This window comes from Ruania zhangjianzhongii (genome assembly GCF_008000995.1).
Classification (GTDB): Bacteria; Actinomycetota; Actinomycetes; order Actinomycetales; family Beutenbergiaceae; genus Ruania; species Ruania zhangjianzhongii.
On sequence record NZ_CP042828.1, the window covers coordinates 4,918,091 to 4,974,680 of the forward strand.

Genomic DNA, 56,590 nt, shown 5'->3' on the forward strand with positions numbered 1-56,590 from the left:
GCCACCGACATTCGGGCCGTGATCGACCGGAGCTCCGACGAGCTCGTCCTCGAGGCGCGGCAGCGCGGCAACGTCACCGACCGGATCAGCCAGCCGCTGCCGTCGAACTTCCAGTACGACGACTGGCACGAGATCGACCTCCAGCTGCACGATGGCGTCCTCGAGGCCGCCGTGACCCACGCTGGCCTTGACGATCCGCTAGCCCTCGCCGAGCTCGACGTTCCCAACCGTCACCGAGCGACTCGCGTCGCCGTGGTCGCCGAGAACGACTCCGCGGCATTCGACGACATCTCCGCGGTCGAGCGGTACACCCCGGTCACCAGCGCCGTCCCGGATCCGGAGGTCGGCGAGCTCGCCCCGGAGCTGAGCGAGGAGTTCGACGGTGAGCTCGACGAAGGCTGGACCGCGATACGCAACCCGGAGACCGCCGTCGACGACGGTGTGCTGTCCCTCCCGGTCCAGCAGGACGAGCTGATCGACCGGCGCGGCGAGGGCGCCAGCCCGGCAGCGCTGCTGCTCCGCGACACTCCGGAGGGCGAGTGGACCGTCGAGACCCGCGTCACTATCCCCTTCGGCCAGAGCTACCCCCGCGCATGGCCACAGGCCGGACTGCTCGCCTACGCCGACGACGACGAGTTCGTCACCCTCACCTATGGCTCCGCCCGCCGCACCAGGCATGTGGCGTTCGGGAAGGAGATGCCGTGGGAGGACGACGTCGTCTACGGTGACGCCCGCCTCGGGCCCACCACCGCGGACACCGTCTGGCTCCGGCTCCAGCACACCGTGCATCCCGACACCGGTGAGCACCAGTACCGCGCTGCCACGAGTGTTGACGGTCAGCACTGGGTCTGGCACGGCGTCAGGACGTTGCCAGCGTCCTCCTCCCCGCAGATCGCACTCGCAGCTTTCGGCGCACACGCGGAGACCAGCCTCATCGCCGAGTTCGACTACCTGCGGTTCTTCCGGGACTGATCGTGCGACACCGCTCAGCCGCAGCAGTTTTTTCTGCCGCCTCCTTGACGGAAATATCCCGGCTCTCTACCGTCACGGCCATGCCGCCGCCGACCCCGAGCAGTTCCGTCGTCCGACGCAGCCACGAGGAACGAGTGCTCACGACCTTGCGCGCAGAAGGTGCGCTCAGCCGTGCCGCACTGGCCCGCCGAGTCGGCCTGTCCCGCACCACCCTCTCCGAGATCACCGCAGAGCTGCTCGCCCGCGGCGCCATCGTCGTCGTCGATACCGACAGCGCCACCCGCCGCGGGAGCGGCCGTCCGGCCGAGCGGCTCGCGCTCGACCCAGCCGCCGGCCAGTTCGTCGGTATCGACTTCGGTCATCGCCGGGTCCAGGTGGCGGTCGCCGACGCTTCGCACGCGATCATCGCCGCCGGTATGGAGCGCTACCCGGACGCCGCCGGCTGGGACCGGCGCGTCGCTCTTGCCCTCGACCTGGTCGACCGAGTCAGCGGTAGCCATTCGGTCCACCTGGATGCTCTGCAGGGCATCGGCATCGGCGTACCCGGCCCTTACGCCGGTCCAGAGGCCGACGGGCCACACCTCACCTGGCGGCGACAACCCGCTCCCGAGCGGGTCGATGAGGCGTTCGCCGAACGGTTCGGCGCTCCGGCGGTCGTCGACAACAACACTCGCCTCGCCGCCCTCGCCGAGGCCACCTCCCAACCCGGGCCGGCCGGTGACCTGCTCTACGTCCGGCTCTCCGACGGCGTCGGAGGCGGGCTGGTGGTCTCCGGACGCCTGATCACAGGTGCGCATGGTTTCGCCGGCGAGATCGGACACGTCACCGCGGTCCCGGACGGCGGACCCTGCCGCTGCGGTAAGCGCGGCTGCCTGGAAACCGTCGCCTCCGTTTCCGCGATCCTGGCCGCCGCTCGTAGCCGGGGGGCGGAAGTCGATAGCGTCGCCGATCTGGCCGCTGCCGTGGCGCGGGACGACCCCGCAGTTGATGCCACGCTCCGGGAGATCGGCACGACACTCGGCCGGACACTGGGTGCGGCGGCGATGGTCCTCAATCCTGACGAGGTGGTCATCGGCGGCGAGGTGGCGCGCGCCGCCCCGGTCCTCGTCCAGCAGGCCGCGGCCACCGTGCGCCACGAGCTTTACCCCGTGTCGAGTACAGAACCGGTGACGGTCCGGGCCGGCCGTCTCCGGGACAGCGACGGCGCGCTCGGTGCACTAGCTGCCGTGTTCCACCAATCCCCACTCCTGTCCGACTACCCGAACCTCGAACAGGCGACCCCGGTGTCCCTACGAAGGAGAGCACAGTGACTGCACCCGCGGTGCCGGAACGCCCCAACATCCTCTTCCTGATGACCGACCAGCACCGGACGGACACTCTCGGTGCGTACGGGAACGAGCAGGCCAGCACACCGGTTCTGGACGAGCTGGCGCGCAGCGGGACACGTTTCGACCGGTGGTACACACCGACGGCGATCTGCACGCCGGCACGGGCCAGCCTGCTCACCGGGCAGGCGCCGTTCCGGCATCGGGTACTCGCCAACCATGAGCGCAACGTCGGCTACGTCGAGGACCTCGACGATCACGCCTTCACCTTCGCCGGCGCACTGCGCGAGCAGGGCTACAACACCGGTCTCGTCGGGAAGTGGCACGCTGGGACCGACAAGAACGCCGCAACGTTCGGCTTCGACGGCCCCGACCTCCCCGGCTGGCACAACCCGGTGGACGACGAGGACTACCTCGCCTACCTCGCCGAGAACAACCTGCCCCCATATGAGATCAGTGACCGGATCCGGGGCACCTTGCCGAATGGCGGACCCGGCAACCTGCTCGCCGCACGCCTGCACCAACCGGCGCAGGCAACGTTCGAGTACTACCTGGCCACCCGCACGATCGAGCTCCTGGAACGCTACGCAGCGGACGGCGCACGGGACGGCACGCCGTTCTTCCTCCAGCTCAACTTCTTCGGTCCCCACCTGCCGTACATCGTCCCGGACCACTACTTCGACCTGGTCGACCCGGACACGATCGAACTACCGCGGTCGATTGCTGAGACCTTCGAGGGGAAGCCACCGGTGCAGCGCAACTACAGTGCGCACTGGACGTTCGACACGATGCCGATCGAGGTCACCCGCAAGCTCATCGCCGTGTACTGGGGCTACGTCACTCTGATCGACGAACAGATCGGCCGGGTGATGGACGCGCTTGAGCGCCTGGGCCTGACCGACGAGACGGCAGTGTTCTTCACCAGCGACCACGGTGAGTTCACCGGATCACACCGGCTGCATGACAAGGGCCCGGCGATGTACGAGGACATCTATCGCACCGCCGGTCTGTTGCGCGTCCCGGGATGCCCGGCCGGACAGGTGCGCACCGAGTTCGTCAGCCTGCTCGATTGCACCGCGACCATCCTCGAGCTCGCCGGCATCGATCCGAGCCAGGCGGTGGATTCGCGCAGTCTGCTGCCGCTGGTGCGTGGCGAAGCTGTGCCCTGGCCGGAAGACATCGTCTGCGAGTTCCACGGTCACCACTTCCCCTACCCGCAGCGCATGCTCCGAGAGGACCGGTACAAGCTCGTGGTGAACCCGGACTCCGTGAACGAGCTCTACGACCTTCAGGGCGATCCGGCCGAACTGATCAACGTCTACCGTCATCCCGAGATGACCGACGTCCGTGTGCGGATGTTGCAGCGGTTGTACAGCCTGCTCCGCGAGCGTGGCGACAACTTCTACCACTGGATGACCACCATGTACGACGTCGGCGAGGTCGACCACGACCCGTCGCAGTCCGGTCTCGACGAAACGACCTATCGCGGTGCTGCCGCCCTCCGCTGAGCATCCTGGACACCCTTCCGGGCAGAGAACCTCGGCACGGATCGCTGCTGGATGCGGCGCACTCGTGAAGAGTTGCCGGTGCATCCGGCTGGCCGATGATCTTCCAGGAGCGCCCGTTCGCGCGCGATGCCGCAGGGGCCGAGGATGGTGGGCATGGACACGATCGCGGTCACCGGCTGCACGGGACATATCGGGTCGAGGGTGGCAGCCGGACTCGATGAGCGCGGGATCGAGGCACGGCTGTTGCTGCGCGATGCGACCAAGGCTGCGGACTTTCCGGCCGCCCGGACCGCGGTGGCCGCGTACGGCGACCCGGACGCCGCCCGGTATGCGCTGGAGGGGATCGACCTGCTGTTCATGGTCTCCGGGTCGGAGAGCGCCGACCGGCTCGATCAGCACCGCACGTTCATCGATGCCGCGGCAGCTGCCGGAGTGCAGCACGTCGTCTACACCTCGTTCCTTGGTGCGAGCCCGACCGCAACGTTCACCCTGGCCCGGGACCATGCCGCCACCGAGGACCACCTCCGTGCCAGCGGGATGACCTGGACCTTCCTCCGGGACTCCTTCTACCTGGACCTGCTGCCGGAGTTCGCGGGATCGGACGGCGTGATCCGCGGACCCGCCGGTGCGGGCCGAGTGGGGGCGGTGCTGCGCGTGGATGTGGCCCGCTGCGCGGTGACGGTCCTGGCCGACCACGCCACCGGAGCGAACAGCCACAGCGGCGCCAGCTACGACCTCACCGGCCCGGAAGCGCTCACGCTGACCGAGATCGCCCAGATCGTCACCGAGGAGACCGGGCGGCAGATCGCCTTCCAGGACGAGACCATCGAGGAGGCCTATGCCTCCCGCGCGCCGTACGGCGCCGCCCCCTGGCAGCTGGACGCATGGGTCTCCACCTACACCGCGATCAAGGTGGGCGAGCTCGACGTGGTGACCTCCGCCGTCGCCGATCTCACCGGTACACCAGCCCGCTCGCTGCGAGCGCATCTCCGCACGGCCGGATGAGCGCAGAGTGAACCTCCCGGACGGCGGTCCACGTGCCCTCCTCGCGTTTTCAGGGCATGAGGATCTCGACCTCATGCCCACTCGACCGGCACAGCCGAGCGTCCCGGGTCACCAGCGGGCACCGCAGTGCCTCTGCCAAGGCGACGTAGGCTGCGTCATAGGCACTCAGGTTGTCCCGCAGCGTGAACGCCCTTCGCCGCAAGCCCGCACTGGCCTGCCACCGGTGCAGCGGCAGATCGTCGAAGTCGAGTAGCAGATCCTCCGCGCGGCGGGCGCTGAGGTGGCCACCAAAAGTCAGTCCACGCGCTGCGGAGACCACCTCGTAGTCGAGCAGCTCCGGCGCGTGCAACTCCTCCTCGGCGAGTACGTGTCGCAGCCCCTGACTACCGTCCACTCCGGTCAGAGCATCGACCAGGGCCGAGCAGTCGAGGACGATCATTCGTCACCCCGGCGGGCCAGGTGCTCCTCACGTTCAGCACGGGCCGTTGCCACGATGTCAGCCGCCGAGATGTCTGCTCGCTCAGCACGGCGCTCGGCGCGACGCAGCACCTCGACCACAGTCGGCCGTTCGGTCTCACGAGTGACCAGATCCAGGAGATAAGCGTTCATCGACTGACCGCGCTCGGCGGCGCGCGCCTTCAGTTCGCGCCTGGTCTCCTCAGGTACGCCCCTGATCTGCAGCAACGAAGCCATCCAACATGATATCTCGTCATCAATACACTATGCATGCACTAGCGGACTCGGTGACCACTCGCCCTCCGAGCACCGAAAGATGCTGCTATGCCGGCCGCCCCACCGGCAACAAGCCGAGCACGTGCTCACCGCCTGGCACCACCTGCTCGGCCACACCCGGCAGCGCCGCCTGGTTCAGGCCACCGATGAACGCTGTGCCCCACCCGGTGGCCGCCGCCCAGAGGTAGGCGTTCTGCGTGATCAGGCCGGCCTCCAGCCAGGCGAACCGTTCGCCCTGTACCGCGCCGAGCTCGGCGAAGTAGTGGTTCGCACCCGTCAGGTCCGCTGAGAGCACCAGCACAGCGGGCGCGCCGGCCAACCACTGGGCGTCCACTGTCGCTGCAGCAAGGCCCGGCCGCAGATCGCCCAGGGTGTGCGTGCGCAGCGCATGCCGGCTGCCCAGGTACCGGTAGGCGCCCGGGCGCAGGCCGACCACCTCGCCGGCCACGAGGGTGACCGAGACCAGGTACTGCGCCCGCGCGGAGGCGTAGGTCGGCCGGCCGGCTCCGTCCACACCGGCGGCGTGGCGCAGCAGCCCGGCGACCACCTCCAGGGTCAGGGCCTCGTTGCTGAGCTCCTTGGTCGAACGCCGATCGGTCAGCAACTGACTGAGGGCAGTGCCTTCACCCGGCGGCAATGCCACCAGCGCACCGGCTCCTCGATCGACCATTGGGCAAGTCTAGGAGCACGAAGTGACGGGTATACGGCACACCTCGCCATATATGGCACGGCCTGCGGTATAACGGTCACTTCGCCATACACCGCCCTGACCTGCGCAGATGACAGGTGGGGCCGGGCCGAGATGACAGCTGTCATACCCAGAAAGTGACGCCGCACCATCGCGGGCGAACCGCCTCGATCGCCAAGGTGGAGTTATGAGCACACCAGCGAGTAACCCGCCAGCAGTCCAGCTGGCCGGCGTCACCAAGCAGTTCCGCACCGGCGACGGACCCGTGGTCGCTGTCAACGACATCGACCTGGAGGTCCCCCGCGGTCAGATCATGGCCTTCCTCGGACCGAACGGCGCCGGGAAGACCACTGCGCTGGACATGGTCCTCGGCCTCACCGAACCGACCGCCGGCACTGTGCAGGTCAACGGTCTGCCGCCACGGCAGGCGGTGCGCGCCGGCCGCATCTCTGCGGTACTGCAGAGCGGCGGACTGCTCCGTGACCTGAGCGTGGCCGAGACGGTCCGGATGATCGCCTCCACGTTTGAGCACCCGATGCCGATCGACGAGGTCCTCGCCAAGGCCGGCATCACCAAGATCGCCGGGCGGAAGGTGTCCAAGTGCTCCGGCGGCGAGCAGCAGCGGCTACGGTTCGCGCTCGCGCTGCTGCCCGACCCGGACCTGCTCATCCTGGACGAGCCGACTGCAGGGATGGATGTGACCGCCCGGCGCGAGTTCTGGGACACGATGCGTGCCGATGCGGACAGCGGACGTACGGTCATCTTCGCCACCCACTACCTGGAGGAGGCGGACGCCTTCGCGCAGCGGATCGTGATGATGGCGGCGGGGAAGATCGTCGCCGACGGCACCACCACCGAGATCCGCGCCCGCGCCTCCGGCCGCACCGTCTCCGCCCGCCTGGACAAAGCCGGCACCGAGGCGGCGCTCGCGCAGCTGCGCAGCATGCCCGGCGTGCACAGCGCCACCGTCGAGTCCGGCCGGGTGCAGGTGCACGCCGCCGACTCCGACGCGATCGCCCTTGCCCTGCTCACCGACCTCGACGGCACCGAGCTGGAGGTCAGCTCCGGCTCCCTGGACCAGGCGTTCGTCGCCCTCACCTCTACCGATCAGACCGCCGAGCGCGGCGAGCTGGAAGGAACCCTCCGATGAACCTCACCTACACCGGAATCGAGCTGCGCCGGGTCGGCCGCGACTTCATCTCGATGTTCTTCGTCGCCGTACTGCCGGCCTTCATGTACATCGTCTTCGGCGCGTCGATGGCCTACGCCGACGCGCCGATCGGCAACGGCAACGCAGCGATGTACACGATGATCTCGATGGCCGCCTTCGGCGCGGTCACGGCGACCGTGGGTGTGGGCGGGATGGCCGCCGTCGAACGGATGCAGGGCTGGGGCCGCCAGCTCGGCCTGACCCCGATGTCCGACGCCCAGTACGTGGCCGTGAAGGCAGGGGTCGCGTTCGTGATCGCAATCATCCCGATCACCCTGATCTACGTGCTCGGCTACTTCACCGGTGCGACCGGCAGCCCCACCGCCTGGTGGCTCTCCGCACTGGCCGTCGTCGTCGGGGCCGCCGTGTTCTCCCTGTACGGTCTGCTCGCCGGCCTGCTGTTCCGGTCCGAGGCGGCAGTCGGGGCCGCGAGCGGGTCCCTGGTGATCTTCGCCTTCCTCGGCAACATCTTCTTCCCACTCTCCGGAACGATGCTCACCGTGGCACAGTTCACCCCGCTGTACGGGTTCGTGGCCCTCGCCCGGTACCCGCTCACCGAGGGCATGATGATCAGCACCACCGGACCCCCGGTGGAGAGCAACGGTCTGTGGATCCCGGTGCTGAACCTGGTGGCCTGGGCGATCATCTTCGCCGTGCTGGCCTTCCTGATGGTCCGCCGCGGACGCGGCCGGCAGTGACAGCTCCCCGTACGATCGGGGACACCATGGAGACCCCCACCAGCCAGCCGAACCCGTCACTGTCACCGTGGCAGCGGTTCGGCTGGCTGATGGGCGTCATCTGGCTGGTGTTCCTGGCCTTCCCGCTGATCTCCGCGGCCCTCGCACCGGTGCCCCTGGTGTGGCGGATCATCGCAGTAGCAGCGGTCGTCGTCTTCGGCGCGCTCTACGCCTACGGCTTCGTCCGGATGATGCGACCGGACGTGAGCGACCCGTACCGGACGGCGACGAAGTTCCTGCTCGCCATGGCGGCGATGTTCGTGATCACCGGCCTGATCGTCGGGATAGACGCCTTCGGAATGACCGTCTTCCTGCTCACCTTCGGTGTCTTCCACCAACCGCTCCGGCGGGGCATCCTGCTCGCCATCGGGTGGATCGCGCTGACGGTCCTGATGCTGGTGGTCACCGACTCGTTCGCCACCCATGGCTTCTTCCTTGCCCTCCTCGCCGGCGTCGGCGTGATGACCGGCATCGTCCGTTGGCTCGACGATCGTCAAGGTGCCCACGACCGGCTGGCGACCGAGCTGAACCTGGTGGCCGAACGCGAGCGGGTGGCTCGGGACGTACACGATGTGCTCGGCCACAGCCTGACCGTGATCACGGTCAAGTCCGAGCTCGCCGAACGGCTGGTGGATGCCGATCCCGAGGCCGCCAAGGCGGAGCTCGCGCAGATCCGGTCGCTGACCCGGGAAGCACTGGCAGAGATCCGGGCCACGGTCGCCGGGCTGCGAGTGGCACGGCTGGCCGATGAGCTGGCGAGCGCCCGGGAGGCACTGACTGACGCCGGTATCGCCGCTGAGGTCCCGGTGAGTGCGGACGTCGTGGATCCGCGCCACCGGCTGGTGCTGGCCTGGGTGCTGCGCGAGGCGGTCACCAATGTGGTCCGGCACTCGGGCGCGTCCCGCTGCACGGTCCAGCTGCAGGAGCGCTCGCTGGTGGTGATGGACGACGGCGTAGGGCCGGGTGCTGCCCTAGCGGCTGGTTCCGCAGAACGCACCCGGGCAGCGACCGGCGGTACCGGGCTGCGGGGCATCGCCGAACGCGTCAAGGGCGCGGGCGCCACGCTGGAGATCACCGCGGCCGAGGGCGGCGGGACACGACTGGAGGTGCGCTGGTGACCGAGAAGATCCGGGTGCTGCTGGCTGACGACCAGGCACTGGTGCGCGGGGCGCTCTCGGCGCTGCTGCGGCTGGAACCTGACCTGGACGTGGTGGCCGAGGTCGGCTCCGGCGACGAGGTGCTCGAGACCGCCCGAAGCACCAGTGCTCAGGTGTGCCTACTGGACATCGAGATGCCCGGGATGGACGGGATCGACGCCGCCGCGCAGCTCGCGACGGAGCTGCCTGGGGTGCGCTCGCTGATCGTCACCACGTTCGGCCGGCCCGGCTACCTGCGCCGGGCGCTGGAGGCCGGTGCCAGCGGGTTCGTGGTCAAGGACACGCCGGCCGAGGAGCTCGCGGAGGCGATCCGCAGCGTGCATGCCGGCCGGCGGGTAGTGGACCCGGCGCTGGCCACCGAGTCTCTGGCCGGCGGCCCGAACCCGCTCACCGACCGCGAGCGCGAGGTCCTCCGCGAGTGCCTGGACGGTGCGTCGGTGTCGGTGGTGGCCGAACGGGTGCACCTGTCCGCGGGCACTGTGCGCAACTACCTGTCCGCAGCGATCGGGAAGACCGGCACCACCAACCGGGTGGAGGCGGCGCGGGTCGCGCAGCGCAACGGCTGGCTGTAGTCCGCCCGCGCCCACCGCTGATGGGCCCAAGCGGCGCTCGCGTGTGGGATTACTGGGCCTATACCCCCAGCAGACTCACTCGCGAGTTCGGTCAGGCGTCGCGAGTGACCAGGTGGTCCGCCCAGAGCTCCAGCTCGGGGTGCATGCTGCGCAGCAGTGTGTCGGTACCGATCACTACGTCCTCGGTCATCCGGCCGACGGCGGCCAGCCCGTTCCGGGTGCCATCGGCGCCCAGGCAGGCACCGGCGGCATCGGTGAGCACACCGCGCCCGGTAGCGCCGAAGCGGACCAGCCCGTCCGCCAGCAGCTGCTCCCACAGCTCGTCACCGCGGGGCAGGCCGGGCGGGGCGGTGACCGCGTCCACGATCAGGTCCGGCGGTTCGGCCGGCAGTTCGGCGGTGCGCACCAGGCGCAACCGGCCGGCGGATGCCAGGGCGAGCAGCTTGACCACGTTCCCCGGCGGTGGGCCGAACGCGAGCCGGTCCAGGCCGGTGACCAGCCGCGGGTAGTCGGCCCAATCGAGAGGGACATCCGCGCCGCCGCGCACTGCGCGCTCGGCCACCTGGCGCTGCCGGTGCACCAGGTCGGGATAGGCATGCCGCCACGCCTGGCCGAGCGCCCAGGTCTCATCGGGGACGGCAGTCCCTCGGGCGAAGGCCAGGCTGGCCCGCAGGTCGTCGAACGGATCGGCCGCGGTCGGTCCGGTCAGGCTGTCCCAGACCGGGTGGATCTGCTCCGGCCCGATGACGGCGGAGCTCGGGTCCCAGGTCCGTCTCGCCTGGGTGAGGATCGCGGCGGCGAGCCTCTCCAGGAGCAACGGGAGCTCCGCCGTCGTGGCTATCTCGGAACGCAGCGGTGCGGCGATCTGCTCGCTGCGGTACCGGCGCAGTACGGCGGCATCGGTCTTGGCCAGCATCAGCCGGCCAGTGCGGCTGGTGAGGGTGAGCACGGGGTCGAGGTCGCCGGGGCGGTACTGCAGGGCGCCGCCGGCTCCGCTGCTGAGGAACCGCCCGCCGAGTCCCTCGCTGAGGGCGAGGACCGCGTCGATCGCGCTCAGGTGCGCACCACGGATCTGCACGGCAGTGGGTCTCAGCGCCTGCGCGGTGGTGACCAGGCTGGGGACCGGGAACACGCGCACTGCCGGGACGCCGGCGGGCAGGTCCAGACCGGGCCAGGTGCTCGCGTGCCCGGTGACCAGCAGCACGGCGTCATACTCGGCCCACCCTTCGCTCGTGTGCACCCGGAACCCGGGCCCGGCGGGCCGCACCCGATCGACCCGCTGGCGCAGGTGGCGCACCGGGGTAGGTGCCAGCGCACCGATGGCAGTGTCGGCGAGCCCGGTGAGGTAGCGGCCGGCGGCAGCGCGCGCGGGATAGGCGCAGGGCTGGTCATCGGCCGGTGGCGCGGCGAACGGACCGGCGAGGTGGGAGTCGGTGAGGGCGGCACCGGTGTGCACCCGGCCGGCGTGCAGGGCGTGGTCCGGGACGTTCAGGCTCACCCAGTCTGGCTGATCCGAGGTGTAGGCCATCCCGGTGCCGAGCTGGGCGCGGGGCTCGTAGACGTCGATCCGGTCCGGAAGCGTGCCGCGCTCCCGACGCCGGGCGAGTGCTTCGAGTGCGTACACGGCCCGAGGGCCTCCCCCGATGATGGCCAGCGTGCTGAGGTGCTCGTGCGCGGTCACCAGGTCAACTTACGCCCTGCACACCCGGGCACCGACCGGCACCCGGCCGAACGTGGCCGGCAACGGTGCGGGGCGCGGCCAGCCGAGGTCCCGGTGCGGGGCGCGGCCAGCCTGAGCTGCGGTCAGCCGATCCCCAGCTCCGCGCGGCGATCGGCCGGCACCAGGTCCTGGTACTCGGCGTTCTGGTTGATGAATCCCGCCACTGCCGAACAGGTCGGGATCACCGCCAGCCCGGCCGCGCGGGTGGCGTCCAGCGCCTCGCGGATCAGGGTGCCGGCGAGCCCCTGACCGCGGTAGGCCGGGTCGATCACCGTGTGCGGGAAGAGGCGCTGCGCACCGTCGTCGCTGTACTCGGTGTGCCCGGCCGGCTCGCCGCCGACCAGGATCTGGTAGCGGTCGGGCTGCTCGACCACCGTGATCTCGTCAGTGCTGCTCATGTTTTCGGAGTCTGCCACACGGCTCCACGGTCCCGGGGCATCAGTGCCACCGCGAGCGCGAGCAGCACCGCCACCCCGAGCGAGCACCAGAACACCAGGTGCACACCGTGGACCAGATCGGCGCCCACCGGCATCCCATCCGGTCCCACAGTGGCGACCGCGTTCACCACCCCGCCGAAGGCGGCTACGCCCACGGCGGAGCCGAGCGACCGGGAGAACACGTTGGTGCCGGTCACCGCGCCACGTTCGGACCAGTCGACACTGGTCTGGGCCGCGATCAGCGTCGGGGCGGTGGTCAGGCCCATCCCGGCACCGATTACGAAGCAGGTGGCGGCGACCTGCCAGATCGAGGTGTGCTCGCCGAGCAGCAGTGCCAGGGCGGAGCCGATGACCACCAGGGCGGAGCCGATCAGGCCGGTGATCCGAAAGCCCACCCGCAGGTAGACCCGCCCGGACAGGGTCGCGGTCAGCGGCCAGCCGACGCTCAGCGCCGCGAGCGCGAACCCGGCCACCAGCGGCTCGGCGTCGAGCACCCCCTGGGCGTAGATCGGCACGTAGGTGGACAGGCCGAGCACGATCACCCCGATCATGAACGCGGCCACGGTAGGTGCGGCGATGACCCGGCGGCGCAGCACGGCCAGCCGGAGGATCGGGTATCGCACTCGCTGCGACCGGAACACGAACAGGGCGAGCAGCACCACGCCACCGGCCAGCACCGCTACGGTGCGGGCGGATCCCCAGCCCCACTCACCCGCCTGCAGCAGGCCAAGCACCAGCAAGGTGCTGCCACCGGTGAGCAGGGTGGCGCCGAGATAGTCGACCGGCTCGCGCTCACCGTCCCCGGACGGCTCGGTGAACCGGCGCCAGAGCATCACCGCCGCCAGGACGGCGAGTGGCACATTGACCCAGAAGATCCACCGCCAGCTGACGAACTGGGAGAACACGCCACCGAGGGTGGGCCCGGCCACTGACGAGATCGCCCAGACGCTGGCGAGGTAGCCCTGCGCCTTGGCCCGCTCGGCCACGGTGTAGATATCGCTGGCGATGGTCATCGACATCGGCATGATCGCCCCGGCACCGAGGCCCTGCACCACTCGGGCCAGGATCAGCGCGAGCATGGTGGGCGCGAGCGCGCAGAGCACCGAGCCGATGAGGAAAAGTCCCACGCCGAGGAGCATCAGGCGTTTGCGGCCGAAGACGTCGGAGAGGCGGCCATACACCGGCACGGTGACCGCCTGGGCGAGGGTGTAGGCGGAGAACAGCCAGGGCACCAGGGCGAACGCGTCGAACTCCCGCGCGATCGTGGTGGCGGCCGTGGCCAGGATGGTGGCATCCAGGGCGACCAGCGCCGTCGACAGCATCAGCGAGAGCAGGATCGGGCCGCGCTCCGAGCGCAGCCCCACACCCTCGGCCCGCGTCGGGGTCGCGCCGGCCGTCATCGGGCCGGTCCACAGATCAGCACCTCAGAGCAAGCCTCCGGCCCGCGGCGCTATTCCCCACCGCGCGGCGTTCGGAACAGGAACAGCCGGCCGACGGCGTTCGACCAGTCGCGGATATTCCGCTCCACTGCGCGGGGTTCTGCTCGCCACCGGTCCGATGTTCCCTCCTCCGTCCGTCGCGATCCGGACGACTCAGCCAGTCGCGATCCGCTCCATCTGGCTGGCGTAGTCCACCTCGGACCAGACGGTCTCCAGCACGGCCTTGGCATGTGCTTCGGCCCGTACCGGATCCCCGTCGCCGACGGCGCGGGCCAGGTCTTCGTGGTTGCTCACCGCCGCGTGGGCCGGGTGCGCCGGGGTCAGTCCCAACCGGGTGCGCCCGATCAGCACCTCCGCGACGGAATCGGCGAGGGCGGAGAACATCTCGTTGCCGCCACAGGTCAGCAGCAGGGTGTGGAACTGTACGTCGATGTCCAGGTACAAGGCGGTGTCGCCCAGACCCTGCTCACCGAGCTCGCGTAGCTGTTCGGCCAGCCGAATCAGCTCCCCGCCGGCGTCCTGCGCAGTCTGCGCGGCTAACCGTGCTGCAGTCGGCTCCAGCGCGACCCGGAGCTGGGTGAGCGACCGGAGCTGCTCGGCCCGGCCCGCCCCGGCCAGCCGCCAGGCGATCACCCGCGGGTCGAGGACCGACCACGAGGCCGAGGGCTGCACGGTCAGCCCGACCCGGCGCTTGGCCCGCACCATGCCGAGCGATTCCAGGATCCGCATCGCCTCACGCACCACGGTCCGGGACACGCCGAAGCGTTCCTCTAGCCCGGCGAGGGTGAGCACATCACCGGGATCGAGCCCGCCGCCGGCGATCTCCGCACCCAGGGTGTTGAGGATGTCGCTGTGTAGCACCGGTGCCGCCATGACCCTCCAAGGCCAGTTGGTTCATTCGCCGGGAGCCCCTCGCGGCGCGTGTACCCCATGCTAGAGCCATCAGCCGGTAAAAGGTGCGATCATTGCGGGAAATCGTTCCGCTGTCCAGAAGGAGAGACTCCCCGTGGAGCTTCGACACGCCACCAACCCCGATCAGATCCCAGGTATGGACACCGCCGAGCTGCGCTCGCGCTACCTGGTGCCGGGGCTGTTCGTCGCCGGCACCGTGCAAGCCGTCTACACCCACGAGGACCGTGTGGTGCTCGCCGGCATCACCCCGACCACGGACCCGATCTCGATGCCGACCTACCCGGAGATCCGGTCCGAGTACTTCTTCGAGCACCGGGAAGCCGGGATCGTCAACGTCGGCGCCGCCGGGAAAGTCGTGGTGGACGGTACCGAGTACGCCCTGTCCACCGGCGCCTGCCTGTACATCGGCCGCGGCGCCCAGGACGTCACCTTCGCCGGCGCCGGCGCCGGCGAGGGTGAGAGTGAGGCACGGTTCTACCTGTTCTCCGCGCCGGCGCACACCAGCTACCCCACAGTGCTCACCGAACCCGGCGGCGGGAACGTGCGTGAGCTGGGTGAGCAGGCCACCAGCAACCGGCGCACCCTGAACCAGTACATCCACTCCAGCGGGGTGCGCAGCTGCCAGGTGGTGATGGGGGTGACCACCCTGCACGAGGGCAGCATGTGGAACACGATGCCCGCGCACACCCACGACCGGCGGACCGAGTGCTATCTGTACTTCGACCTGCCCGACGACGCCCGCGTGCTGCATATCCTCGGCAAGCCCAGCGAGACCCGGCACCTGGTAGTCGCCAGCGAGGAGGCGATCATCTCCCCGAGCTGGTCCGTGCACTCCGGAGTCGGCACCGCTGCCTACAGCTTCGTCTGGGCGATGGCCGGCGAGAACCAGTCCTTCGACGATATGGACACCTTCCCGGTCGCCGAGATGCGCTGACCTCACGCCCCACTCGCGCTCCCGCACTCCTGCACTCCTGCACGCCTGCACGCCTGCACGCCTGCACGCCTGCACGCCTGCACGCCTTGAGCACCGCCTACCACGGTGGGACGAACGATCCGCCTGCTCCGCCGTCGTCGGCCGAGGGGATCCGCCGCTCAGGACCATCACGACCCCACTTGCAAAAGGTGTGATCATTGTGGGACCGTAGTGCCTCACACCGCGGTGCCCCGGGGTCACCGGCCCGCGACGCCGCTCCGACCTCAAGGTAGGCACATGACCAGCCCGCTGTTCGACATCACCGGCAAGCTCGCATTCGTCACCGGTTCCTCCCGCGGCCTGGGCTTGGCCCTGGCGACGGGGCTGGCCGAGGCGGGCGCGAAGGTGGTGCTGCATGGGCGGGACCCGCAGGCCCTGGCCGCCGCCGCCGAGACCGTCGGCCGGGTGACCTCGGGTGGCCCGGTGCCCACGGCGCGGTTCGACGTCACCGACGCCGGTGCAGTGGCCGAGAACGTGTCCGCACTCATCGATGAGCACGGCGTGCCGGACATTCTGGTGAACAACGCCGGGATTCAGCGTCGGGCGCCGTTCAACGAGTTCGACGCCGAGGACTGGGATGCGGTGATCGCCGGCAACCTGTCCAGCGCGTTCTACGTCTCCCGCCAGATCACCCCGGGGATGGCCGCGCGCGGTAGCGGCAAGGTGATCAACCTCGGCTCGGTGATGAGCCAGCTCGCCCGGCAGACGATTGCTCCGTACGGGGCGTCCAAGGGTGGGGTGCTGATGCTCACCAAGGGGATGGCGGCCGACCTGGCCCGGTTCAACATCCAGGTGAACGCCATCTCCCCCGGCTACTTCAAGACCGAGATGAACGCTGCGCTGGTCGCCGATGCAGAGTTCAGCGGCTGGGTGGGTACCCGAACCCCGGCACAGCGCTGGGGTCTGCCGGAGGAGCTGGTCGGCACGCTGATCTTCCTTGCCTCGGACGCCTCCGCGTTCGTCTCCGGTCAGAACATCTTCGTCGACGGCGGTATGACCGCCATCGTCTGATCCTGCCCTCCCGCTCACTCACCTTCCGCTCCACTTCCTAGCTAGGACACCCGCTATGCGTGCTCTCGTCATCAACGGCAAGGAGGACCTCAGCCTCGCCGAGGTCCCCGTCCCCGAACCTGGACCTGGTCAGGTCCGGATCCGTACCGCCTATGTCGGAATCTGCGGTTCGGATCTGCACTACTACTACGACGGTGCGAACGGGGCGTTCGTGGTGCGGGAGCCCCTCATTCCTGGGCACGAGATGTCCGGCACCGTGGACGCCGACCCGTCTGGGGAGCTTGCTCCCGGCACTGCGGTCACCGTGCACCCGGCCACCTTCGGCGACGAGCAGCCCGGGCTGGCGCAGGCGCCGCACCTGTGGCCGAACGGCGCCTACCTGGGCAGTGCCTCGACCTGGCCACACACCCAGGGTGCGGCAGCGGAGTACTTCGTCGTGGACGCCTCGATGGTGCGGGTGCTGCCGGCCGGGCTGCCGCTCAACCGCGCCGCCTTGGCCGAGCCGCTGGCGGTGGGGCTGCACGGTATCGCGCTCGCCGGTGGAGTGGCCGGTCAGCGGGTGCTGGTCACGGGCTCCGGTGCCATCGGTCTACTCGCTGCCGGTGCAGCGGTGGCGCTCGGCGCTGCAGAGGTGACCACCACCGATGTGCTCGAGGGGCCGCTGGGCCGTGCCCGCGGGCTCGGTGCGGCGCAGACGATCAACGTCCGGTCCGAGGAGATCCCGGCCGAGGCCTACGACGTGGTGCTGGAGTGCTCGGGCATCCCGGCCTCGATCAACGCGGCGTTCGTGGCCGCGCGGCGGGCCGGCACCTACGTGCAGGTGGGCATGGTGCCGAACGCTGCCAGCGGGATCAACCTGGCACCGATGATCTCCAAGGAGCTGACCATGCACGGCTCGTTCCGGTTCAACAACGAGATCGACGCGGCGATCTCGCTGTTGGCCGAACGGCCCGAGATCGAGCAGGTCATCACGCACACCTTCGACGCGGCGGATGCGGTGCAGGGATTCGCTACCGCCAAGGACTCCGAAGCCTCCGGCAAGGTGCTCCTTGCCCTGCCCGCCGACCCCGACACTGCCTGAACAGCTGCCCGAATAGAGGACCCGATGAAGATCGTCATCACCGACTGCGACCACGCCGACATCGACGCCGAGCAGAAGGCGGCGACCGGTGCCGGGGTCGAGCTCGTGCTCACCCAGAGCCGCACCGAGGAGGAGGTGATCGCACACGCTTCCGGGGCTGACGCTCTGGTGGTGCAGTACGCGCCGATCACCGCCGCCGTGCTGGACGCGCTGCCGAAGGTGCGCGCGATCGGGCGCTACGGCGTGGGGGTGGACACTGTCGACGTGCAGGCCGCGACCGAGCGCGGTGTGGCCGTGTGCAACGTGCCGGACTACGGCACCGAGGCCGTCTCCGACCATGCCATCACCCTGGCACTGGCGACCGTGCGCGGCCTGCGCGTGCTGGACCGGGGGCTGCGAGCCGGTCAGCCGGACCTGACACCGGCGACGCCGATCCGCCAGTTCTCCACCCTGCGCTTCGGGGTGCTCGGCTTCGGGCGCATCGGGCAGGCCACGGCTCGCAAGGCCGCCGGTATCGGCTTCGACGTGGCCACCAGCGACATCCGGTTGGAGCCGGGCACCGCGACCGACGAGGGCTGGCCCGTCCTGTCCTTCACCGAGCTGTTGGCGCGCAGCGATGTGCTGTCCGTGCACACCCCGCTGGACCCGGACACCCACCACCTGCTCGATGCCCGGGCGTTGGCACAGCTCCCGGCCGGCGCGATCGTGGTGAACACGGCCCGCGGTGGCGTGGTGGACACTGACGCGATCGCCGACGCCTTGGCATCCGGGCACCTGCAGGGCGCCGGGCTGGACGTGTTCGAGAACGAGCCGTTGCCGGTCGATCACCCGCTGACGTCCTTCGAGCGGTGCATTCTCACCCCGCACGCGGCGTTCTACACCGAGCAGTCCTACACCGAGCTCAAGCGCCGCACTGTGCAGAACGTGGTGGACGTGCTCGCCGGCACCACGCCGCAGAACATCCTCAATCCGGAGGTTCTGGCCGCCGGGCGGCGCTGAGCACAGCGCACCGGCTCGATCAGTGCCGAATGATCCGGCAGCCTTCTGCTGGACCGGGAGGCTCCATCAGGGTCTGCAGGTGGGCGTTGCCGGCCGTGGTGACCGGGTGCACGTACGGCGTATCGGCGCCTGCACGGGCAGCGAGCCGACGGTCGGCCTCAGCCAACCCGGTGGTGAGCCAATGCAGGATCACCTCTGCGTCAGCGTGCTGGGCTCGCTGCACAGCCCAGGCACGCCGCATGCGCGACCAGCTGTTCCAGTCAAGGACGGCATCCGTGCCCGCAGCGAGCACCTGCTCGGCCACCGTCCAGATCACCTCGCGCACCACGTCGGCTTGCCGGCCGTAGGCAGCGTCGTCGTAGCTGAGCTCGGGGTAGAGGCGCAGCATCCACTCGTCGAGCGTGAATCGAACCGCAGCTCCGTCCTGGCACAGCCGTCTCGCGAGGGTGCTCTTGCCCGAACCAGTCAGGCCATAGAGCAGGTGCACGCGACCGGCCGTCATCTCACCAGCGTAGGCGCGCAGTAGTGAGGGGCCACCGCAGGGCGCGGGCTGTGCGGGCTGCGCTGCGGGGAGGCAGCCACCGGCGAGGCCGACCTCTCCACGAACGCGAGCGCCCAGTCCGGTCTGGTCACGAAGCGGCACCCCGCCCCGCCCCGCCCCGCCTCGCCTCACGCCGCCCCGCCTCGCCTCGCCTCACGCCGCCCCGCCTCGCCTCGCCTCGTCAGACATGTACTGGATTCACTGGTCTTACTCCTTGGACGTTGCTGGGTCACATTTTGGGCCGCCCAGGGCATAGGGTCGATGTACTGACACTGACGACGGAGGAGAGATTCGATGAAGAAGTCCATAACCGCCGCGCTGGCTACCACGGCACTGATCGCCGGTGGAGCCGCCTTCGGCACCCTGGGGGCCGCACCAGCCAACGCCGACCTGGTGACCCACTGCGTCGGCACCGCCGGCGAGGTCACCGTGCCCGGTGATCTGGTCGTACCTGCGGACGCCACCTGCGATCTGACCGGCACCACCGTGACCGGTGACGTGCGAGTGCGCCAGGGCGGGAACCTGATCGGGGAAGGGGTAAGCATCGACGGCCAGGTTGTCGGTGCCGCCGACTCCTACGTGGACCTGCTGGACTCCACAGTCACCGGGGACCTGCGCATGAACAACGCCTACGGCGCAGTGGTCGAAGGCTCCGCGATCGACGGGCGGGTGACCAGCCGTGCAGGCGAGGAGGCCCCCGTCGGGTTCTTGTTTGCCATCGAGGCTGAGCTGGGCGAGAACCTGACGGCCCGCGCCGGTGAGGTGTACGTCGAGAACTCTGTTGTCGCGGGCACGGTCAACTCCCGCGAGACGGTGTACACCGACATCTACGACACGTTCATCGACGGCCGCCTCGTGGTGGGGGAGAACGCCGAGGGCAGCATGCTCTGCGCCGTGGTGGTGCAGGGCAACAGCCGGATCACCGGAAACGCCGGCCCGGTCCAGGTGGGCTCCGACGGCCCCGCAGCCGACTGCGACGGTGCCAGCTACTGGGGTGGCAACGTCCAGGTGGACGCCAACACCGCTGGTGTGGTGATCGATGAGAACATCGTCAACGGCACCCTGCGCCTGGCGGACAACACTCCCACCGCCCAGGTCGGTGAGAACAACCAGGTCCGCGGCGGCATCAACGGCCCGCACGAGCCGATCCCGGCCGAAGAAGAGCAGCTGCAGGCCTTCAGTGCCCAGGCAGAGGCCGACCACGCGGACACGATCCAGAACCGGATCGACGAACGACGTGCGGCAGCTCAGCAGCAGGTGGCGGAGGCTGGTTCGGCCAACATCGGCTGATCGCCCACCCCCTGGACGGTCAGCCGCGGCACGAGAGGGATGTGCCGCAGCGGCTGCGGCCCGTAGGCCGAACGGAGTCAAGTTCCCGAACCGGGAACTTGGCTCCGTTGCCGTGTGCGGCGGAGGGCGGGGGCGGCACAGGGTGAGATCACCCGAGCCAGTCAGCCGGCAGGTCCCCGCGCGCTCGCTCGCGCGGGCGTTCATCGCGATTCACATCGCACGGCGAACCGCCGCGAGCGCAGGCGGAGGACCCCTGTGAGATGCGCCACGTTCATTGCACTGAGTGCAGCGTTGCACTTAGTGTAACCACGTGACCGATGCCCCGACCGACCGCCGCGCAGCGCTGAAGGAACGCTCCCGCCAAGCCATCGTGCAGGCGGCCGCCGAGCTGATGGACTCCACCGGCGGCACCGCGTTCACCGTGGACGAGCTGGCCGAACGGGCCGATGTGAGTCGTCGCACCGTGTTCAACCACTTCGCCTCGCTGGACGATGTGGTGGCTGAGGTCTGCGCGGACGTGCTCGGCGAGCTCATCCAGAAGCTCGCCACCCCGATCGAGACCGGCCGACCTGCGGCCGGGTCGTCGATCCTGGACGAGCTCGCCGCGGTGGTGCGCAGCACCGACCTGGTCACCCCGATGGCGTACCTGACCCGCACCCTCGGCGGCACCGACCCGCACGGGCCGTGGCACGCGAATCTGCTGAACCAGGCACTGACCGAGGTGGGCAACGGACTGGTGGCGGCGCTGCGCCGTCGCTATCCAGAGGCTGACACGCTGGACCTCCAGCTGCTGGCGAGCTCGTTCACCGGCGGCGTGCTGGTGCTGCACACGCACTGGTGGGAACGGACCGGCGCTGCCGACGATCAGGTCTCCCGAGTCGTCTGGGCCGAGCTGCTGGACCACCTGATCGAGCAGCTGCGCACCGGATTCGGCACTCGCTAGACGCGCACAGAGAACTGCACCAGAGAACCGCACCCGCTCCCGCGACCCACATGCCCGAGCACCCCGATCCGTTCCTCATCCGATCACCGAAGGACCTCACCGATGGCTGAACTTCTCTACCGCCTGGGCCGAACCGCCGCACGGCGGGTCTGGGCCGTCCTCGCCGCCTGGGCCGCCGTCGCTGTGGCTGTGGGCATCGCCTTCGGTGTCGGCGCCGGCACCCTCTCCGATGCGATCGACATCCCCGGCACCCCCACAGCGGAGGTCACCGAGCGGCTGCAGACCGAGTTCCCGGAGGCCTCTGGCGGCACCGGGTCCGTGGTCGCCACCACCGCGGACGGGTCGGAGTTCACCGCGGAGCAGCAGACCGAGCTCGCCGCCCTAGGCACCCAGGCCGAGGAGATCGATGGTGTCGCTTCCGTGGTGGACCCGTTCGCCACCGAGACCCAGCGCAGCCAGCGGGCCAGCGAGCTGGAACAGGGCCGCACCGAGGCCGAGGCCGGACAGGCCGAGCTGGCGGACCAGCAGGCACAGCTGGAGGCCGGGCGGACCGAGCTCGAGGACCAGCAAGCACAGCTCGAACAGGCCCGGGAACAGGCAGAGGCCGACGGTTCGATCGCCTGGGCCGGCCCAGAGCTGGACGCCCAGCTGGAAGGGATCGAGCAGGGCCTCGCCGAGATGGACGGCCAGCAGGAGCAGCTGGACCAGGGGCTGACCGAGCTGACCGGCCAGATGCAGCAGCTCGAGCTCGGCGAACGGATGCTGGAACTGACCGACGGCGTTCGGCAGGTCTCCGAGGACGGTTCCGCAGCGGTCATCCCGGTCTCGTTCACCGAGAGCCAGTTCGAGGTACCGCAGGAGACGAAGGATGCGCTGGTCGCGCTCTTCTCCGACAACCCCATCGACGGTGTACACGTCGACTTCTCCAGCGAGATCGTGCAGGGGATCCCGTCCATCCTCGGGGTCGGAGAGCTCATCGGAGTCATCGTGGCGGCCGTCGTGCTGCTGGTCATGCTCGGCTCTCTGGTGGCAGCCGGTCTGCCGATCCTGAACGCCCTGATCGGCGTGGCCATCAGCGCTCTCGGCGCCCTGTCCCTGTCCAGCGTGGTGGAGATGGTCTCGGTGACCCCCATCCTGGGCGTGATGCTCGGACTGGCCGTGGGCATCGACTACTCGCTGTTCATCATCAACCGACACCGACGCCAGCTCAAGGACGGTTACGACCTGGAGGAGTCGATCGGCCTGGCCAACGGCACCTCCGGCAACGCGGTCGTGTTCGCCGGTATCACCGTGGTGATCGCGCTGCTCGCGCTGAACATCACCGGGATCCCGTTCCTCGGCCTGATGGGCACCGTCGGCGCGGTCAGCGTGGCCGTGGCAGTCCTGGTGGCGATCACGCTGACGCCGGCGTGGCTGAAGCTGATCGGGATGCGGGCGCTCTCCCCCCGCGAGCGCGCGAAGCTCACCGAGCACGGCGCAGCTGCCGCGAAGCCGGTGCCGCCGAAGCCGATGTCCACGGTCTCGGCCGTCGCCCGCGCCGTGCTCGGCATCGCCGCACTGGCTGTGATCGCGATCCCGGCCCTGGACCTGCGCCTGAACCTGCCGGACGGGTCCTCCGAACCGCACGACTCCACCCAGTACCAGGCCTACAGCACCGTCGCGGAGCAGTTCGGCGAGGGGATGAACGGTCCGCTGCTGGTGGTGGCCGACCTGCCCGAGCCGGCCGGTGAGGAGGAGCTGCCGGCGCAGCAGCTCGAGATCGGCGAGCAGCTGATGGCACAGGACGACGTCACCGCGGTTGCCCCGTTCGGCGCCTCGGAGGACGGCACCGTGCTCGGGTTCCAGGTGATCCCCGCCGAGGGACCGACAGCGGAGTCCACCGAAGCACTGGTGCACGAGCTGCGCGGCCTGGACCTCGACGGTGACGTGACCATCGCGGTGGCCGGTCAGGCGAGCGGCAACATCGATATCTCGGACAAGCTGGCCGAGGCGCTACCGATCTACCTGGCCGTGGTGGTGGGCCTGTCCCTGCTGATCCTGATCCTGGTGTTCCGGTCCATCCTGGTTCCGGTGATCGCTACCGCCGGTTTCATCCTGTCCTACTTCGCCGCGCTCGGTGGGGTGGTAGCGATCTACCAGTGGGGCTGGCTGCCGGGCATCTTCGGGGTGGAGAGTCCCGGCCCGATCCTGAACTTCCTGCCCACGATCGCCGTCGGCATCCTGTTCGGCCTGGCGATGGACTACATGCTCTTCCTCGGCACGGGGATGCGGGAGGCCTACGCCCACGGTGTAGACGCCCGCCAAGCAGTAGTGCAGGGCTTCCGGGCCGGCCGCTCGGTGGTGGCCGCAGCGGCGATTATCATGGTCAGCGTGTTCGGCGGGTTCATCTTCGCCGAGAGCGCGATGATCCGACCGATCGGGTTCGCGCTGGCGTTCGGCGTGCTGGTGGACGCGTTCGTGGTGCGGATGCTGATCATCCCAGCGCTGATGCACCTGTTCGGGAAGAGCGCCTGGTGGCTGCCCCGCTGGCTGGACCGGATCTTGCCGGATGTGGACGTGGAGGGCGCGAAGCTCGAGCGCCGGCACCCGCACGTCGCCGAGTCGGAGGACCCGGAGCCGGTCGAGGAGGACTCGAAGGTCTGAGCGTGACCCGTGCCGAGCGGCGCCTGGTCTCAGGAGCCGCTCGGCATGGTGTGCCAGTCCACGTCCATGATCAGGTAGTCGTCCGCTGACTCGAAGGACAACGACAGCCGGGTGCGCAGCACGACCTCCTCGGTGACCGGTGTGCGTGGGGCGTCGACGTCATCGGCCACCTCGTACTCGGCTCCCAGGGTGGTCCGCAGCTCTACGAGATCCGTCCGGCCGTCCTCGGTGATCGTGGGACCGTCCACCACTGTCCAGGTCACCGGCTCGAAGGTGATGCCATCGGTATCCTGGTTCGCCCACATCTGACACTGCGAGACGTAGCCCTCGTCGCGAATGGTGCAGTTCCCGAGAGCATCGCTCACGTGCTCGGTGAGTTCGTCGGCCAGAGCCGGGGTAGGTTCCGGCATCACCTGGATACGGCTCAGCTCGCGGTCGCTGGTCGGTGTGACCTCGAGGGTGTACTCCTCGCTGGCAAGGTAGTCGCCGCCATCGAACGCCACCTGATAGCTGCCGGGGTAGAGGGTGACCTTCGCGTCGCGGCCGGCAATGACCTCCAGGGTGCCGAGAGTGAACGGCAGCGCGTCACCGGTAGAGTCCACGCCGACACCGAGCGAGAGCGGGGTCCTCACCTGCCAGCCCTCGGCAAAAACTCGGGAGTCCTCCTCTGGAACCACGCTCAGGGAGGCGGTGTGAGTGGAATCGCCGACGACGTAGCTCACCTCCACCTGAGTTCCCTCGACGGTCTCGAAGGAGTCCACGATCTGCGGGTCAGAGATCGGCGTCCAGCCGGCGGTCGCCGCCGCGGTCCGGCCGTCCACAGTGGCCGGGGTGCCGAGGTCCGGTACCGCCGGCACCAGCTCATTCGCCCGCTCGACGTCTCCGGCCGCGATCGTGTCCAGGTATTCCTGGGCAGCATCTTCGGCGCTCTCCCGCGGTGCAGTCGCCCAGAGGATGAGGACCACTGCCGCGGCAAGCACCAGCATGCCGCCGGTGATCAGGGCAGCAATTCGTCGACGGCTACGGGTGAGGGGCATCGCGCTGACAGTGCCCGAACCTAGGGCGTGTGTCCAGGCGGACCTGTGGGCAGGTCTCCCCGGGCGCGAGGCGTCGGTCCGGACGCTACCGCTTCGGCCAGTGCCACCCGGGCTGGTCCAGTGGCCCCTCCCGGCCGGCCACCACGGTTTCCCCCACCGCCAGCTCGAGCTCGTGGTGCCTGACGCCGCCGTCCTCGAGTGCGGCGGCGAGCGGCTCGGAGTGGGTGACCACCACCAGCTGGGAGTCCTCGGCTGCCCGGCGCATCAGAGCGGCGAGCGCCGGCAGCAGGTCCGGATGCAGGCTGGTCTCGGGTTCGTTCAGCACCAGCAGCTCCGGCGGGCGCGAACTGAGCAGTGCAGCCACCCAGAGCAGGTAACGCAGCGTGCCATCAGAGAGCTCGGCCGCAGCCAACGAACGAAGAAGACCAGGGCGAGAGAACTCCAGACCGAACCGACCGCCGTCGGCGGCTATCGACACCTGCGCCCCCGGAAAGGCGAACTCGACCGCCTCATCGATCTCGGCCCCTCGGCCGAGTTCGCGGGCGGTGGCCAACGCGGCGGCCAGGTCGGCGCCATCGTGCGCGAGCGCCGTGGTCCGGGTGCCGATCTGCACCTGCCGGGCGGGGGCGGCAGCGTCGGTACGCAGATGATCGTAGAACCGCCAGGCCCGCAGTCGCTCGCGCATCGCGACGATCTCTGGCGCACCCGTGGGATCGACCACTTCGGAGAGCATCGAGTCGAACGGGCGCAGCGTGGCCGCCTGCGTCCAGCCGCCGGCGTCGCCGCGCACCCGCACGGCCGGGCCGCGCCGCTCAGCCAGTACCGCACCGGGGCGCAGCTGCGGTCCGGAGAAGATGTGCTCGGTCTTGATCTCCGGATCGTGGGTGAAGGCGGTTCCGCCTTCTTGCGGGAGGCCCAGGTCGACGGCGTAGCCCAGGTCGTCGTTTCCGGCGAACCCCAGGCGAAGGGAAACGGGGCCGGTACGCACCGTTCCCTGCGCAGGACCGCCGCGGTGGCGTGTGCCCTGTTCCGGGCCGGCCCAGAGGGTGGACTCCAGGCCCCCTTCCCGGGCGAGCGCGCCCACCGCGCCGCCCAGCGCGCACTCGGCGAGCAGGCGTAGCGAACGGTACAGGCCGGACTTCCCGGTGCCGTTGGCGCCAGTGACCACGGTGAGCCGGCCGAGGTCGAGCACCAGGCCGCGCAGGGAGCGGTAGCCGGCCACGGCGATGGTGTCGATCACCTGTCGGACGCTACTACTCGGCGGGGACACCGCCGGCGCGGAGCGCGTTCCGCGTGGTGCTGCGCTGGTGGCTGTACCCGGTTCGGGCCTCGTCAGCCAGGTCGTGCACCGTTGCTGCCGCACCGGCGAACTGCTCGCACAATAGTGGGCCTACCGCGACTATTGTCACGGGTTGACTGCGAGTAAGCGGTCATGACGATGACCACCCGGCACGGAACACCGGCGCGTTCCCGGCGACCGCGTCCTGGCACCAGCCGGCCACTCGCTTGCCGACCTCGACCTCCGTGAGGGCGCTGGTGTCGATCACGGTCATCGCCCACTCCGGTCCAGGGGCTCGGCCGATCCAACGGTGCCAGCGCATCTGCGGCCAGGCGTCGGTGGTGACGGCCTCGGGCACGTAGGAGGGGTCGGCCGCATGGTGACGCATCCAGTCGGCGAAGCCGTGGTGCAGGTGCCGGTGCTCGGGTGGGTCGCCCCGGGCGGCCAGGCGAGCCGACTGGGTCTCGGCGTCCACGTCCAGCAGGCAGACGGCCACGTCGATGCCATCGGCCGAGGGTGCGGCAAGCACCTCACCGGCAGGGACCGGGTCGCCGGCGAACAGCAGGTGCCGGCCATGCTCGGCCAGATCGAGCGCGCGGAGCGCGGCGACCTCCACCTGCTGCTGGCGCCAGGCGATGGTGGGCGGGTTCGCGACCGGTCCGAGGTCGCTCAGCTCGACCGCCTCGAACTCCTCACCGAGGCGCGTGAGCGCATGTCGACGGGCGCTGGACTTCCCGGCGCAGGAAGCGCCGGACACGAGCAGGAACATGACTGCCACGGTACGGCCGGGGTCCACCGGATTTGGCTGTGCCTCCCGAGCCGTCATCAGATGACGACTGCGCGAGAGCGTGCATATTGTGGCGTATGCAGCGGACCACCATCGCTCTCGATGAAGCGCCGACGGCTGCGCTCGACGAGCTTGCTACTGACCAGGGAGTCTCGCGTGCAGAGGTCATCCGGCGGCTCCTTGCCGAGGGTCTGGCCGGGCGCACCCGCGACGTGACCGTCGACCTTGCGTGGATCGAAGCCTCGTTCGGTGTCGCCGACGTGGAAGCGCCGGGCCGATCGCCGGCGGCACGCGAACAGCACCTCGACCAGCTCGCGGAGCTGGAGCGGTGATCCTGCTCGACAGCGACGTCGTCATCCCGCACCTTCGTGGGCACCGGCCCGCGCGGGACTGGTTGCTGGCTGCGCGAGGGCGCGACCCGCTGGCGATCTCGGTGCTCACCCTCAACGAGGTGAGCGGAGGGATTCGCAGTGGCGAACGGCGGGAGGTGCGGGATCTCCTGTCCAGCTTCCACACCGAACCGGTCACCGAAGCGGTCGCACGGCCGGCCCACCGGTCCCCGTGCATCTGCAGCCAGGCGTGGGTGGGCCGGTTCCGGACTGGTCCGAGGTCGCTCAGCGCAGCATGCCGAGCAGTTCCCGACCCGTCCGGTACCGACGCAGATTCTCGTTGACCAGCTCGTCCACCCCCTCCGGCCGCCCACCGGCACTGTGTGGGGTGATGATCGCATTCGGCGCGTACCACAGCGGCGAATCCGGTGGGAGCGGCTCCTCGGTGAACACATCCAGCGCTGCTCCGGCGATGGTGCCCTGCCGCAGCGCCTCAACCAGCGCGTGCTCATCGACGGTGCCCCCTCGGCCGACGTTCACGAACCAGGAGTGGGTAGGCAGCTGCTCGAAGATGCTGCGGTCGATCGCCTTCGCTGTGCTCGGCCGGTCCGGGAGCACCGCGATGAGCGCATCAGCGTCCGCAAGCACCTCACCAGCGTCCTCGAGCGCAGCCACGCGGATGCCGTGGCGGACACCGCTGCTGCGGCCCAGGCCCTGCACGGACCCGCCCATCGCGGTGAGCCGATCGGCGATCGCGTGCCCGATCCGGCCCAGACCCCAGATGACGAACTGCGACCCGTGGATCCGGGTGAATCCCGAGCGGGTCGCCAGCTGGTTCCCGCCGAGCTCGCTCGCCCATCGGGAGGTGGACTGCGCATCGCGGGCGAGGTCGAGCCGTCGCGCTGCTCCCAGGAGCAGAGCGATGCAGTGCTCGGCAACCGGGACATTGTGCAGGTCGATACCGCGGGTGATCCTGACCTGCGGGGCGAACCCTGCGGTGAGGAACGACTCCGGACCGGAGCCGAGGCACTGCACCCAGCGCAGGTTCGGCAGGGTCTCGGCCATCGCCACCACCTGGTGCCGCGGGTTCATCCAGGCCACCACGACCTCCGCGTCCCGATGATGGGCGGGAATCGGCTCGTCCGGGTCGTACGCGACGACCTGGACATCGCGCTGATCGGCATCTAGACGCAGGCCGCGCGGCACCGAGGTCGGCAGCAACACCTTCATCTCTACCTCACCCGTCCGCTGCCGGGCATCTGCTCTGCGGCACGCGATTCGCTCATCGGGTCAGCGTCCGTTGGCCCGGGCCCACGCCTCGTACTCCGGCCGGGCCGCCTCCGAGAGCGGGTAGTAGCGCCGCATATCGGCGCCTTCCCGAAGCTTCAGGCGGGAGAACTCCTCCCAGTCGTGGTGGGTGGAGGAGACCGCAATGACCTTGTCGACCAGGCTGGCCGGCACCACGACGGCACCGTCGCCATCGGCGACGATCGCATCGCCCGGGATGACCGTCGTCTCACCGCAGGCGATCGGGGAGTTGTAGTCGAACGGCATGAGGTCGGTCTGGGTATGGAAGTTCGGTGTGGTCCCTCGGGCCCACACCGGCAGACCGAGATCCTGCACAGCCGGCCAGTCACGAATGCAACCGTCCACGATCAGGCCCGCCCCACCTCGCCCGACCAGATAGGTGAGCATCATCTCCCCGAACAGACCCGAGGACATGTTGGCTCGACCGTCGACCACAACTACGTCCCCGGCCTGCACCGCATAGAGCACGTGCCGGTGAAGCTGCACCTCCGGATCGGCGTACTCGTCCACCCGGTACAGGTCCTCCCGCTTCGGCATGAACTTCAGCGTCAGAGCGGTCCCGGCGATCGCCTCGGCACTCGTCAACGGTCCGATGCCGGTGATGTGCGGGTCACGGATACCCATCTTGGACAACTGGCTGCTGACCGTCGCCGAGCCAATGGACTTCAGCGCCTCCCTCTGGTCCTCCGTGATGCGCGTGACCGGCTCGGGCGACGCCGTCGGGGCAACACTGTGCAGCTGGGTAGCCTCTGTCGTTTCCATGCGTTTCAGTCTCTTTCCTTATTCGTGTTGATGAAGAGGATGTGCTGCGTGCGGGAGCTACGACTGCCAGCTCAGCTCCGCCTCGGCGAAGGAGGTGTCGAACAGCCCCCGTGTGCCCTGGATGCTCTGGTCGCACGGCGTGTCCGGGAAGTCCGTGCGCAGCAGCTCGCGTGTGTCGATACCCATCGCGTTGTGCGTGGAGACGAGATAGCCGAAGTGCACTCCGGGCAGGGGACGTTCGGCCGCCCGGACGATCGCGACAGCAGTCTCCTCGGGCGGGGAGTAGCCCCAGAGGTTGCGGCGGCCACGGGCGGGACTGACTCGGTAGGCGCGCTCCTGAACCTCCCGGGGCTGGACGGCGTGGACCCGCAGACAGACCAGTGAGCTCGGCTCGCCCTGGACTCGTCCGAAGTACTCCACCTGCTGCTCCAGGACCCACTTCGAGAAGCTGTACTCATCTCGCGCCTGACTCAGCTGGCCAAAGCCCACCGGGAAGCGGTCGTACCTGACGATCTCGCTGAACTCCCCACCGATGGCGTTGATGCTCGAGATGACCACCGCCTTCGGGATGCCGAGCTCGGTGACGGCGGCGAGAACGTTGAAGGCGATCGTGGTGTTGTCGTTGTAGACCACGCTGGTCCGATCCGGGAGCGGCTTCGGGTGCGCCGCCAGATGGATCACCGCATCGGCGTCCGCCAGCGCCGAGACCGCCTCGTCAAAGTTGCGCAGATCCGCGCGGATATCGGCCCCGCCGGCACTGACGTCGATGCGCCTCGGTTGGTGTCCAGCCCGAACGACCGCCCGGCTCACCTCGTGGCCGAGCCGGCCGCCAGCACCGGTCACAGCGATCTCCATCGTGGCTCTCTCGCCGTCTTCCGTCATCTCCCGACTGCGCTGGTCACTGGTCCGGCAAGCCATTGGTGGGCGGTGCGTCCGGGTGACTGCCGAGCCTGGTGTCTTCGTTCATCGCATCGACGACAGCGAGATCCGGCTCGGACATCGAGAAGTCCAGATCGATGTTCATCGCCAGCCGGTTCGCGTTGGTGGACTTCGGGATGACCGCACGACCGCGCATCAGGTGCCACTTCAGGACCACCTGCGCCGGTGCTACGCCGTACTTCTCGCCCAGGGACGCGACCATCGGCGACTCGAGAACACCACCCTTACCCAGGGGAGCCCAGGCCTGGATGACGATGTCGCTCTCTTTCTGAAATCCGGTCAGCTCGTCCTGCTGGAACAGCGGGTGGTACTCGACCTGATTGACCACTGGCAGCTCGTCGAACCGCGCGATGAGCGCCTGCAGATGCTTGACCATGAAGTTCGATACGCCGATCGACTTCACGTCACCGCGCTGCTGCAGCTCGATCAACGCCTCCCAGCTGCGCAGCATGCGATCGATGGGGGTCACCGGCCAGTGGATGAGATAGAGGTCGACGTAGTCGACGCCAAGCCGGGCACGGCTGGCCTCGAAGGCGCGCAGCGTCTCGGTGTAGCCGTGGTCCGTGTTCCAGACCTTCGTGGTGAGGAAGAGGTCCTCCCGTGGGATTCCTGAGTCGCGAATCGCCGTCCCGATAGCCGCCTCGTTGCCGTACACGGAGGCGGTATCGATCAGCCGGTAGCCGGCGCGGAGGGCGGAGCTGATTGTCGTGTCCGTCTGCTGCGGACTCATCCGCAACGAGCCGAGTCCCACTGCCGGCATCGTGGTGCCGTCCCGCAGTGCGATCGTCTCGCCGACAGGGGTTGTCACATCTGTTGATTCAGCCATGGATCGTCGTACACCTTTACTGATCGTCGTGGACCGGGAGAGTTGTTCTCGATGACGGTTGCGCGCAGCAGCCCGGCATCACTGCTCGAAGGAGGATTCGACCGCTCGGACGACCAGCCCGAGCGACACAGCGCCCGGATCAGGTGTGCCGAGCGTGTTCTGGCCGTGGATGCGGGCACGCCCCTTCGCGGCAACGAGGTCAGCCGTGCCCTCGGCCGCGGCCTCGGCTGCTGCCGCGGCTCTCGCCCACGTGGTGGCGAGCATGGCGTCCGGGGTGTGGGTGAACACGTCGACGAACGGAGCTATGGCGTCCACCATCGTCTTGTCACCCGGGCGGGCACCACCCAGGTCGACGACGGCGTCCAGTGCGCGGGTAAGCCCGTCGGCGATATCTGCGACCGTGGGGGCCCTCTGGTCGTCCACAGCAGTGGCGAACGCGGCCAGTGCTGCACCCCAGAGCGCACCGGAGGTGCCACCGGCCTTCTCCGACCATGCCGCGCCGGCAGCGGCGAGGACGCTTCGCAGGCCAGCACCTGATTCAGCGGCGGCCAGCGCCGCATCGTGGGCGGAGGACAGACCCCGGACCATCCCTCGGCCATGGTCGCCGTCACCACCGACCCGGTCCAGCTGCCCCAGGCGTTCCTCCTGCCGGCGCACTGCCTCAGCTGCGTGCCCGATCGCCACGCACACCCGGGCGGCCAGCCCGCGGGATTCAGGTGACGCGTCCGCGAGGTCAGCGGCAGGGGCCCGCTCGACCGCGACGGTCCGCTGCTTCGACGATACCTCCGCCTCCCGGAAGAAGCTGGGGGTGTGCGCGGGAGCCCGCCAGAGTGACTCCAGCTCAGCGTCCAGGAACATCACGCTCAGCGACGCACCGATCATGTCCAGACTGGTCAGGTACTCACCCACCACCGGCGACACCACCGCACGTCCCCGTGACTCGAGTCCGTCGTGGATCTTCGTATAGAGGATGAACAGCTCTTCGTGGCTGCACCCGCCCAAGCTGTTCACCAGCACCGCGACGCGCTCCTGCTCCTGCTGCGGCTCCGGGGCATGGTCCAGCAGTGCGGTCACGAGGTGGTCAGCGAGCGCGTGGGGGGTTCCCTGTGTCTGCATCTCGATACCGGGCTCACCGTGGATTCCGAGTCCGATGGCGAGCTTCCCCGCAGGGACCGTGAACAGCGGCTCCCGGTCTCCAGGCAGCGTGCATCCCGAGGTAGCCGCGCCCAGCGTCACCGATCGTGCAGCGGCTCGCCGCCCCACGCGTGCCACCTCCGCGAGGCTTCTGCCCTCGTCAGCGGCGGCGCCGAGCACCTTGGCCACGAACAGGGCCCCGGCGATCCCGCGCCCGTCGGCTGCTGATGGTGCGGTCCGCGAGGCGATGTCATCCGCGATCACCACCTCCTCCACAGCCACACCCTCTGCACGCAGGCGGCGGGCTGCTGCCCCGAAGTGAATCCGGTCACCGCTGTAGTTGAGCGAAGCCAGGAGTACTCCGCCGCCGTTCTCCACCGCCCGGGCAGCGCGGTAGATCTGCGCCTCTGACGGCGAAGAGAAGATCTGCCCGGAGACGGCCGCATCTGCCATGCCGGCGCCGACCCATCCGGCGAAACCGGGGTAGTGCCCGCCGCCGCCGCCGAGCACAACGGCGACCTGTCCGGGCGGGGCACCATTGCGTCGCACCACGGACCCGTCCCGCACCATGACGGTTCCCGGGTTCGCGCGGGCGAATCCGGACAGTACGTCTTCGATGGAGTCAGCGCCTTCACCGACGAACATCTCGCTACCTCTTCCTGCCGATGGTCATGTGCACGAGCCGGTCGACTCGGCTATCCCCAGGTCCGGTCGAGGGCCCGGTCGGTGTCCCAGTCGCTGGTGTCCTCGAAGAAGAACGGGCGCGACTCGTCCAGACAGGAACGCATCAGCTCGAGGTTGACGTCGTCGAACCCGAGGCCGGGCTTCTCGGGCACGGTGATAAAGCCGTCCTGGATGATCGGAGCGTCCAGCCCGACCACGAGGTCGCTCCAGTAGTCGATATCGGCCGCGTGGTGCTCCAGGGCGAGGAAGTTGAACGTCGCTGCCGCGAGGTGCACGGAGGCCATCGTTGCGATCGGGCTGGCGGCCAGGTGCAGAGCCATCGGCACCCCGTACTCTTCGGCCAGGTCTCCGATTCGCTTGGTCTCGGCCATGCCGCCGGCTGTCGCCGGGTCGGGGTGCACCACGTCAACGGCTCCCGCGTCCAGAAGTGGCCGGAAGTTCTCGGCGAGGTAGATGTCCTCTCCGGTGCAGGTCGGCGTCGTCGTTGCCCGGGTGAGCTTCGCCCACTGGTCGGTGTACTGCCAGGGGACAAGGTCCTCGAGCCAGGCGAGGTCGAAGGGTTCTAGTGCCTGCGCGATCCGGATGCACGACTTCAGGTCCACGTGGCCGACATGATCCACAGCGATCGGGATGTCGTCACCGATCTGCGCGCGTACCGTCCGGACATAGTCGACCAGATGGTCGACTCCGGAACGCGAGACCTGCAGACCGGTGAACGGATGCGGTGTGAACCGGTCCACGATCGCGTGGGTGAGCCCGACCAGGGAACCGGGGACGTCGTAGAGCAGGTCGACGCCGACATCCATCTTCAGCATGCTGTAGCCGGCATCGATGCGGCCCTGGAGACGCTCGGCCATCCGGTACGGATCGCGTTCGTCCGGTGTGTCGGCGTAACACTTGATCCGGTCCCGGAAGCGGCCACCCATCAGCGCGTACGCCGGCACCCCGTAGGCTTTGCCGGCGAGATCCATCAGCGCCATCTCGATCCCGGACACGCCGCCGCCCAACCGACCATGGTTGCCGAACTGACGGATCTTGCGGAAGACACGGTCCAGATTGCACGGGTTCTCGCCGAGGATCCGGCTCTTCAGCATCAGCGCGTAGCTGGCACTGGCCTGGTCGCGCACTTCGCCCCAGCCGACCAGACCCTGGTTGGTCTCGATCTTGATGATGGTGGACTTGAACGGAACCTTGTCGAGGCACGCAACGCGCATGTCGGTGATGCGTAGGGCGGAGGGTCGAGAGCCTTGGCTCACGTACTCCTCGGAAATCGACTCTTGGCCCAATGGTGTATCAGGGATAGTGGTGAGGCTGACCCTGTTCATAGGTCGTTGTTCTCCTTATCCGATGGCTCGTGACAATCGACGCACGTCGTCAACTGTCGCGAGTAATCGCTGAATTGGACGTCGCCGCCGGTGCGAACGGTAACGCGAGGCACTTCTGAGGGTTGTGGCGAACAGTGCGTTCTCTGTCTCCAGCTCGTCGACTACCAGGCAACGAGAGATCGATGACAACCAGGGGCCTGCAGCACAGATGACCAGCCACCGCACTTGCGGCCAATACAGCCCTTGCATTCATGGTTTCTCGAGAGCCTCAGAGCATCGATAATCGGAACTCACGGTGGTACGATTTCGATTGCTTGTGGCCAATTGTCCCGTTAAAGAAGCCTGGGTGGGTGCATGGGTCGGTACAACATCTGGCAGAGCGGATGGCTCCGCCCTCCGGGTTCACCTACGAACCTGCGGACTCGCCGACCTGGCCCAGCATGTCGTCAGTCTCACCACCTTCGTTGTTGTTCTGTGTGCAACGGCGTTGCATCTAGCATGTACTCTGGTCCTGTCGCTGTCAAGAGCTAGTGGGATGGAAATCATGAATGAGTCCGCCGAAATAACCTCAGCAGGTCCCGGTGCGCGAACATCGTCTTCGCTCCATCGCGGCCTCCTTGTGCTTGAGGTGGTAGCCCAGTCAGGGGCCAAGGGCGCGTCGGTGACCGAAGTGGCGACACGACTGGATTTCGACAAGTCGACCGCCTCCCGGACGCTCTCCACACTGCGCTCCATCGGCTACCTCCACCAGGACGCGGCCCGCCGATACTTCAGTACCTCAAAACTCTCCAAGCTTGCCGTGCGCCGGCCCGGTGAGAATGACTTCGCAGCTCTGGCGAGAGAGCGCCTGGAGGATCTCCATCGCCAGGTCGACGAAGCCATTCACCTGGCGATAGCCGACGGTGGCGAGATGCTCTTTCTGGACTACATGCAGACCAGCAAGGTCGTCCGCAGCGAAGAATCCACCAAGCCACGGCCGCTGCACGAGGTCGCGGTCGGGATCGCGGTGCTGGCCGCCCTGGACGACGAGGCCCGGATCGACGAGCTCATTGCCGACTCCGAGCGAGCCGCTGGCGAGGCACTGTCTGCCCGCGAGCGCCGGACGCTCGACCACGAGATCGCTCGCGCGCGGGAACGGGGCTGGGCAACGCTCAATCGTGACGACGACGTCTCCCGAGTAGCGGTAGCGATCGCGAACCGGGACGGTGCGCCGATCGCGGCGATCTGCGTCTACGGACCGTCCTACCGCCTCGATCCGATCCAGGAGACCATCGTGCAGGCCACCATGGCGTCAGCTTCGGACCTGTCGACGGCACTCGAGCAGTAGCCCGACCGTAGCCCGCACGCGAGCCCTCAGCCTCGGTCCCACAACTGACCTCAACGGAGGCCGCGCAAGCGCGCCTCAGCGACAGCTATCCCGGTGGCGCTCCGGTCGGATCGAGAGTGACCTGGCCGCCTCCTCGAGAACGGCCTGGCCGGCCTCCGCCGAGCCGCCGTCGGTGACCTGACCTCCCGCTGCAGCGCTCGGCCCGGCCCGGCCCCAGGCATGGAGCCCGAGGCTTGTACATCGGCCATGTCCACTGCACTACTTGATCCCGGAGCTGGAGATGCCCTCGAGGATCTGCTTCTGCGCTACGAAGAAGAAGATCACCAGCGGCAGCAGCGAGAGCACCGACATCGCCAGGAGCCGGCCCGTCCCGAACCCGGTGTCGGTCGACAACAGCGCGTTCAGCGCCACCGGCACCGTGTACAGATCGGTCCGCGTCAGGTAGATCAACGGACCGAGGAAGTCGTTCCAGGTCCAAATTACGGTGAAGATCGCGGTTGTCGCCAGAGCCGGCCGCATCAGCGGAAGGATGATCGACCAGTAGATCCGAAAGTAGCCTGCACCGTCCACGAATGCCGCCTGATCGAGCTCTCGAGGGATCCCTCGGACGAACTGGATCATCAGGAAGACGAAGAACGCATCGGTGGCCAGGAACTTCGGCAGCACGAGGGGGATGAACGTGTTGAGCGCACCGACGTAGGAGAACAGCAGGTACTGCGGTATCAGCAGGACGTGGATGGGGATCAGCAACGTGGCGATCACGACGCCGAAGTACACCGGCCGCATGGCGAACTTCAACCGTGCCAGCACATAGGCCGAGAGTGAGCACGCCAGGAGATTGCCGACCAGGGCGAGCCCCGCGACGATCGCGGAGTTGAGGAAGAAGGTGGTGAAGTCGATACTGAGGGCGTTCCAGCCCTCGGTGTAGTTCTCCGTGGTCCACGTCCCGCTAGGCAGCAGGCCGGAGCCGGCGATCGCCGATTCCGGGAGGAACGACAGCCGGACCATCCAGATCAGCGGGTAGATCATCACCAGCAGCGCGATGGTGATGAGCAGCTGTCGGGGCCAGAGGCGGCCCCGTCTGCGGGGTGAGCCGGTCGCCGGCCCCCCACCGCGGGCGGTGCCACCCGTGCTTTCGGTCGCAACGATGCTACTGGTCGCCATAGTGGACCCACTTCCTGGACATGATGAACTGCACCGCGGTCAAGGCGCCGATGAACACGACCAGCACCCATGCGAGGGCCGAGGCATAGCCCATCCGGTATTCGACGAAGCCGACGATGTACACGTAGAGGGTGTAGAACAGCGTCGAGTCGACCGGACCGCCGGTCCCGCCGCTGATGATGTACGCCTGGTTGAAGGACTGGAAGGCGCCGACCGTCTGGAGCACCACGTTGAAGAAGATCATCGGGGTCAGCAGCGGCAGGACAATGCTTCGCAGCCTGCGGAAGTAGCCCGCGCCGTCGACGATGGCTGCCTCAACCAGATTCTTCGGGATCTCCTTGAGGCCAGCGAAGAAGATGATCATCGGTGACCCGAACGTCCACACCTGCAGGACCACGAGGGTCAGCAAGGACGTGTCCGGATCGTAGATCCAGTTTCGTCCCGGCATCCCGAAGATGGACAGGAAGGCGTTGACCAACCCGTCCGACTTGAACACCTGGCGCCAGAGCAGCGCGATCGCGACGCTGGCGCCCAGCAGCGACGGGAGGTAGAACCCTGCCCGGTACACGCCGAGACATCGGATCCCTTTCTCCAGCAACAGCGCCAGACCTAACGCCAGAGCCAGCTGTAGCGGTACAGCCAGGCAGACATAGGTCAGCGTGACGCCCATCGAGGTGAAGAACTTCGGGTCCTCGAAGACGGCTCGATAGTTCGCCAGGCCGACGTACTCGGTGCTGCCCAGAATGGAGTAGTCGGTGAGCGAGAGGACGAGCGAGGCGATCAGTGGGCCTGCCGTGATCCCGATCGCTCCGAGCAGCCAGGGCGAGAGCATGACGTGGGCGCTGAGCCACGTTCGGGTGCGTGTCGGTCGGCTGTGTCCGGCCTTGACTTTCATCGAACCCCTTCCAGATCCGAGCGGAACGCTGTGCGCTCGCCAAGGGCGCTGCGCACGGTGACGCTCCGACCGACGACTAGAGACCGGCGCGGACGGTGGTGTGGAACTGAGTGACGGCATCGGTGATGGACTGTTGTCCCAGGACGATTTGTTCGATGGCCGCGTCGTACTCGCGCCGCCAGGTATTCGCACCCGCCGGAGCATCGAAGCGGGGCCTCATCTCCTGCTCCAGGATGGCGTCGGTGACGCTGTTGGCCTGCTGAATGTTCGGATCGGTGGTGTCCTCGAGCGCAGCGCGTTGGCGCGCACTGGCCGGTGTCCCCTGGACGGGCCCGAGCTCGGTGATGAACTCCTCGCTGTTGAGGTTGAAGTTCACGACGCGACCGACAGCCTCGAGCCGCTCGTCCGGAACGTCCTTGTAGATGCCTAACCGAACGAAGTAGGTGAAGCCGTGCCCATCGGCCGGGCTCTCGTTCGTGGGTGTGGGCAGCTCCCGAAGCTCGTAGTCGGGGAAGACCGCGCTCGCCTCGAGGATCTGGTTGTGGCTGCCGATATCTGTCAGCACCTGGGAGCCGAACTCGTTCCAGGAACCGTTAATCCCGCCCTGTTCCTCGATGGACAGGGTGACACCATCAGTTCGCAGCCTCTCCCACCACTGCAGGTATTCGGAGATGCCCTCGATGGAGGCACCCAGTTGCCCGTCCTCGGTCCACAGGTCCTCACCGTGCTGGCGCAGCCACGCTTCCAGCGTGAGGTCGTGACCGGCGTGGTAGAAGATCCCCTTGCGGCCCTCGCCGTTGTTGTCCGTGTAGTCCCGGAGGAACTCGGCGACAGAGTCCCAGGTCCAGGTCTCCGGGACCTCTGCCCCTACCTCGTCGAGGAAGGTCTGGTTCCAGCGCAGACAGGGCGTGATCATCCCCACCGGCAGTGTCGTGAGCTTGCCATCGATCTTGAGCCGGTCGAGCATGTCGGTGTCGAGCTGGTCGTACTCGAGACCGGGCAGCTCTTCGACCTCGCGATAGATGCCGGCATCGCTGTAGGCCAAGATCTGCGGAGAGGCGATCCAGAAGATGTCCGGTACCTGACCTCCGGCGATCTGAGTCGTCATCCTCTCCTGGAAGGCGTCGTAGGAGGCGAATTCCTGGAGAATCTCGATGTCGTCGTTCTCCTCCATAAACTGCTGGAAGAGCTCTGCATAGATGGCCTGCGCGCTACCGTTGTCCCAATGCCCATAGCGCACCTGGACGCCGTCGCCAGAACCGCCTCCGCTCGCGTTCGATTCACGAGAACATGCCGCAAGGGCAAGTCCACTGGCCGCGCCAAGGCTTAGAAAGTGTCTACGCTTCATTGATTGTTCCTGTTCGTGAGGGCAGGCGATAAATCGCCACCGAGTGTCCACTTCTCCGACGCTGGGCATAGCTGTGCCCAACGCCCATTTCGGACGGCGGTCTGAAGCCGTTCTTACGCACGACTTTCTGCCAGCGAGGGGTGACCTTGGGCAGAAAAGCCTTTGCTGCTATGTTCCGTCGTGAGAGGCCCCTAGCCGGTAGGCGGGCCTCCGGGCAGATGGGTGCCCGCCGGGGGCGTCCTTCTATTCGCGCAGCAGACGCGCCGAGTCGAACCGGCTGGAAAGCACGAGATTCGGCGCCCGTTGCGCGAGGTGGGTCGAACGACTCATCATTGGGTCCTAGCCTGTCGGTTCGTTGCGTAGAGTGAAACTACCATGCACGGTGCGCCACGGTCAAGCATTTTCGTCACGCTCCGAAACGAACCTCCACGGGCATCTGTGGCTGCCGCGCGAACCCCGCTGACGCGGGTCGTCCCGGCGTGATATCGCCGCCCCGGCCTAGGTCCTGGCAGCTGCCCGCATCCTCGACGACACCCCTGACCGGTAGGCCACAGGTCTCGAGCCTGAGCGCGCCGGGCCCAGGGAGGACGGGGCTATGTCCCACCCTCGGCGGCGATCACCGCCGCCTCTGCGAGCGCGGCGGCGGCGTCGAGGTACTCCCCGCCCCGCACCACGGGGCTCGGCGCGCCGGAGTCGTCGAGCCGCAGCCGGTAAGCCAGCGGCCGGGCGTTCGGCAGGTTCAGCGCCGAGAGCTCGGCCGGCTCGAGCCGGTCCAGCACTGCGCAGACCGCCCGGAGGGAGTTCCCGTGCCCGACCAGCAGCACCCGACGCCCGGCGGCCACGTGTTCGGCGAGAGTGTTCGCGACCCACGGCCGCACGCGTTCGACCACGTCGGCGAGCGACTCGGTGGCGGTCAGCGCCTCAGCGGGCAGCCGGTCGAACGGGGAGAGCGTGCGCCAGAGCGCGAGGGTCGCCTCCGGCAACGGTGGTGGCCGACCCTCCAGCGACCGGCGCCAGTAGAGGAACTGCTCGTAGCCGAACCGCTCGGCGATCTCGGTCTTCAGGTAGCCGGACAGGGCGCCGTAGTTGCGCTCGTTCAACCGCCAGTCGCGCTCAACCGGCTCCGGGCCGGGCCAGGCGGTCGCCATCAGCTCCGCAGTGCGCCAGCCGCGGACCAGCTCGGAGGTGCAGATGACCTCTGGGGTCCAGCCGATGCCCGCCAGCCGCTCACCGGCGGCCACACACTCGGCCTCACCGGCCGGGGTCAGCCCGACGTCGAGCACCCCGGTGAACAGGTGCCGAACATTCGCCACCGACTCCCCGTGCCGGACCAGCACCACATTCGCTTCCATCGGGCACCAGCGTAGTGACGCCCACCGGCGTGCCGACCCGCGCGCGGCGCCCGGTGATGGGCAGTTGTCCCCTGGTGCCTGACGGCACGCGGGGACGCCCCGGACCTACAGTGTCCCCGTGCCCTACCCTGGCCCGCCGCGCTCCGCCGTCGTGATCCTCACCGGTGGACTGCTGGCCACGGCACTGACCGGCTGCTCGCTGCTGGGGGTGGGAGAAGCCGAGGCAGCCCGGGAGGCGGCAGCCGAGCACGTGAACCTGGTCGCCACCGGTGCCGACCCGGAGGCGCTGTGGCGCACCACCGCCACCGAGGAACCCGCCCAGCTACGTACCGCTAGTCGGATGCTCGCAGGTGCCTCGGAGCGGATCGAGGTGCTCGACGTCGGGGAGGCCGAGCCGCTCGACGGTCGGGCGGATGTGCCGTTCCACTCAGATCTGGATGGCTCCGAGGCACGGCAGGTCTCCGTCACCTACCGGCTGGCCGGCACCGAGTATGACGCCACTGTGGTGCTGGCTCCGCACGAGAACCGGCCGCTGAACGAGGCTGAGAGCTGGGCGGTGCTGGTCCCGTTGACCGGAGCAGTGACGGTACCTCCGGTGAGCTTCGGCTCGATCGTGATGGACACCTACGTGGCCGGAGTGAACGCACAGATCGGAGACGACTACAGCGCCGGAATGCTCCCGCTCTACCCCGCGGCATACGAGATCGAGCAGCGTGCCGATCCCTACCTCGCGTCCGGGACGGAGGAACTGACCGTCCTCGCCGGCCAGACCGTGGAACTCGTGAACCTGCCAGCGCAGGGAACGGACGAGGCCGCAGCCGAGCTCACCGACGAACTCGCCCCCACGATCGAGGGCTGTGCCGACCGGTCGGTCCCGTGCAGCGACTCAGTCCGCAGCTGGATCGAAGGTCAAGGCATCGACTTCTGGGCGACGGGTTGGTCCCTCGAGGTCACGACGACGCCCGAGCTCACCTTGGACGGGAACCAGGCGCAGTTCACCGGCGGCACGCTGATGTTGACCCGCCCGGACGGCATGGAGCAGGAGCTCGACCTTGCGGGCACGGTGCCCTGGGTCATGGACAACCAGTCCTGGACGCCGAGGGTGCTCGGGCAGGAGATCGCGGTGTCCGGGGCAGCCCGATGACCCACGGACCCTCGGGCTGCGGCCGAATACGTCGACACCTGCGGATCGCCATCGCAGCCGGGGGCGCCCTCGCGGTGGCCGGCACCATATCGGCATGCACCGGCTCCGCACCATCGAGGGAAGAGCTGCGTGCGGCAGCCCAGACCGCCGCCGAGGAGTACGTGGCCGCGATCGCCGAGCAGGATCTGGAGAGCGCGGACGCGATGACCGAGCCGAGCGTGCTCGAAGTCACCGAGGTCGACGACACCGTGGACGTCCGCGCCGCACTACCGGAGGCGACCGAGCCGATCAGCGAGCCCTGGGTCGAGATCGTCGGCCAGGAAGACACGGGCGGCAGCACGCGGCTGACGTTCCAGGTCAGCTATCAGATTGGGACGGTCGTCGGAGCGGACTTCATCGAGCTCGCCCACGCAGACGGCGACCCGAGCGAGGCCTGGACCGTGACCGACGGGCTGCTGGTCTACGGAGACGTCTTCGCCGACCGGGAGACGGTGCCGGTCTTCGCCTTCGGTGGAGTGGAGCTGCAATCCACCGATACCAGCAACGTGAGCATCTGGGGCTATCCGGGAACCTACGGGACCGAGGCGACGCAGGCGCGGCAGGGGCTCACCGTGGCACCGATCTCGGTGATCCTCGGCGCCGAGGTGACCCCACCGTGGAACGACTCCCTGCCCATGCTGGAGGGGGTCAGCGACGACGGCTGAACCACCGCGGATGGCGGGCTCCGGGGGCCTCTTCGCAGCCCGGTCTGACCCCTTGAGTTCGGCACGGGTGTGACATTGGCGCAAAAGCGAGGATGCTAGAGGGATGGCCACCCCCCGACACCTCGCGTCCAGCCCGTTCAACGACCGGCGCAAGCCGCCGCCGCCCCGGGAGCCGTTCACCGTCGGTCAGCGGGTCACCCACGACCGGCACGGGCTGGGCCGAGTCGTCGGTCTCGAGGGCGACGTCTCCACGCTGGTGGACTTCGGCGACCGGGTGATCCGCGTGCCGGTGGCCTCCGGCCGGTTACACCCGCTCTGAGGATCAGCGGCGCACCTCGACGTGCAGGTGCGCAAAGCCGGACAGTTCCTCGCCCAGGTGGAGCTTGCTCACGGCCAGGTCCGGGAGGAACCGGATCGTGGTGCCGGTCTGACCGGTGCCGGGCAGTTCGACCAGCTCGGTCACTGGCACTCCGCGGACGTACCGCTGGGTCCAGCTGCCCTCGGCGCGCCGGTTGGTGTGCTCCAGCCAGCGGCTGAGGGCAGCGACCGTGGACATACCGCGCCGAGGGCGCCCGTCCGGCAGCAGCGGCGGGTCACTGGCGGCGAAGAAACGCAGATCCTGGGTGGACATCACCGGTTTGCGCACGACCCGGCCGGCGGTGTCTCGGCGGATGGCGGTGCCACGGCCGTCGTCGGCCACCGAGAGCGAACCATCGGCGTGCTGAGTGAGAACGGCACGGCCCACCCGATCCAGGGCGTAGGCCTCCTCGTCGGCGTGCGCGAGCACCTCCAGCACCAGGTGCGCTGCCCCGCTGGCGGCGTAGGCGCCCGCCTCGGCACGGATCGCCTGGAGATGATCATGGTCGACGGCGGAGGTCCAGTCATGCGTGCTGGTCACCGCGCGCCCGCCCTGCTCAGTCATCGTGCGACGCTAACAGGCCCGGGTCAGGACACCGGCGTGCCACCCTTTCGCCGGTCCCACTGGTCCTTGTAGGCCATCAGGAGGGCCGAGAGCACGACCAGGGCGATGAGACCGAACCCGACCGCGACCGCCGTCGACCATCCGGTGACCTGCAGGGACCCGAACACCGCCGCCGTGATCACGGCGATGCCGATCGACGTACCCATCCGCTGCCCGGTCTGCATGATCGCCCCGGAGCTGCCCGCGTACTGCAGCGGCACCTCGGCCAGGGTGAGCGTCTGGTTCGGGCTGATCACCGACCCCTGGGCGATACCGACGAAGCACAGGCTGAGCATCAGCCACCACACGCTCAGCCCGACGGCGTCGTGCAGCAGCGCCACCCCGACGCTCAGGCCCAGCCCGACCAGCGCGAAGTACAGCCCGGCGATCACGATCCTCCGGCCATACTTGATCACCCGCCGGCCGGCCCAGTTGGCCGCGAACGCGGACAGCACCGCCGAGGGGATGCCGACCAGGCCGGCCTCCAAAGCGGTCTTGCCGGCGCCCTGCTGCATATAGAGCGCGACGATCACCCAGATGCTGGTCATGCCGAGGAAGTACAGGGTGACGATCACCGTGCCGTTGGTGAAGCTGCGGGTGCGGAAGATGCTCAGGTCCACCATCGGGCTGCGGCCCCGGGCGGCATAGCGGCGCTCCCACTTCACCCAGGCGAGGACCAGCACGATGCCCACGGGGAGCAGCAGCCAGGTGCTCGCTGCGGTGCGGGACTCCATGAACGGGAACAGGATCGCCAGCACGGCCAGGCCGAGCAGCAGTGAGCCGATCGGATCCATCGAGGCACGCGCCGCCTTGCCGGTCTCCCCTTCCAGGCGCCGGCGAAACAGCGGCTTGGGGAACCAGAGCAGGGCGAGGACAAGAGTGAGGATCCCGACCGGCACATTCACCAGGAACGTCAGCCGCCAGCCGAAGTCCGGGCCGCCGAGCTGGATCAGCAGCCCGCCGAGCACCGGACCGATCGCCACCGACACCCCGACCGTGCTACCGAAATAGCCGAACGCGCGGCCGCGCTCGGCACCCCGGAAGTACTGCTGGATCATGCCCACCCCCTGCGGGTTGAGCAGACCGGAGCCGACGCCCTGGACGAACCGGGCGATGTTCAGCCACTCGGCGCTCGGGGCGAAGCTGCACGCGATCGACGCGGCGGTGAAGACGCTCACTCCGAGCACGAAGATCCCGCCGCGGCCGAGGATGTCTCCGGCGCGGCCGGCAGCCACCAGCACCACGCCGAAGGTGAGGGCGTAGCCGGCGAGCACCCATTGCAGATCGGATTCGGAGGCGTCCACACCGGTCTGGATCGCGGGCAGCGCGACGTTCACGATGCTCACCGCGATCAGGGACATGAAGATCGCCGCGAGCAGCACGATCAGGATCCGCCACCGGGCGGGGTCGGCGGCTGGGTCCGAGCCGGGGGTGGACGCGGCTTCGCGCACAGCACACCTCCCTTCCCCACGGCATGTTCCCACATGCCCTGGTCGTTTCCCGCCGTTGACCACACCTGGTCTCGCACGGCACGTGCGGCGGCCCGGTTCTACGATCGCGAGATGGCGATCGACGAGAGCAAGCTCCGCTGGCAGGACCTCTCCCCGAAACAGCAGGCGGTGGTCCTCGGCGCGGCCGTGATCGAGCTGATCCTGCTGGTGGCGGCGTTGGTAGACCTGAAGCGGAGGCCGGCCGAACAGGTGCGCGGTCGCAAGGGCGTCTGGGCGCTGGCGAGCTTCGCAGGCTTCGTCGGCCCGATCAGCTACTTCGCGTTCGGCCGCAAGCGCTGAGTCGAGCGTTTCCAGTGCGCTGGCGCGTCCGGAGCGCGGGCGCGTCCGGAGCGCGGGCGTGTCCGGTCACGCGGGGTACGTCCGGCGCGGGGGCGCTTCCGCTGAAGCGGTCTGCCCGCTATCCGGCGCGGGGCGCGAAGATGTCCTCAATCGCGCAACCGAACTCCTGAGCCAACCGGAACGCCAGTGGCAGGGACGGGTCGAACCGACCCTTCTCGATAGAGATGACGGTCTGCCGGGAGACGCCGAGGAGCTCGGCCAGGTGCTGCTGGGACCAGCCCCGTTCTTTGCGCAGCTGCGGCAGCACGTTCTCCACGCTCAGCTCCGCTGCCGGTTGATCACATACCGCGTACCGGCGGAGACCAGGCACACCGCGAGCACTCCGAGCAGCACCACGCTGCCCTCCACCCGGGTGCCGGTGATCATCAGCGCCGCGAGCGCGAGACCGCTGACCAGCAGCACGTCATGGAACGCGCCTTGGGTCGCTTTGTCGTACCAGGACGACTCCACCGACTCCTCCGGCCGATCAAGAGCGCCCCGGAGCGTGCTGCGGTCCATACACAGCGCCCACACCAGGGCGACCATCGGGCCGGACATCGCGAAGGTGAGACTGAACGCTCCCACCCAGGGGCTCTCCGGAGCGAAGCCGACCAGAGCAGCAACTGCCCCGATCACTGCGGCCACGCCGATCCCGAGCGGGATCGCGGGCGCCATCGCGGAGGCTCGGCCGCGGCCGAACCGTACCCGGCCCCACCGGCTGCGGGAGGTCTCCTGGTCAGCGCTGCTGGACATCGTGGCTTCCTCTTCGTGGTCGCGGGGACGTGCGCGACCACTGTAAAGGAGACTTCACATGTCAAGCAACCTGTACATCGACTGGCGCCGGCCGCAGCCACGGCCGCACTCGATCGACGCGGCCGTCCACGGTCTGACCTAGCCAAACGCGCGTAGCGCGAGACTGATCCGGTCAGCGAAAGCCGCCGCTTCGCCGTCGTCGTACTTCTGTCGCGGCCAGAAGAACCCGCGCAGCCCGTCCTTGCGTCGGCGCGGCACCACATGCGCGTGCAGGTGATGCACGGTCTGGCTGACCACGTTGTTCATCGCCACGAACGTTCCGTGCGCGTCCAGCGCCCCGGGCAGCACAGCGGCGATGCGCTGCACCGTAGAGAAGAACGGCTGGAGCTGGTCGACCGGCAGATCCGGCAGGGTGACGTGGTGCTCGCGCGGGATCACCAGCACGTGCCCCTTGAACACCGGCCGGAAATCGAGGAAGGCGAACACGTCCGGATCGTCCAGCACCACGTGCGTCGGCTCGGTGCCGGCCACCATCCGGCAGAAGATGCAGTCGATCACGGGCGCCATCCTGTCCGGGCGGCCCACCCCCGGTGGGGAACGCACGCGGCACCCCTCGGGATCGCGGCCATGCCTCGCCTCCTCGAGTCGGTTCCTGCAGAGTCAGACTAACGCCGTCGCTGCGCAGCACCGAGCCTCGCGTAGACTCCGGCGCACCGAGCGGGCGGTCCCGACCCTGCGTAGCCGAGCGGAGAAGCGATGGCAACCGATGCCCTTCACCATCACGTCGCCGATGCACTCGGGCGACGCATCGTGGAGGGGACACTACCGGTCGGTAGTGCCGTCAGCCTGGCCAGCCTGGAACAGGAGTTCCGCGTCTCGCGCACCGTCGCCCGCGAAGCTGCGCGCCTGCTGGAGTCACTAGGGCTGATGGTGGCTCGGCGCCGGGTGGGCCTGATCGTCGCAGACTTCGAGCACTGGAACGTCCTCAGCCCGCGGGTCATCGAGTGGCGGCTCGCTGGACGTGGTCGAAATGATCAGCTGAAGACGCTCTTGGACCTGCGGATCGCCGTGGAGCCGACCGCCGCCCGGTCCGCCGCCGAGCAGGCCAGTGCCGAGGCCCGCGAGCGGCTCATCGAACTGGCCAGCAAGCTACGGGACCTCGGCAAGCGGGGCCTCGGCCAGACGCCGGAGTACTTGCGCACCGACGTCGACTTCCACCAGACCATGCTGCGGGCCAGCGGAAACGAGATGCTGGCCGCACTCGACCAGGTCGTCGAAGCGGTGTTGATCGGACGCACCAGGCTCGGCCTCTCCCCCGCCGTACCGGTCGCCGAGGTGATCGACCACCACGAGACCACGGCAAAAGCCATCGCCGCGCAGATGCCGGAGGCAGCCGAGTTGTACTCCCGCCTCCTGGTCACGCGCGTGCGTGCGGAGTTCGCCCTGTAGCTGGCGGTTGCCGTCGAGGTCGGTGCAGTGCCCGTTCCTGGGCTCCCGGCTGACACCCATCGATACCAGATCGCACCGTCCTTGTACGGGGATTGCTGCCACGCCACCAATAAGAGTACTTGTGCTGCCAGTCGGACCGTGGCAGCATAACGACACGCAGTTCAATGTCGATCGCCGGAGGCATCGTCGGCTTTTGGACATATCCGCGGCGCTGCAATGAAAATGTGCCGTCTCGGCAACGAGAACACCGTTCGAAATGAGCCCGACCTGCACTGGAGGAGTACGGATCATGCAACGTCGCAGACCAGCACAGATACTACTAATCGCATCCTTAGGCGCCAGTTTGCTACTCACCGCCTGCAGCAACAGCGGAGGTGGGGACGACTCGTACAACCTCCGCTTCAACCACGTCCTGGCCGAGAGCGAACCGTTTCATCAGGGTTTTGAGAGCTGGGCTCAGGCCGTGGAGGAGCGCACCGACGGCGGCCTGACCATCGAGGTGTACCCGTCCGCGCAGCTGGGTGTTGAAGAAGACATCATCGAGCAGATCCAGGGCGGCGCGAACATCGGGCAGAACACGGATGCAGCGCGGCTCGGCCAGTACGTGGAGGAGGTCGCAGTCGTTAACGCGCCGTACTTCGTCGACAACCTCGACGAGGTCCAGGCCCTCCGCGAGAGCGAGACGATGCAGGGATACCTGGACGAGCTGGAGGAGCAGGGCCTGAAGGTCATCTCCTTCAACTGGGTCCAGACCCACCGACACTTCTTCACGAACCAGGAGATCAACACCCCCGAAGACCTGAACGGACTCCGTATCCGCACACCGGGTGCTCCCATCTGGCAGGAGTCCATCCGGGCACTGGGCGCGGAGCCCGTCGCGATGGACTTCGGCGAGGTCTACCCCGGGCTGCAACAAGGCGCGATCGACGGCGCGGAGCTCGTCTACGCGAACATCCCTGCGTCGAACCTGTTCGAGGTGGCCGATCACGCCACGGAGACCAGCCACATCCTGTTGGTGAACTTCGAGGTGGTCAGTGCCGACTGGTTCAACTCGCTGCCGGAGGAGTACCAGGAGATTCTCATCGAGGAAGCCGACCGAGCGGGCCTGGAGACCTCCGAGCAGATGGAGTCCGCGATCGCCGAGATCAAGGAACAGCTCCTTGCCGAAGGCATGATCATCAACGAGGACCCCGACCTCGAGGCGTTCCGTCAAGCAGGCGAGGCGGCGTACGAAGCCCTCGGCCTGACCGAGGCGCGTGACCAGATCTGGTCGGAGATCGGCAAGGGATGAACCCAGCGCAGGAGAGCGGAGGGGAGCTTGCGGCGCACGAGAGCGCCGGCGGCCGACCCGGCGGGCTGTTCTACACCCTGGGCAGGGTCGAACTACGTTTCGCGCAGTTGTGCGTGGTGGTGATGACAGCGCTGGTCCTCACCTCGGCGATCGCGCGCACTGTCGGCACGCCGATGAACTGGACTGTGGATCTGGCCACCTTCACGTTCGCGTGGGCCGTGTTCATCGGTGCCGATGTCGCCTGGCGGCGCGATCGCATGGTCAGCATCGACATTCTGGTCGACCGACTGCCAGCCGTCGCTCGCCGGTGGGTGCAGCTCGCCTGCACAGTCCTGGTGGCGGCGCTACTCGCCGCACTGGTCATTACCGGGACGATGCTGGCGGCGGACGCGAGCGACCGCAGCTTCGACGGCGTGCCCTGGCTGAGCTACACCTGGGTCACCATGGCCGTCCCGATCGGCTGCCTGCTCATGCTGATCACCACCGGGCACAAGCTCCGCTCCCAGATTCAGTCCCTGCGCGGCCGTCATGGGGAGGTCACGCCATGACGCTCGTCCTCGTGGTTTTCCTCGTTCTGGTCGCACTGGGGATGCCCATCGCGTTCGCCATCGGTATCTCCGGGTTCTTGTTCTTCCTGGCCGCCGACCTCAGCCTGACCATCCCCGCGCAGGTCTCGCTCACTCAGACCCAGAACTTCGCGATCCTTGCCATCCCGCTATTCATCCTGGCCGGGAACTGCCTGAACGAGACGGGTCTGACCCGGCGTCTGCTCGACTTCGCCTCGTCACTCACCGGACATATGCGTGCCGGCCTCGGCCATGTCAACGCGGTGTCCGCCTTCATGATGGGCGGCGTCACCAGCTCGGCGATCGGTGACGCCACGATGTTCGGGCGGATACTCGGCCCGGCCATGCGGGAACGGTCCTATGCACCAGGTTTCGCCGCCGGTGTCGTCGGCAGCTCCGCGCTGATCACCACGATGGTCCCGCCAGGAACCGGCCTGATCCTCTACGGCACCCTCGGCGAGGTCTCGATCGGCAAGCTCTTCGTTGCCGGAATCGTCCCGGGCGCCGTCATGACCCTGCTGATCATGGGGGCGGTCGGGTTCACGGCACGGCGGCAGAACCTCCCGCGGGAGAGGCCCACCCGGGGCACCCCCACCGAGGTGCTGCGCACCGGACTGTCATCTATCTGGGCCTTGCTGTTCCCCGTCATCCTGATCGTCGGCCTGCGCTTCGGCGTCTTCACTCCCTCGGAAGCCGGAGCGTTCGCGGTCGCGTATGCGCTGGTGGTGGGACTGGTGGTCTACCGCGAGATCAGCTGGCGGAAGTTTCGGCTGGCGTTGAGCAACACTATCGACGACGTCGGCATGATCATGCTGCTGATCGTCCTCTCCGGCGGCTGGGGATACGCCCTCAGCTGGGACCGGGTGCCGCAGACGATCATGGAAGTGCTCACCGGCATCTCGGAGAACCCGACTGTCATCATGGCGATCATTGTCATCGCGCTGCTGGTGGCAGGCATGTTCATGGACTCGACAGTGCTGATCCTTCTCCTGACGACGATGCTCGTCCCGGTGGCGGAGATGGCCGGTATCGACCCGATCCACTTCGGCATCGTCATGATTCTCACGCTGACACTCGGCCTGCTCACCCCGCCTGTCGGCATCGTCATGCTGATCACCGTGCAGATGTTTCGCACGGATGTGGGCACCTACCTCCGTCAGTCCGTCTACCTCTGGCTCGCACTGGCGCTACTGGTGGTGCTGGTCATCTTCGTACCGCAGACAGTGACCTGGCTGCCCGACCTCATCTATCGACCTGCAGGGAGCTGAGCGTGGACTTCAATGGTCAGACCGTGCTCGTCACGGGTGCCGGCGCCGGCATCGGCCGCGCAACCGCGGAGAGGTTCGCTGCCCACGGGGCGAACGTCGTGGTCAACGCGACGGCGGGCTCCGTGCGCGGACGTGAGACGGTGGATCGGATCCTCGCCACGGGTGGCAGCGCGACGCTCGCCACGGGAAACGTCGAGGACGAGGCGACCTGCCAGGCGATCGTCGAGGAGGGGCTGTCGGCCTTCGGTCGCCTGGACGTCCTCGTGAACAACGCTGGTCTCGTTGTTGCCGGTACGGTCGAGACTACGCAGCCGTCGGACATGGACAAGATGCTCGATGTCAACATCAAGGGAACGATCCTGATGGCTCGCGCTGCGTTGCCCGCGCTGCGGCGAAGTGGTGGAACCATCGTCAACCTCGGCTCGGTCGCCGCTCTCAAGGGCCACCTGGACCGCGCCGTCTACGCCGCCTCGAAGGGAGCGATCGTCGCTCTGACGAAGTCCATGGCCACCGACCACATCGCCGAAGGGGTGCGGGTGAACTGTGTCTGCCCGGGCACTACCCGCACACCGGCGCTCGAACAGAAGATCCGCGCCGCCGGCGACCCGCAGGCGATGGCGGCACGTCTGGAGCAGCGCCAGCCGCTGGGCCGGCTCGCCACCCCGGAGGAGATCGCGGCTGCGGTCACCTACGCGGCTTCGCGCGAGGCCACATTCATGGTCGGTTCGGTCCTCGTGATCGACGGCGGGATGAGCATGTGACGGACTCCGGTGGCAGGGACACACGTTGATGAGCACCTCATGTGCGCCGGTCCAGGCATAGGCGGCCAAGGATGACGCCTCGGTACCCTTCGGATATGAGCCCTCCCCCGGCCGACGTCGCCCTGATCGGCGCCGGCATCATGAGTGCGACGCTGGGCGCGCTGATTCAGCGCCTCGAGCCGGACTGGTCGGTCGAGATCTTCGAGTCGCTCGACGAGGTAGCCCTGGAGAGCTCCAACGCCTGGCACAACGCGGGCACCGGCCACGCCGGCTTCTGCGAGCTCGACTACGCCGTGCCGCGGCCGAACGGCACCCTGGACGTGTCCACGTCGATCGCGACCGGCGAGCAGTTCCACATCACCCGCCAGTTCTGGTCCGCACTGCTGGCCAGCGGTGAACTCCCGACGGCGTCACGCTTCGTGCAACCGATGCCGCACCTGGCGTTCGTGGCCGGGGCGGAGAATGTCGCGTTCCTGCGGCAGTGGTACGACACGCTCCGGAGGGAGCCGCTGTTCGCCGGTATGCGCTACAGCGACGATTCCGGGCAGATCGGTGAGTGGTCCCGCGCCCTGGTGGATGGCCGGGAGTCGGAGCAGCCGATCGCCGCCACCTATGAGGCGTCCGGCACCGACGTCGACTACGGCGCGATGGCTCGCGCACTCATCGACGCCCAGGTCGCCCGCGGTGTACAGCTGCATCTGCGCCACCGGGTCACCGATCTGGAGCAGGACGGCGACGGCTGGCGGATCACCCACCGCTCCCCGGCCGGGACTCGCACCAGTCGGGCCCGGTTCGTGTTCGTCGGCGCCGGTGGCGGATCGCTGCAGCTGCTGCAGCGTTCGGGGATCCCGGAGGCGGACGGCTACGCCGGCTTCCCGGTGAGCGGCAAGTTTCTGCGCACCCGCACTCGGGAGGTGGTCGCGACCCACCGAGTGAAGGCCTACGGCCGGGCCGAGCAAGGGGTCCCCGGTATGGGTGCCCCGCATCTGGACCACCGCACGGTCGACGGCGAGGGCTCGGTGCTCTTCGGGCCTTTCGCGGGTTTCGATCCGCGATTCCTCAAGGCCGGGTCGCGGCTCGATCTGCTGCGCACCGTCCGGCCCGGGAACATCGGCGCCATGCTGCACGTGGCCAAGGACAACGTCGACCTGCTGACCTACCTGATCCGGGAGATCACCGCCTCCCACGGCAAGCAGATGCGGGCGCTGCGCAAGCTCATGCCCACCGCCGACGACGGCGACTGGGAGCTGATCACCGCCGGGCAACGGGTGCAGGTGATCGGCAAGGACGCGAATGGCCGTGGCCGGCTGCAGTTCGGCACCGAGCTGGTGACCTCCCCCGGGAACAGGCTCGCCGGCCTGCTCGGCGCCTCACCGGGCGCGTCCACAGCGGTGCCGGTGATGATTCGGCTGCTACAGGAGGCGTTCCCGGATCGCTATCCGGGCTGGGCCGATCCGCTGCGCGAGCTGGTGCCCTCCCTCGGCCGGACGATGAACACCGACGCAGAGTGGGCGCTGGATATCCGTCGGGAGACGGCGGCGGCGCTCGGACTGGACGGCGTGTAGCGACGACGGGCGGAGCTTGGCGATACGGCTCCGCCCCCGCCTCGGGCTTGGTGGCCTCCGGCTCACCCATCGGGATCTACGCTGCGACCTTCGATACCGGCGATCACGTGCTGGTCGCCGTCGCCACGCATGCCGGCCGCGTAGTGCCAGCCGTCGAGCGCACCTGGTGCGGTGAGGTTGGCGTCCTCGGGTAGCGCGGCCGTGCGTACCTTGGTCCACCCGAGGCCGTAATCGAACCAGACCTGGACCTCGTCGCCCGCGAGCACCACAGCCCATCGATCGCCCGCCTGCAGCGGTGTCAGGTTGTTTCTGCAGCACGAGTTCGAGAACTGGCCGTCCAGCCGGAAGTCCAGGCCGACCTGACCCTTCGTCGAGGTCCACGCGACGATGTAGTTGTCCGCGTCCTGGACGTAACCGGCAAACATCGCGTTCTGGCCGGTGGTGTTCCCCGCCCAACTTTCGTGGTCCACGAGCACCACGGCCTGGGCAGAGTCGGGACCGCTCTCGTGCGTCACGAAGCCGAAGTACTTGTCGCTGCCGCCGCCGACCAGCGCACCGTCACCGATGGTGATCTCCGGCAACTCCTCTTGCGCGTTGGGCTGCACCAGCTCGTACTCCGCACTCGTGTCGGTCGTGAAGCCATCATCGACTCCGACGGCGGGATAAGCCTCCGGCTCGAACGGCACCCGGGAGGTGGCGATCGCCTGGATCGCGCGCTCTCCCCAGGTCACCGTCGCAGTGAAATCGGCCTCGGTGTGCAGGTCCACCGGTTGGTCGGTTGCGACATCGAAGGCGACATGCCGACCCTCGCCGGGCTCGAGCGTGACCGTCGTGGCGTCCACAGCCTCCGTCGTCCAGTCCCGCGGCGGTGACAACCGGACCTGAGCGTCTGTCACAGTCTCAGCCGTGTCGTTCACGACGGCGACGACGACCTGACCGGTGCCGTCCGCGCCCGAGATCTCCGCGCCGACCTGGTAGACCGACAGTCGGTCGTCGACCGCGCTGGGCTCGGGCCGCGTGTCCGGGATCTCGATGTCGCCGGGCTCCAACCGCGGCGGGTCCCCGTAGAAGCCCGACCGCTCGCCGAACAACGACAACCCGCCACCGCTGGAGGTCAGGCGCACCGTCGCCGTGTCACCGTCGAGCTCGCTGACGTCGACCGGTACGGCGATCCGGTAGCCGTAGTTGGCGCCGTGGTCACCCACGGAGTCCCGGCTCCTGCCCGCGAGGGCGAGCGGTGAATACGGATCGTCCGGAAGCACCTCCGCGGCCTGCTCCGTGCCGTTCACCTCGACGCTCAGCTGCGTGGGGTAGCGGCGCGCGGCGCTGGCATGCACGGTGTCGTACCAGCCGTCCGGTAGCGCCGCTGCGACCTCGAGAACGAGGGTGGCCTGCTCGTGCTCTTCCACGCCCTCGGGCAGAGACATCTCGTACTCGAAGTGCCCGCGACCGTAGCCAGTGACCGAGTCGGAACCGTCCGCGTCCGACACCTCGGTGCCCCCCGACCAGTCATAGTCGGTGGGCGCCAGCGGCGAGAACACACCTGGGTCCTCGTTCGGGACGTCGTAGGTCAGGTAGTTCTCAGCCACGGTCTCGCCGTCGATATCGATCCAGAACCACAGGTAGCCACTGCGCAGTTCCTCCGGGGCCTGCACCTCGACGGTGCCGACGTCGGTCACCGTGTACCGCTCGGGCGAGATCTGCAGCGACCCCTCCGCAGCGTTGCCGACCCAGTCGCCGCCGGCGTCATGGCCTCCAATGCGCCAGTTCAGCGTGGCGCCCTGCAATTCGTAGTCACTGAAGTGCGAGATGTTGATCGGAGCGGAGATCGTCTCGCCTGCCTCAACCGTCCGCGTGGACTCGCCGACGATCGCGATCGCGTCGTCGGCCTGCAGCATCCCCACGATGCGCGGGTTACCGTCGTGGTCGAGGTACGGCGGCACGTTGGGTTGCCGGTCGAAGGTGAGCGGGGTGTTCTCCTCGTGCTCCTGATCAGTCAGCTGGACAGCGACGTAACCGTTCAGACGTTCATAGCTACGGAACGTGCTCATGATGTGCTGGAACCTGCCCAGCCCGAGCGTGAACTCGGAGTTCAGCCACGGCTGTCCGCTCTGAGCACCGTTGTTGAAGTTCCACGTCGAGCCTGGGTACACCTGGTCGCCGAAGCGGTCGAGCAGGTTCTTCCACTGCTCGTAGGTGTTCAGGTAGAAGTGGAAGTCGTTGAGGTCGGTGTCTGCGACGTGCCCGTTCTGGCAGCAGGCGGAGTTGTCGACCACCAGGCGTGAGGGGTCGAGTTCGCGGGTGCGCTCCACCATGGACGCCACGTAGTCCCACGAATCCTCTGGAATCGGCTGGTTCCACGGGTCGTCGCTGATGCCCCACGCCTCGTTGAACATCGTCCAGATCACGATCGAGGGGTGGTTGTAGTCGCGCTCGATGGTGTTCGTGAGCATCTCCTCGAACAGCACTTCGGCCTCGGGGTCACCTGCCGACAGCCACCCCGCGTTCGGCAGGTCCTGCCAGACCATCAGACCAAGTTGGTCCGCCAGGTGGTAGTAGGCCGGCTCGTTGACCTTCAGGTGCGTGCGGATGACGTTGTAGCCCTGCTCCTTGGCCGCCAGCAGGTCGTAGCGGATCGACCCGCGGCCAGGCTCCTCCTCGGTGCCGGTCTGCAGGTCCGGACCGGCCGTCACGCCGGTGTAGGTGTAGACGCCCCACGGGTTGTACCCCTGGTCCAGCACACCGCGCACGTAGATCGGGCGGTTGTTCAGGTGGATGTACTGATACTCCCCCTCCTGACCGGGGGCCCAGTCCCGTTCGATGCTGCGCATCCCGAAGGAGGTGCGGACCCCGTCCTGGTCCAGCAACCGGAAGTCCGCGGTGTAGAGCGCTGGATCGTCGGGCTCCCACAGGTGCGCATCCTCGATCGGCACCCGGACGCTGCCCCGACCGTCCTCGAGCTGGACCCTTGCCCGGGAGTGCACCACCTCGCCGTCCGGGTCAGTGATCGTCACGAGCACGGGTGGCCGTCCGCGGACGTCCTCGGCGGCCACGTCAATCGTCACGAACGCTTCCGACGGCGTACGCGAGTCTCCCTCGAAGGTCAGCTCGGGGGTGATGTGGGTCTGGGTCAGGCGAGCATCGCCATAGGGCTCGATCCATACCGACTGCCAAATCCCGCCGATGTCGGTGAACCATCCGGTCTCGCCGTCATCGCGGGGCTGGCCGGTCTGCTTGCCTTGGGGGAATGGGCTCTCTGGCGTGGTCGGCGGAGCGACCACGCGGAGAGCGACAGTGTGGGTGGATCCGGGCTCGAGCCGTCCGAGGTCGACGGAGATCTCGGTGTTGCCGTCGCCGGTGTAGGGCAGCACCTCGTTGCCGTCCAACCAGATGCCGGCACCCCAGTCGGCCGCATTGATGCGCAGCCGGGTGCGGTCGGCGCCGAAGTCCTCCGGGACCGTGAAGGAGCGCTGGTACCAGACGGTGCCGCGGTAAGTGTTGTGATAGCTGCGGAAGATCTCGTTGGTGGCGAGGCTCTCCTCGCCCCAAGCGGCGAGCGACTGGTACCCGAACGGCACCCGGATCGCGTGACTCAGCGGGTGCTCGGGGTCGAACCAGCCCTCCTGCACACCCACGTCCTCCGGGTCGAAGTCGAAGGACCAGGTGCCGTCGAGGCTGAGCCAGCGGTCGTCGGTGAAGGGACGGCGGTCCGCGTCCGGCCGCGGGTACTCACCGCGGGCGGGGTCGGTGTCGGCACTCAGCTCGAGCACGATCTCGTCCTCGACCGCTGTCGAGCTGAATGCGTACCCTTCCATTCCCGCGACGACAAGGGCGCTGCTCTCGGGCACGTCCGGCAGCTCGAAGCTGCCGTCCGCAGCCGTCAGCGTCGAGATGCCGGTGCGAGAGGC

Annotated in this window: 54 protein-coding genes (2 of these 54 cut by a window edge); 27 read left to right on the top strand and 27 right to left on the bottom strand. The window is 68.3% G+C overall.

What is annotated here, in order from left to right; all coding sequences use genetic code 11:
- The 4 genes from FU260_RS22700 to FU260_RS22715 form a co-directional block, all read left to right on the top strand.
- On the top strand, positions 1-972 hold the end of the coding sequence (locus tag FU260_RS22700; RefSeq protein ID WP_168211913.1) for a family 43 glycosylhydrolase. 1,284 nt of this gene lie to the left of the window's left edge; the window shows 972 of its 2,256 coding nt (coding positions 1,285-2,256); its start codon lies beyond the left edge, outside the window; its stop codon occupies positions 970-972.
- 80 nt (positions 973-1,052) lie between these two features.
- Positions 1,053-2,282, top strand: coding sequence for an ROK family transcriptional regulator (locus FU260_RS22705; RefSeq protein WP_147919117.1), 1,230 nt, complete (start codon positions 1,053-1,055; stop codon positions 2,280-2,282).
- Positions 2,279-3,805, top strand: a complete 1,527-nt coding sequence (locus FU260_RS22710) for a sulfatase family protein (RefSeq protein WP_235912116.1) — start codon at positions 2,279-2,281, stop codon at positions 3,803-3,805. Before FU260_RS22705 ends, FU260_RS22710 begins: the two co-directional genes overlap by 4 nt.
- Before the next feature lie 153 nt (positions 3,806-3,958).
- Positions 3,959-4,810 carry an SDR family oxidoreductase gene (locus FU260_RS22715; protein ID WP_235912117.1) on the top strand — a complete coding sequence of 284 codons (852 nt, stop codon included), beginning with the start codon at positions 3,959-3,961 and terminating at the stop codon, positions 4,808-4,810.
- 49 nt (positions 4,811-4,859) lie between these two features.
- On the opposite strand, the gene FU260_RS22720 is transcribed toward FU260_RS22715, so the two are convergent.
- From FU260_RS22720 to FU260_RS22730, 3 genes are all read right to left on the bottom strand, one after another.
- On the bottom strand, positions 4,860-5,249 hold the full coding sequence (locus tag FU260_RS22720; protein WP_147919120.1) for a type II toxin-antitoxin system VapC family toxin: 390 nt from the start codon (positions 5,247-5,249) through the stop codon (positions 4,860-4,862).
- Positions 5,246-5,503 (bottom strand): FitA-like ribbon-helix-helix domain-containing protein, encoded by a 258-nt coding sequence (locus tag FU260_RS22725; RefSeq protein WP_147919121.1) that lies wholly within the window; start codon positions 5,501-5,503, stop codon positions 5,246-5,248. The genes FU260_RS22720 and FU260_RS22725 overlap by 4 nt, the downstream gene beginning before the upstream one ends.
- 85 nt (positions 5,504-5,588) lie before the next feature.
- Positions 5,589-6,212, bottom strand: coding sequence for a SagB/ThcOx family dehydrogenase (locus FU260_RS22730; protein ID WP_147919122.1), 624 nt, complete (start codon positions 6,210-6,212; stop codon positions 5,589-5,591).
- A 205-nt stretch (positions 6,213-6,417) separates the two neighbouring features.
- Between FU260_RS22730 and FU260_RS22735 the strand changes: the two genes are divergently transcribed.
- From FU260_RS22735 to FU260_RS22750, 4 genes are read left to right on the top strand one after another with little or no spacing between them, the layout of a single operon-like run.
- Positions 6,418-7,380, top strand: coding sequence for an ABC transporter ATP-binding protein (locus tag FU260_RS22735; protein ID WP_147919123.1), 963 nt, complete (start codon positions 6,418-6,420; stop codon positions 7,378-7,380).
- On the top strand, positions 7,377-8,138 hold the full coding sequence (locus FU260_RS22740) for an ABC transporter permease (RefSeq protein WP_147919124.1): 762 nt from the start codon (positions 7,377-7,379) through the stop codon (positions 8,136-8,138). The genes FU260_RS22735 and FU260_RS22740 overlap by 4 nt, the downstream gene beginning before the upstream one ends.
- Positions 8,139-8,164: 26 nt before the next feature.
- Positions 8,165-9,295 (top strand): sensor histidine kinase, encoded by a 1,131-nt coding sequence (locus FU260_RS22745; RefSeq protein WP_210418158.1) that lies wholly within the window; start codon positions 8,165-8,167, stop codon positions 9,293-9,295.
- Complete coding sequence (locus tag FU260_RS22750; RefSeq protein WP_147919125.1) at positions 9,292-9,906, top strand: response regulator transcription factor; 615 nt, start codon at positions 9,292-9,294, stop codon at positions 9,904-9,906. Before FU260_RS22745 ends, FU260_RS22750 begins: the two co-directional genes overlap by 4 nt.
- A 91-nt stretch (positions 9,907-9,997) precedes the next feature.
- On the opposite strand, the gene FU260_RS22755 is transcribed toward FU260_RS22750, so the two are convergent.
- From FU260_RS22755 to FU260_RS22770, 4 genes are all read right to left on the bottom strand, one after another.
- Complete coding sequence (locus FU260_RS22755) at positions 9,998-11,587, bottom strand: FAD/NAD(P)-binding protein (RefSeq protein ID WP_147919126.1); 1,590 nt, start codon at positions 11,585-11,587, stop codon at positions 9,998-10,000.
- A 122-nt stretch (positions 11,588-11,709) separates the two neighbouring features.
- Complete coding sequence (locus tag FU260_RS22760) at positions 11,710-12,024, bottom strand: GNAT family N-acetyltransferase (RefSeq protein ID WP_147919127.1); 315 nt, start codon at positions 12,022-12,024, stop codon at positions 11,710-11,712.
- A complete protein-coding gene (locus FU260_RS22765; RefSeq protein ID WP_147919128.1) occupies positions 12,021-13,463 on the bottom strand; it encodes an MDR family MFS transporter in 1,443 nt (480 codons plus the stop codon). Before FU260_RS22765 ends, FU260_RS22760 begins: the two co-directional genes overlap by 4 nt.
- 192 nt (positions 13,464-13,655) lie before the next feature.
- On the bottom strand, positions 13,656-14,375 hold the full coding sequence (locus FU260_RS22770; RefSeq protein WP_147919129.1) for a FadR/GntR family transcriptional regulator: 720 nt from the start codon (positions 14,373-14,375) through the stop codon (positions 13,656-13,658).
- 133 nt (positions 14,376-14,508) lie between these two features.
- Between FU260_RS22770 and kduI the strand changes: the two genes are divergently transcribed.
- The 4 genes from kduI (at position 14,509) to FU260_RS22790 (ending at position 18,478) form a co-directional block, all read left to right on the top strand.
- Positions 14,509-15,348, top strand: a complete 840-nt coding sequence (gene kduI, locus FU260_RS22775) for a 5-dehydro-4-deoxy-D-glucuronate isomerase (RefSeq protein WP_147919130.1) — start codon at positions 14,509-14,511, stop codon at positions 15,346-15,348.
- A gap of 276 nt (positions 15,349-15,624) precedes the next feature.
- Positions 15,625-16,398 carry an SDR family oxidoreductase gene (locus FU260_RS22780; protein ID WP_147919131.1) on the top strand — a complete coding sequence of 258 codons (774 nt, stop codon included), beginning with the start codon at positions 15,625-15,627 and terminating at the stop codon, positions 16,396-16,398.
- A 55-nt stretch (positions 16,399-16,453) separates the two neighbouring features.
- Positions 16,454-17,479 (top strand): zinc-binding dehydrogenase, encoded by a 1,026-nt coding sequence (locus tag FU260_RS22785; protein ID WP_147919132.1) that lies wholly within the window; start codon positions 16,454-16,456, stop codon positions 17,477-17,479.
- A 24-nt stretch (positions 17,480-17,503) separates the two neighbouring features.
- On the top strand, positions 17,504-18,478 hold the full coding sequence (locus tag FU260_RS22790) for a C-terminal binding protein (protein WP_147919133.1): 975 nt from the start codon (positions 17,504-17,506) through the stop codon (positions 18,476-18,478).
- A 19-nt stretch (positions 18,479-18,497) separates the two neighbouring features.
- On the opposite strand, the gene FU260_RS22795 is transcribed toward FU260_RS22790, so the two are convergent.
- Positions 18,498-18,980, bottom strand: coding sequence for a P-loop nucleotide/nucleoside kinase family protein (locus FU260_RS22795; protein WP_147919134.1), 483 nt, complete (start codon positions 18,978-18,980; stop codon positions 18,498-18,500).
- 333 nt (positions 18,981-19,313) lie between these two features.
- Between FU260_RS22795 and FU260_RS22800 the strand changes: the two genes are divergently transcribed.
- The 3 genes from FU260_RS22800 to FU260_RS22810 all read left to right on the top strand — a co-directional run bounded on the left by FU260_RS22800 (position 19,314) and on the right by FU260_RS22810 (position 23,895).
- On the top strand, positions 19,314-20,309 hold the full coding sequence (locus FU260_RS22800; RefSeq protein ID WP_147919135.1) for a hypothetical protein: 996 nt from the start codon (positions 19,314-19,316) through the stop codon (positions 20,307-20,309).
- 310 nt (positions 20,310-20,619) lie between these two features.
- Positions 20,620-21,252 carry a TetR/AcrR family transcriptional regulator gene (locus FU260_RS22805; protein WP_235912118.1) on the top strand — a complete coding sequence of 211 codons (633 nt, stop codon included), beginning with the start codon at positions 20,620-20,622 and terminating at the stop codon, positions 21,250-21,252.
- Positions 21,253-21,354: 102 nt separating this feature from the next.
- Positions 21,355-23,895: an MMPL family transporter gene (locus FU260_RS22810; RefSeq protein ID WP_147919136.1), complete on the top strand. Its 2,541-nt coding sequence runs from the start codon at positions 21,355-21,357 to the stop codon at positions 23,893-23,895.
- A gap of 29 nt (positions 23,896-23,924) precedes the next feature.
- On the opposite strand, the gene FU260_RS22815 is transcribed toward FU260_RS22810, so the two are convergent.
- The 3 genes from FU260_RS22815 to FU260_RS22825 form a co-directional block, all read right to left on the bottom strand.
- Positions 23,925-24,932 carry a hypothetical protein gene (locus FU260_RS22815; protein ID WP_147919137.1) on the bottom strand — a complete coding sequence of 336 codons (1,008 nt, stop codon included), beginning with the start codon at positions 24,930-24,932 and terminating at the stop codon, positions 23,925-23,927.
- A gap of 85 nt (positions 24,933-25,017) precedes the next feature.
- Complete coding sequence (locus FU260_RS22820) at positions 25,018-26,172, bottom strand: AAA family ATPase (RefSeq protein ID WP_147919138.1); 1,155 nt, start codon at positions 26,170-26,172, stop codon at positions 25,018-25,020.
- Between the two features lie 190 nt (positions 26,173-26,362).
- A complete protein-coding gene (locus FU260_RS22825; protein ID WP_147919139.1) occupies positions 26,363-26,980 on the bottom strand; it encodes a hypothetical protein in 618 nt (205 codons plus the stop codon).
- A 95-nt stretch (positions 26,981-27,075) separates the two neighbouring features.
- Here FU260_RS22825 and FU260_RS22830 point away from each other — a divergent pair, with 95 nt between their 5' ends.
- Positions 27,076-27,330: a ribbon-helix-helix domain-containing protein gene (locus FU260_RS22830; protein ID WP_147919140.1), complete on the top strand. Its 255-nt coding sequence runs from the start codon at positions 27,076-27,078 to the stop codon at positions 27,328-27,330.
- A 282-nt stretch (positions 27,331-27,612) separates the two neighbouring features.
- Here the strand turns inward: FU260_RS22830 and FU260_RS22835 are convergent, their stop codons facing one another.
- From FU260_RS22835 to FU260_RS22860, 6 genes are all read right to left on the bottom strand, one after another.
- Positions 27,613-28,557 carry an NAD(P)-dependent oxidoreductase gene (locus FU260_RS22835; RefSeq protein ID WP_147919141.1) on the bottom strand — a complete coding sequence of 315 codons (945 nt, stop codon included), beginning with the start codon at positions 28,555-28,557 and terminating at the stop codon, positions 27,613-27,615.
- Between the two features lie 60 nt (positions 28,558-28,617).
- Positions 28,618-29,397 (bottom strand): ribonuclease activity regulator RraA, encoded by a 780-nt coding sequence (locus tag FU260_RS22840; RefSeq protein WP_147919142.1) that lies wholly within the window; start codon positions 29,395-29,397, stop codon positions 28,618-28,620.
- 57 nt (positions 29,398-29,454) lie between these two features.
- Complete coding sequence (locus FU260_RS22845) at positions 29,455-30,252, bottom strand: NAD-dependent epimerase/dehydratase family protein (protein WP_168211914.1); 798 nt, start codon at positions 30,250-30,252, stop codon at positions 29,455-29,457.
- A 43-nt stretch (positions 30,253-30,295) separates the two neighbouring features.
- On the bottom strand, positions 30,296-31,162 hold the full coding sequence (locus FU260_RS22850) for an aldo/keto reductase (RefSeq protein WP_147919144.1): 867 nt from the start codon (positions 31,160-31,162) through the stop codon (positions 30,296-30,298).
- A 78-nt stretch (positions 31,163-31,240) separates the two neighbouring features.
- On the bottom strand, positions 31,241-32,941 hold the full coding sequence (locus FU260_RS22855; RefSeq protein ID WP_147919145.1) for a dihydroxyacetone kinase family protein: 1,701 nt from the start codon (positions 32,939-32,941) through the stop codon (positions 31,241-31,243).
- 50 nt (positions 32,942-32,991) lie between these two features.
- The gene (locus FU260_RS22860) at positions 32,992-34,305 is read right to left on the bottom strand and encodes a mandelate racemase/muconate lactonizing enzyme family protein (protein ID WP_147919146.1); all 1,314 of its coding nucleotides are present in this window, start codon (positions 34,303-34,305) and stop codon (positions 32,992-32,994) included.
- A 535-nt stretch (positions 34,306-34,840) separates the two neighbouring features.
- On the opposite strand from FU260_RS22860, the gene FU260_RS22865 reads away from it, so the two are divergent.
- Positions 34,841-35,632 (top strand): IclR family transcriptional regulator, encoded by a 792-nt coding sequence (locus FU260_RS22865; protein WP_147919147.1) that lies wholly within the window; start codon positions 34,841-34,843, stop codon positions 35,630-35,632.
- A 258-nt stretch (positions 35,633-35,890) separates the two neighbouring features.
- Here the strand turns inward: FU260_RS22865 and FU260_RS22870 are convergent, their stop codons facing one another.
- The 4 genes from FU260_RS22870 to FU260_RS22885 form a co-directional block, all read right to left on the bottom strand.
- Entirely contained in the window at positions 35,891-36,796 is a 906-nt protein-coding gene (locus FU260_RS22870; RefSeq protein ID WP_147919148.1) for a carbohydrate ABC transporter permease, read from the bottom strand.
- Complete coding sequence (locus FU260_RS22875; RefSeq protein ID WP_235912120.1) at positions 36,783-37,628, bottom strand: carbohydrate ABC transporter permease; 846 nt, start codon at positions 37,626-37,628, stop codon at positions 36,783-36,785. The genes FU260_RS22870 and FU260_RS22875 overlap by 14 nt, the downstream gene beginning before the upstream one ends.
- 139 nt (positions 37,629-37,767) lie before the next feature.
- Positions 37,768-39,039 carry an ABC transporter substrate-binding protein gene (locus FU260_RS22880; protein ID WP_168211915.1) on the bottom strand — a complete coding sequence of 424 codons (1,272 nt, stop codon included), beginning with the start codon at positions 39,037-39,039 and terminating at the stop codon, positions 37,768-37,770.
- A gap of 593 nt (positions 39,040-39,632) precedes the next feature.
- Positions 39,633-40,391 carry a 2,3-bisphosphoglycerate-dependent phosphoglycerate mutase gene (locus FU260_RS22885; RefSeq protein ID WP_147919151.1) on the bottom strand — a complete coding sequence of 253 codons (759 nt, stop codon included), beginning with the start codon at positions 40,389-40,391 and terminating at the stop codon, positions 39,633-39,635.
- A gap of 118 nt (positions 40,392-40,509) precedes the next feature.
- Between FU260_RS22885 and FU260_RS22890 the strand changes: the two genes are divergently transcribed.
- The 3 genes from FU260_RS22890 to FU260_RS22900 all read left to right on the top strand — a co-directional run bounded on the left by FU260_RS22890 (position 40,510) and on the right by FU260_RS22900 (position 42,558).
- The gene (locus FU260_RS22890; protein WP_147919152.1) at positions 40,510-41,535 is read left to right on the top strand and encodes an SH3 domain-containing protein; all 1,026 of its coding nucleotides are present in this window, start codon (positions 40,510-40,512) and stop codon (positions 41,533-41,535) included.
- Complete coding sequence (locus FU260_RS22895; protein ID WP_147919153.1) at positions 41,532-42,239, top strand: hypothetical protein; 708 nt, start codon at positions 41,532-41,534, stop codon at positions 42,237-42,239. Before FU260_RS22890 ends, FU260_RS22895 begins: the two co-directional genes overlap by 4 nt.
- A gap of 103 nt (positions 42,240-42,342) precedes the next feature.
- Positions 42,343-42,558, top strand: coding sequence for a hypothetical protein (locus tag FU260_RS22900; RefSeq protein WP_147919154.1), 216 nt, complete (start codon positions 42,343-42,345; stop codon positions 42,556-42,558).
- A gap of 3 nt (positions 42,559-42,561) precedes the next feature.
- Here FU260_RS22900 and FU260_RS22905 read toward each other — a convergent pair whose 3' ends face one another.
- Together FU260_RS22905 and FU260_RS22910 are read right to left on the bottom strand one after the other, a co-directional pair.
- Positions 42,562-43,161: an ATP-binding protein gene (locus FU260_RS22905; RefSeq protein ID WP_147919155.1), complete on the bottom strand. Its 600-nt coding sequence runs from the start codon at positions 43,159-43,161 to the stop codon at positions 42,562-42,564.
- Positions 43,162-43,184: 23 nt separating this feature from the next.
- Positions 43,185-44,651 carry an MFS transporter gene (locus tag FU260_RS22910; RefSeq protein ID WP_235912121.1) on the bottom strand — a complete coding sequence of 489 codons (1,467 nt, stop codon included), beginning with the start codon at positions 44,649-44,651 and terminating at the stop codon, positions 43,185-43,187.
- A gap of 111 nt (positions 44,652-44,762) precedes the next feature.
- Here FU260_RS22910 and FU260_RS22915 point away from each other — a divergent pair, with 111 nt between their 5' ends.
- Entirely contained in the window at positions 44,763-44,990 is a 228-nt protein-coding gene (locus FU260_RS22915; protein ID WP_147919156.1) for a PLDc N-terminal domain-containing protein, read from the top strand.
- Positions 44,991-45,108: 118 nt separating this feature from the next.
- Here FU260_RS22915 and FU260_RS22920 read toward each other — a convergent pair whose 3' ends face one another.
- The 3 genes from FU260_RS22920 to FU260_RS22930 form a co-directional block, all read right to left on the bottom strand.
- Positions 45,109-45,306, bottom strand: coding sequence for a helix-turn-helix transcriptional regulator (locus FU260_RS22920; protein ID WP_147919157.1), 198 nt, complete (start codon positions 45,304-45,306; stop codon positions 45,109-45,111).
- Between the two features lie 2 nt (positions 45,307-45,308).
- Complete coding sequence (locus FU260_RS22925; protein ID WP_147919158.1) at positions 45,309-45,782, bottom strand: hypothetical protein; 474 nt, start codon at positions 45,780-45,782, stop codon at positions 45,309-45,311.
- Positions 45,783-45,920: 138 nt separating this feature from the next.
- Entirely contained in the window at positions 45,921-46,340 is a 420-nt protein-coding gene (locus FU260_RS22930; RefSeq protein WP_147919159.1) for an HIT family protein, read from the bottom strand.
- A gap of 198 nt (positions 46,341-46,538) precedes the next feature.
- Here FU260_RS22930 and FU260_RS22935 point away from each other — a divergent pair, with 198 nt between their 5' ends.
- From FU260_RS22935 to mqo, 6 genes are all read left to right on the top strand, one after another.
- The gene (locus FU260_RS22935) at positions 46,539-47,231 is read left to right on the top strand and encodes a FadR/GntR family transcriptional regulator (protein ID WP_147919160.1); all 693 of its coding nucleotides are present in this window, start codon (positions 46,539-46,541) and stop codon (positions 47,229-47,231) included.
- A gap of 289 nt (positions 47,232-47,520) precedes the next feature.
- Positions 47,521-48,522, top strand: coding sequence for a C4-dicarboxylate TRAP transporter substrate-binding protein (locus FU260_RS22940; protein WP_147919161.1), 1,002 nt, complete (start codon positions 47,521-47,523; stop codon positions 48,520-48,522).
- Positions 48,519-49,070, top strand: coding sequence for a TRAP transporter small permease (locus FU260_RS22945; protein ID WP_147919162.1), 552 nt, complete (start codon positions 48,519-48,521; stop codon positions 49,068-49,070). Before FU260_RS22940 ends, FU260_RS22945 begins: the two co-directional genes overlap by 4 nt.
- Entirely contained in the window at positions 49,067-50,356 is a 1,290-nt protein-coding gene (locus FU260_RS22950) for a TRAP transporter large permease (protein WP_147919163.1), read from the top strand. Before FU260_RS22945 ends, FU260_RS22950 begins: the two co-directional genes overlap by 4 nt.
- Before the next feature lie 2 nt (positions 50,357-50,358).
- The gene (locus FU260_RS22955) at positions 50,359-51,117 is read left to right on the top strand and encodes an SDR family NAD(P)-dependent oxidoreductase (protein ID WP_147919164.1); all 759 of its coding nucleotides are present in this window, start codon (positions 50,359-50,361) and stop codon (positions 51,115-51,117) included.
- Between the two features lie 95 nt (positions 51,118-51,212).
- Positions 51,213-52,682, top strand: coding sequence for a malate dehydrogenase (quinone) (mqo, locus tag FU260_RS22960; RefSeq protein WP_187368347.1), 1,470 nt, complete (start codon positions 51,213-51,215; stop codon positions 52,680-52,682).
- Positions 52,683-52,744: 62 nt separating this feature from the next.
- Here mqo and FU260_RS22965 read toward each other — a convergent pair whose 3' ends face one another.
- Positions 52,745-56,590 carry the 3' portion of a glycoside hydrolase family 2 TIM barrel-domain containing protein gene (locus FU260_RS22965; RefSeq protein ID WP_147919166.1) on the bottom strand. 219 nt of this gene lie beyond the right edge of the window, so 3,846 of the gene's 4,065 nt are visible here — the last part of the coding sequence; its start codon lies beyond the right edge, outside the window — the gene reads right to left on this strand; the stop codon is at positions 52,745-52,747.

Coding starts and splice junctions, on each gene's coding strand:
- FU260_RS22705 (WP_147919117.1), top strand. CDS start 1,053: ATGCCGCCGCCGACCCCGAGCAGTTCCGTCGTCCGACGCAGCCACGAG.
- FU260_RS22715 (WP_235912117.1), top strand. CDS start 3,959: ATGGACACGATCGCGGTCACCGGCTGCACGGGACATATCGGGTCGAGG.
- FU260_RS22720 (WP_147919120.1), bottom strand. CDS start 5,249: ATGATCGTCCTCGACTGCTCGGCCCTGGTCGATGCTCTGACCGGAGTG.
- FU260_RS22725 (WP_147919121.1), bottom strand. CDS start 5,503: ATGGCTTCGTTGCTGCAGATCAGGGGCGTACCTGAGGAGACCAGGCGC.
- FU260_RS22730 (WP_147919122.1), bottom strand. CDS start 6,212: ATGGTCGATCGAGGAGCCGGTGCGCTGGTGGCATTGCCGCCGGGTGAA.
- FU260_RS22735 (WP_147919123.1), top strand. CDS start 6,418: ATGAGCACACCAGCGAGTAACCCGCCAGCAGTCCAGCTGGCCGGCGTC.
- FU260_RS22740 (WP_147919124.1), top strand. CDS start 7,377: ATGAACCTCACCTACACCGGAATCGAGCTGCGCCGGGTCGGCCGCGAC.
- FU260_RS22745 (WP_210418158.1), top strand. CDS start 8,165: ATGGAGACCCCCACCAGCCAGCCGAACCCGTCACTGTCACCGTGGCAG.
- FU260_RS22760 (WP_147919127.1), bottom strand. CDS start 12,024: ATGAGCAGCACTGACGAGATCACGGTGGTCGAGCAGCCCGACCGCTAC.
- FU260_RS22765 (WP_147919128.1), bottom strand. CDS start 13,463: ATGACGGCCGGCGCGACCCCGACGCGGGCCGAGGGTGTGGGGCTGCGC.
- FU260_RS22770 (WP_147919129.1), bottom strand. CDS start 14,375: ATGGCGGCACCGGTGCTACACAGCGACATCCTCAACACCCTGGGTGCG.
- FU260_RS22780 (WP_147919131.1), top strand. CDS start 15,625: ATGACCAGCCCGCTGTTCGACATCACCGGCAAGCTCGCATTCGTCACC.
- FU260_RS22785 (WP_147919132.1), top strand. CDS start 16,454: ATGCGTGCTCTCGTCATCAACGGCAAGGAGGACCTCAGCCTCGCCGAG.
- FU260_RS22790 (WP_147919133.1), top strand. CDS start 17,504: ATGAAGATCGTCATCACCGACTGCGACCACGCCGACATCGACGCCGAG.
- FU260_RS22795 (WP_147919134.1), bottom strand. CDS start 18,980: ATGACGGCCGGTCGCGTGCACCTGCTCTATGGCCTGACTGGTTCGGGC.
- FU260_RS22800 (WP_147919135.1), top strand. CDS start 19,314: ATGAAGAAGTCCATAACCGCCGCGCTGGCTACCACGGCACTGATCGCC.
- FU260_RS22810 (WP_147919136.1), top strand. CDS start 21,355: ATGGCTGAACTTCTCTACCGCCTGGGCCGAACCGCCGCACGGCGGGTC.
- FU260_RS22815 (WP_147919137.1), bottom strand. CDS start 24,932: ATGCCCCTCACCCGTAGCCGTCGACGAATTGCTGCCCTGATCACCGGC.
- FU260_RS22825 (WP_147919139.1), bottom strand. CDS start 26,980: ATGTTCCTGCTCGTGTCCGGCGCTTCCTGCGCCGGGAAGTCCAGCGCC.
- FU260_RS22830 (WP_147919140.1), top strand. CDS start 27,076: ATGCAGCGGACCACCATCGCTCTCGATGAAGCGCCGACGGCTGCGCTC.
- FU260_RS22835 (WP_147919141.1), bottom strand. CDS start 28,557: ATGAAGGTGTTGCTGCCGACCTCGGTGCCGCGCGGCCTGCGTCTAGAT.
- FU260_RS22840 (WP_147919142.1), bottom strand. CDS start 29,397: ATGGAAACGACAGAGGCTACCCAGCTGCACAGTGTTGCCCCGACGGCG.
- FU260_RS22845 (WP_168211914.1), bottom strand. CDS start 30,252: ATGGAGATCGCTGTGACCGGTGCTGGCGGCCGGCTCGGCCACGAGGTG.
- FU260_RS22850 (WP_147919144.1), bottom strand. CDS start 31,162: ATGGCTGAATCAACAGATGTGACAACCCCTGTCGGCGAGACGATCGCA.
- FU260_RS22855 (WP_147919145.1), bottom strand. CDS start 32,941: ATGTTCGTCGGTGAAGGCGCTGACTCCATCGAAGACGTACTGTCCGGA.
- FU260_RS22860 (WP_147919146.1), bottom strand. CDS start 34,305: ATGAACAGGGTCAGCCTCACCACTATCCCTGATACACCATTGGGCCAA.
- FU260_RS22865 (WP_147919147.1), top strand. CDS start 34,841: ATGGAAATCATGAATGAGTCCGCCGAAATAACCTCAGCAGGTCCCGGT.
- FU260_RS22870 (WP_147919148.1), bottom strand. CDS start 36,796: ATGGCGACCAGTAGCATCGTTGCGACCGAAAGCACGGGTGGCACCGCC.
- FU260_RS22875 (WP_235912120.1), bottom strand. CDS start 37,628: ATGCTCTCGCCCTGGCTGCTCGGAGCGATCGGGATCACGGCAGGCCCA.
- FU260_RS22880 (WP_168211915.1), bottom strand. CDS start 39,039: ATGAAGCGTAGACACTTTCTAAGCCTTGGCGCGGCCAGTGGACTTGCC.
- FU260_RS22885 (WP_147919151.1), bottom strand. CDS start 40,391: ATGGAAGCGAATGTGGTGCTGGTCCGGCACGGGGAGTCGGTGGCGAAT.
- FU260_RS22895 (WP_147919153.1), top strand. CDS start 41,532: ATGACCCACGGACCCTCGGGCTGCGGCCGAATACGTCGACACCTGCGG.
- FU260_RS22900 (WP_147919154.1), top strand. CDS start 42,343: ATGGCCACCCCCCGACACCTCGCGTCCAGCCCGTTCAACGACCGGCGC.
- FU260_RS22905 (WP_147919155.1), bottom strand. CDS start 43,161: ATGACTGAGCAGGGCGGGCGCGCGGTGACCAGCACGCATGACTGGACC.
- FU260_RS22915 (WP_147919156.1), top strand. CDS start 44,763: ATGGCGATCGACGAGAGCAAGCTCCGCTGGCAGGACCTCTCCCCGAAA.
- FU260_RS22925 (WP_147919158.1), bottom strand. CDS start 45,782: ATGTCCAGCAGCGCTGACCAGGAGACCTCCCGCAGCCGGTGGGGCCGG.
- FU260_RS22935 (WP_147919160.1), top strand. CDS start 46,539: ATGGCAACCGATGCCCTTCACCATCACGTCGCCGATGCACTCGGGCGA.
- FU260_RS22940 (WP_147919161.1), top strand. CDS start 47,521: ATGCAACGTCGCAGACCAGCACAGATACTACTAATCGCATCCTTAGGC.
- FU260_RS22945 (WP_147919162.1), top strand. CDS start 48,519: ATGAACCCAGCGCAGGAGAGCGGAGGGGAGCTTGCGGCGCACGAGAGC.
- FU260_RS22950 (WP_147919163.1), top strand. CDS start 49,067: ATGACGCTCGTCCTCGTGGTTTTCCTCGTTCTGGTCGCACTGGGGATG.
- mqo (WP_187368347.1), top strand. CDS start 51,213: ATGAGCCCTCCCCCGGCCGACGTCGCCCTGATCGGCGCCGGCATCATG.